Here is a 56,247-nt window from a genome sequence, read left to right as displayed (position 1 = left end):
CTAAATGATGGAGGTCACCAAGCGTGCCTTTGCGAAAGGGAAGTTTTCGGAGATGTTGTGGTACTGTGAGAGTAAGATGCTGATGACGTGCAACTCGCACAAACAAACCAACAACATTCTTTGGTCCTCCAAAAAAACGTTGATTCGTATGATGATGCGTTTCCGGAGCTAGGCCTCCAAAAAAAGTTTGACCCTTTTCCTGTTTAGCGACACTTTCATGCATCAGCTGCACAATTAACGGGAGAAACCCGGTGAGTGCAGTCGTGTAGAAAGACATAAAGACCTCACCATATCCCTGTTCCTCAAGCATGAGAAGGTAAAGGCTTAACTGGAGGGCCTTATTCTCTGTAAGAGGCACTGAAGGATGACTTTTTTTGTACAGTGCAAGGGCACCTTCATTAATTTGCTCAATATCAAGATTGAAAAAAGCTAAAGGCACAAAACTACATGATGTTCTCCCTGCATAACGGCCACCAACATCAGGATGGATATAGACCGGTACTCCAGAATGCTTTGCAAGTTGCGCAACCGTACTCTTTTCTTGAGTGACTCCAACCCAATGATAGTCCTGGAATGCGAATAAGGCTTCTAACGGTACAAGGTTTTCGCCAGATTTACTGATCATCATCACTAAAGAATCTTTGTTTGAGAATCGCTTTTTTATCTTCGTAATAAATTCTGGTTCATTGGTATTGACAATAATGACTTGTTTACCATTATTATGCCATGCAGTTAATGCCTCATAGAGTGCGATGAAATTGTTAATAGAACCACCATTTCCAAGTAAGAGAAGTGTTTGGTAATCATGGTATGGCTGGACAAAAGCACGTATCCCATAAATGTCTGGCTCATGGGTAACAAATGCAGGAAGTGGTTTGGTTTGTATTTCGTTGAGCTTTTTTTGGAGGGAAGAGGGTACGCGTTTAAGAATTGAGGGAGTAAGATCAAGAGTAAGGGCCATACGAAGGATCCAAGCAGTGATCTATTTAAATTTTGTTGTTTGCATTGGTTGATAACTCATTCTCTATAGCCGTGCTTAACAATATTTATATAGGCGTATCGATTTATGAGGTGAGGGGATGAAGTTAGGGGAAAATGGAACAGCAGCATAAAGAAATAGAAGTGAGAATTACCTATGAGACATTATTTGAGCTGTCACGTCGAGAAAAAAATCGTCTTGAGCTTCAAAAGCTCGAGAGCAATTTTTCTGAGGATGTTGCTAACTACATTGCCCAAAAGAAATCTATTTCTTCTACAGTAGATCCTAATAACCCGTTTTCGCAAGAGGAAGCCAGAAAGACCGAGGGACAACTTGAAAATATTAAACAGATTTTAAAAGACCTTTATGATCGTCGAGAGAAAAAAATTGTCCAGCTTGCGATTGATGCTTCCCGAATTGATTATGTTCCCCAGGAAATGGCAGCGCTATTACCTCAAGAAAAAAGACTTTGTGATCAGTTAATTGCTCTGCTTAAAGCATCGCGCTACCAGATGCTACTCCCCCTCCTTCAAGGGGTTCAAATGCCAGAAGCAAGCATTTTTCCTTCATTTCCTTCGCTCCATCAAACATTTTTTCCTGAAAAAAAAGACGCTGAGAGACAAGAAGCCTTGCCGGTACCATCCTCAACAAAAATGGTACGCTTTTTACATGGCGTTCCTCAATTTGTCGGTCCTGAGTTAGAAATTTTTGGACCATTCTTGCAGGAAGACATTGCCAATCTTCCAACGAGGATAGCAGACCTTTTAGTGAAGAAAGGACGTGCAGAAGAGATACACGAAGAAGGAGAGAAGGGAAAATATGAGCCAGAAGAAAAGGAGCTAGAACCAGAGGAAAATAAGCCAAACCTTTAAATATAAGTGAATAACCCCTCATCTGTTCCTTTGTGGAGATATGCACCACAAAAAGAGTACTCTACAATGAAGATTCCAAAAACAATACAACGATTATGTCCTTATTGTAAGAAACATACTGAACACAAGGTATTTCAGAACAAAAAAAGAGCAGCAAGTTCCTTAACCTATGGTTCAAAATTTCGTGCACGAAAAAGAGGAAAAGCTCGTGGATTTGGAAATCTAGGAAGATATTCTAAACCCGCAGTCACGAAATTCAAGCGTACAGGAAAAAAAGTTACGAAAAAGACTGATCTTCGTTATCAATGCGCTGTTTGTAAAAAAATTCATGTCCAGCGTATGGGTCTACGAGCAAAAAGGGTAGAACTGATTTAATAAGTACATGAGAAGTATATCAGAAAGAAAAAACACGTGATCACTATGGCAACAGTAAAAGAACCCGTCTCAAAGTTCATCAAAGTTCGTTGTCCTAAATGCAAGAATGAACAGATCACCTTTGGAAAGGTAAGCACAAAGGTAGCATGTCTTGTCTGTGGCAAGGGATTAGTCGATTCAACTGGTGGAAAGTCAAAAATTAAAGCAAGAATTTTAGAGATTTTAGATTAATTTCTTAACAATGCTGTTACGTAAAACTGGTTTTCCTGAGGAATCTGAACTGATCATGTGTACGGTTACTTCTGTCCAGCACCATAGCGTGTTTGTCAACCTCGATGAATATGAACTTCAAGGTATGATCCATATTTCTGAGGTAAGTCCGGGAAGGATTCGAAACATCCGTGATTTTGTCAAAGAAGGCAAAGTAATCATCTGCAAAGTTCTCCGTATTAATCGAGAGCGAGGTCATATTGATCTCTCGTTGCGTCGAGTAACTGAGATTCAACGCAGAGCAAAGGTCAATGAGATCAAACAAGAACAGCTTGCAGAAAAGATCCTTGAACAGGTTGCTAAGAAACATCGTCAAGATCTTCCAGCTCTCTATAGGAAGATAACAACAGGACTGAAGGCAGAGTACCTTGGACTTTATCCTTATTTTGAGGCAGTTCTTCATACTCCATCCTTACTTACTAAACTTGATCTCGGTAAAGATATATCACATGATCTTTTGACCTTAATTCAACAGCGTATAAAGCTCCCGCAAGTTACCATCAAAGGTGTGTTCAAGATCGGCTCGTACGCAGCAAATGGAGTAAGTACCGTACAAGAGGTGCTTCTCAAAGCAGAAGCAGTTAATCCCAAACACATCACGCTTCGTTATCTTGGTGCCGGTGCTTATGAAATGATGATCATTGCAGCAGATTATAAAGCTGCAGAAACAATGCTCAAAAAAGCAGTTGATGCTTCATTAGGCTATCTCAAAAAAGAGGGTGGATTCGGCGAATTTGTTCGTGCTGATTAAGATGGTTAATGTTATTCGAAAGTGTTTTCAATGCGGAACGTATTCTTTGAGAGAACGTTGTGCATGTGGTGAGGAAACAAAGAATCCAAAACCCATGAAATACAGTCCTGACGATTCCTATGCAAGCTATCGAAGAAAAGCAAAAGAAGCAGAGAGAAAAGCCCAGGGATTAGTTTAAAGGACACTTTCTCTTAGTAATTGTAATCGACACTCCAAACCTCTTCGCTGTCTTTCTTGGTGTAAATACTCTTTGTGTGCTAATCGTTGAGGAAGACTAAGTCTATTATAATAAACTAATTCTCTGCCAGCTTCAGGATCAAGAGCATCAATTGCTTCTTTCCATGAAGTTAAAACTTTTGTCGCTTCAGGACATTCTATTCCGCACGGTGTAAAGGTTGCTGGTCGATAATCAAAAATATCTGGATAATTTCCTTCAGCTTTAATCTTGGCGTCAAGCTCTTGACCGAATTTATAACTCAAATGACACTGCCCTTTTCTTTTAGCCTCTTTTTGTTCATGAGTTTTTTCTTTCACAAATTCTTGAGTACAACATTCAGGATAATTCAGCAGCCATCCTAAAATTCGATTATATTCAGCCACGGTTGTCTTTGCAGAAAGAGTCAAACACCCCCTATTGAATTCTTCCAAAGTTTCTGGCTGTGTTACCTTAACGACTGGATACAAACTATACTCGCTGGTATCTAGCACGTAACTGAGACCTGTTTGGGCAAGAATATCCATAAAATATGTCCAATTCCCCTCAATAATAGCACCTCTCTTTAGTCCTTCAATGACGAGTAGGAGTTGTGCTCTCTCAATTTTTTTCAATGACTGCCATTCCATACGTTTGTATAGATTCATTGCCTTAGTATTGTATGTTGTTATTTAAATATTGCTATTCTGTCACTACTTCTAGATGCTCAAATTTGTGGATCTCAGAAAACAATTTTCCCAGAATTAAGGTTAACACGTTCTGAATAAACTCATACTTAAAATTGCTTAGTTTTCAGTAATCTTCTGCTTGATAATGCTGGTTAAGATGTTTTTTCTGTTGATAAGGTCCTCACGAAGATCCTCGTTGATTCCCGCAGATGTATCGAGTTGATTAAAGAGATCGTTCGCTATATCCAAACAATGATACAACTGTGAGACCTGTTGTTCTGTTCTCCAACTGAGGGTTTTTTGATCAAGCAAGACCATGAGCTCATACCATTTCTCAAAGGAGCTCAGGATGCTGTTAAAGATAAGCTCGGTGTTTACCGCATCAAGCTTTTTGACAAATTGATGTTGTTTTCTTTTTCCCAATAATCTTGCGGTTTCGCTTAATGTGCTCTCAAGCAAAGCAAGATTAACGGTAATGTCATTGGTATCTCTGCTCCTCATCACTCCATCCTCAATCTTACTCATCATTCGGTCAAGACTTTGACGAAACAGGAGTAATGAAGAACGCAGCCGGGTAATTTTTTCACTAAAGGAAAACTCATAGAGCTCGCTTAAAATAACATCCTGTTTGAGAGAAACGAGTTTTGAGGTAACAACTGCAAGGAGCAAGAGCCCAAAGATCACTTCAGCAATGGCAATGATTTTAAAAGAGGCAACCGGAACAATATCTCCAAAACCCGTGGTGGTGGCAGTAACAAAACTGAAATAAACAGCGTCAAAAACGCTTGTTACTTTTGTGGCGCCGTGGACCGAAAAAAGATACCCTTGTTCACCGCTAAAAACATGATACATCACACCAAAAGAGACAACGATAATGATCCATGCAAGCAGAATACGTAAAAAAGTAAGCTGTTCAAACCACAGAGTGATGCGGTAGTTTTTTACTTGTTCAAAAAAATCAACAATGTTCTGCTTTTGTTCCACGCTCAACACCACTTTTTGTGGAAAAAGTCACGTCATGCAGCTATATAAGCTTTTGTATTGCAAAACGCTTACCTCACCAAATAGAAACGCATATATACTTTGCTTTTCTTGAACACGTCATGATCTGGTTAGGCCCAGCAGGAAATTGTGGAAAGAGCATTATGGAATCACTACCTCGTTTAAAGAAATTAGGTCTGACAACGCAAGAAGTGCAGTTTGTCCGTGGTGTTCATATGAGCAAGAAAACAGCAAGTGAAGCAGGTGCTCTTGCAAAAGAATTAGGAATCAGATTAAGTATTCATGCTCCCTATTACATCAATCTTGCTTCCTCAGACCCTGAAAAAGTAAAGGCATCGCAGCAGCGCATCCTTGACTCCTGTGAACGAGGCCATGACTTAGGGGCTGATCACATTGTTTTTCATGCAGGATATTATCAAGGACAAGATAAAAAAGAGGTCTATGCATTGGTAAAGCATGCCATACGCTCTGTCCAAGAGATAGTTACTCAAAAAGGATGGAAAACAATACTAGCACCAGAGACCAGTGGAAAACACAGTCAATTTGGTGATATGGAAGAGCTACTCAAGCTCCATCACGAGCTGAAGTGTGGTTTGTGCGTAGACTTTGCCCATCTGTATGCAAGGAGCATGGGAAAAATCAATTTTACGCAACTTTTTAATAGTCTGCATGAATTTTCTCATCTTCATGCACATTGTTCCGGTATTGCGTATACGGAAAAAGGAGAGAGTCATCATCTGGAGTTAGAGGAATCCTTTTTCAAGCCTATTGCTCAGGAGATTATCCAACGTAACGTGGATATTACGATTATCAGCGAGTCGCCAATTACATGGAAAGATTCATTAACCATGGCACGCATCATCGCTGATGCAAAAGAAGCAAGAACGAAAAGCAAAAAAAGATAAAGATTTATAAATAATGCAGAAACCTTTAAAAATAATCTTAGACACAAACTTTTTGATGATTCCAGGCCAATTTAACCTGGATATCTTCAGTGAGATACAGAGGATATGTCATTTTCCTTATAAGCTCTGTATCATGGAAAAAACCTTTGAAGAGCTTCAAAAAATCCTTGAAACTCAAAAAGGAGGAGATAAACGGGCTGCAAAGCTTGCTTTGTGCCTTATCCAAGCAAAAGAACTCATGGTCATTCCCATGACCCAGAGCACGGTTGATGATGCCATTGTCTCGCTTGTTAAAGAGCATAAAGACCAGTACATCATTGCAACAAATGATCGTGAATTGAAGCGACGTTTACAAGAAGCACATGCCAAGCGCATGGTGATGAGACAACAAAAATATTTAATAATGGAGTAAGAAGCATGTTTTACAAAATCGAAGTCAAGGACCATATCAGAGTGCCACCACGTTTATTCGGGTTAGTGGTAAGCGAGGCAGTAACCACACAGATTAAAGTGAAATATGAAGGATATGTTTCTAAGGACCTCGGTATTGTTATCGACGTCTGTGCAATCAAAGAAATAAAGGAAGGAATTATCATTCCCGGAGATGGTGCTTCTTATTACGAAACGACCTTTGAACTTCTCGCCTATAAACCAGAGATCCAGGAAGTAGTTCTAGGAAGGATTAAAGACATTGTTGATTTTGGTGCTTTTATCCAAATTGGACCAATGGAAGGAATGATCCACATCAGTCAAACCATGGATGATTTTGTCAGTTTCAGTAAAGATAAAGTCCTCTTAGGAAAGGATTCAAAAAGAAGTTTAAAACCCAATGATTTATGCAGAGCACGTATTATTGCGATAAGTTACAAAGATATTACTAACCTTAAATTAGGATTAACCATGCGCCAACCAGGGTTAGGAAAATTAGACTGGACCAAAGAAGATCTTTCACAAAAAAAGTCTGATTCTCGAGAAATAAAGGAAGAAAAAAGTAGAAAAGAATAAAGCCTTAGGAAAATAAGCTACGTGTCGTGAAACCATGGCAAAAAAGAAAGTATGCAAAAATTGTCGACATTTTGTTGATGGAGATGAATGTCCTTACTGTAAAACCAGCCAATTTACCACGAATTGGCATGGGAGAATTACCTATATCGATGCTCAAAAATCAATGATTGCAAAAAAAATTGGAGTAACAACGACTGGAGAATATGCCATTAAGGCGAACTAATACCATGGACCTCAAACTCGTAACTAAAAAAGATGTGCCTTTGCTTGCACGAACCGAAGTACAGTATGATTTAACGTACACAGGAACAACACCATCACGTGTAGATATTAAAAAGGAAGTTTGTACCCATCAGCAATGGAACTCTGAGCAAGTTGTTGTCAAGCATATTGAACCAGTATTTGGATTTGGAAAAGCAAAGGTAACTGTTTTCTGTTACCAAACAGCAAAAGACTTAGCACAGATAGAAGAGCCCTATGCGCTCCGAAGACAACAAAAAGACAAACAAGAACAGAAAGCTGAGAAAAAGCCTCAAGAAAAATCCGAAGAAAAGAAAAAGAAATAATTACTAACGAAAACTGAACGATTTATCCACTGAAAAATACTCGAAGACTAACCATGGCAAAAAAACAACGAAAACCAAAACGATGTATGAAGGCTTACAAAGCCTATACGATTTCTGGAAATAAAATCGAACGAAAACGAAAATTTTGCCCAAAATGTGGTGCTGGCGTATTCCTTGCTGCACACAAAAACCGATTAACCTGCGGTAAATGTGCGTATGTCGAATTCCAGCAGAAGTAAAATAATCTTGGTAATGGTTACTGGGTACTGAAAACATCTCCATCTATAATAGAAGAAAAATTTATTAAAAACTATTGTCCTCTATTACAAGTTGCCCATTACTTATTTTTGCTTTCCTCTTTCAGAACTAAATAAAGTTCGTATTTTTGTCCATTATTGAGAGAAAATCTCCCGTGCTTATCAGGTTCGATATGAAATTTAGGAAATGTCCGATACAAATGACCATTAATGCTCAAAAGAGGTATTTCCTCTTGCCACTGATTCATCATTCCATCAACCGTAAATTGGTCACATCCATAAACGGTGCCGTATTGCCTATACATTTCACTCTCTATTTCAGGAATTTTTATTGAACCATCCATCAAACCAACAATGCTTCGTGGGACATTTTTATCGGATCTAGGAACCCATTCATTAAGATATTCTCTCGTATGATAAAGAAACGCTCTTACCGATGAGAAATAATCATCTAACGTGAAACACCTCTCTTTTGCCCCGTTTTCCCAATCGAATGGATCTTTAAATGTATTATCCTTATCAAACAAAAGATGTCCATGAAAAAAATCATAATTGCTCAATTGACGGGCGTAGCCCTTCTCCATAATTGCATTAATGTGTTTTGCTATGGTATCCCCTAACTCCCTTGGCAAGGCTACCGCAGGACAGGTAATGTAAATATCACGACCATTTTGTACTCGTAAGTTTTTAATACCTGTGTTTTTAATACCTGTGCCTTCTGAAGAACCATCAGAAGCCAAAATTTCTAACGGAGAAGCAGTAGCGAGAACTGGCAAACTACCTACTACCAATCGCAAGAGGTCCCTTCTGAGCATTTTATAGGTACAATAGAATGATTAGTATATAAATGTTCCTTCATTTACTACTGTTAAGTGACCGGTTCTTAGAACATTTCGACTTCAATGGTTTAATCAACTAGACCCATCATCCTCAGGGAGTGCAGGTAATTGATCGTCATCCTCTGCTGGAGGTGCTGGGGGTGTCTCATCATCGAGTTGCCCTGTATTATTGCTGCTTTGGTCGTCAGAGGTATTTGTATTAACACAACCAGCTACCAAGAGCATTGCAACAAAAACTACCATGAACAATGAAATCATCAGTATTTTTCCCATGCTCTTTTTTTTCATGTTATCACCACTTTTATCCTGCATCTGCTATAAACCTCCTCCCTCGTGTTCCAGAAGGTTCAATGGTACTGCCACTCCCAGATGAGGCAGAGGGGGTCTCACTCTCTGATTCCCCTGGAGCAGCCGGAGGTGCCTCTTCCTCCTCTTCGCTGATCAATCTGCAATCGTCAGCCACTTTAACCCAATAACCACTCCCAAAGTTCAAATTGTCTCGCTTCACATATCCTTGTGCTTTCCCATTTTCAATAAAACCACTGTACATATATGGCCCTCCGGTAATCGTGCAACTTGTTGCCTTTGACGTGTCTATGCCCCTCTCTGTTTGAACGCTTATCAGATTCCATCCTTTCTTCAATTCTATTGTTTGCGAGGCTAAGAACTTACCCGTGTATTTTATAGTACACCCTCCAACACCTTTTGCTGGTCTCATCGCCCATAATCCTTTTCCAATTAAGTTCTTGTCTTTTAAATCAGTAACTTTCTGATACTTTCTTTGAGTTTTGTCGTAATAATATATCTTTGAAAGGCATGCATGATCTTCGCTTGAGATCTCGCCATAGGGTACGCCAATCAAACTCCACTTCCAATCCAACCCAAACCTCATCTCCCTCTCACTGCTCGTCTGTTCTACAGTTGTTTGTCCAGTGTTTGTTTGGTCGGTATTCGTCTGCTTAAAACATCTTCCGCTTGAGTCAACGGTTAGACCTGGATCACACGTTTTGCCATTTGGAGCTGGTGCACCACAGGCAAAAAGTAATTCACCGCCGCATTTTAGACAAAGGGCAACTCTTCCGGCTCCACCACTGTAAACATAGCCAGGATCACAGGCAAGGCATAACCCATTCTTCTTGACATAGGGTTCTAGACAACCACTTGAGCAGATGCTTCCTGATGGACAAGCAGTACAGGGTGCTTGGTTCAAGCTGCCACACTGCTCGTTTGACATAGGGACTATCTCATCCTGTTGTTTAGATTCTTGAGTGGATGCTTTGACAGTTACCACAGCATAACTATCAGTTTCTTTATTGCTACAAGAGATAGTACTGAAGCAAAAACCACCCGTGCAGACGATGTCGTCCAGTTTAATGGTAGCACTGACCTTATAGTCGACATCTCTCTCTGACGACTTGTACACACAAATCGCATCAGTATATGATAACTCAGTTGGCGTGTATGTTGAAATCGTTGCACGCACGACATCTTCCTCAGCACCAGGTTTTGTTCCATAAATATTACAATTTACTTCAACCCTCGTGGCTTCTGAGAATCCACTCGCAGACCCCTGTCCAGAGACAGTAACCTTGGCTGTATTGACTGTTGGATCCGTACCATCTACAACCTCGACAACCGTGGGTGTCACCGAAACATCACAGCCAACTGCAGAAACACGAACTGCAAAAAAAGAAATTATAAGAATGATAAGCACGAAGAGTACCTTGGTACGAGATTGCATATAATCACCTCTTTTAAACGTACTATATGCTACATTAAGAAAACGTTACTATATAAACCTATTTAAATTCTTTCTTACCGGGCGTTTCTTGTTCCTTATTCTCTTCTGCTTTTTGAAAGACGAGGAGATCTTCAGTGGTGAGCTTTTGTCTTTTCTTAATTTTCTCTTGAACAATCTTTTCTTTATCTTCAATACGCTGTTTTGTTTTTTCTTCCTTCTCTTCTCTTGCATGAAGTTTCTGCTCAGAAACTTTCTCCTGAAGTGCCCTGACCTCATCAAGTTTAGTCTTCAATTGATGATTAACATCGCTAAATTGCTGCTTAAAACTGACAAATTGTTTATACGCTTCCTCTTCTTGGCTGCGCAGCTCTTTTATTTTTTCAGCACTCTGAAGATAAGCCTCATGATGCTTCTGGCTCTCCAAAGCCTTTTCCTGGATCTTTTGATGAACCCTGTCAGCCTCTTTCCGAAATTCCCTAAGCTCACCAGCAATTGCATGGATGCGAGTACTGACCTCATTGATATCTTTAACCTCAGCGAATCTTCTTTTTAAGTCTTTGATCTTCTTCATGATTTCTTTTTCGCGATCAAAAGACATTGGTTCAGTTTCAATCTTTGTCTCTAAGGCAGCAATTCTGCTGGTTACTGTAGAAGGATCTTCTTTAAAGGGATATTTTTTCATGAGTTCTTGCTTACTCTTCTTCTGTTCTTGGAGTAAAGGAATCTTTGCTTTAATCTCCTCATGAATTTTTTTTCGTTCTTCTTTGAGCTGACGTACTTCGGTAGTTAAGACGTTCCGCTGGTGCTTTTGTTCTCTTAATTCCTGAAGGTGCTGAGAAACCGTTTCTTGAAGGCTTGCTTTCTTTGCAAACCACACTTCCTTTTGTTCATTGAGATGATCGAGCGTCTCCTTCAATTGCGTTATTTCCTTTCGCTGTTGGGCTATATCATCATATAACTTTTTCGGTTCTATTCCAGTGAGCATGCTGTCACTCCAATTCACTTATATCAGTACAACCTAAAGAATCATAAAAAAATAAAAAGAATGCATTTAACCAAATAATGCACCTAGTCCTGCTGCTGCTTGTTCCTCAGATTTCTTCTCTTCTTCTTCTTTCTTCTTTGCTTCTTTTTTCTCGTCATTGCCTGCTGGCGCTGCCGCTGCAGGAGCTGCTGCTTGGACCACTGCTGCTTTTTGGATCGCTTCATCAATATTGACACCATCAAGAGCAGCAACAAGCGCTTTTATCCGTGCAGGATCTGGTTTTACGCCTGCAGCTTCCAACACTTGAGTCACATTCGCGTCGTTTACTTTCTGTCCAGCTTTGTGAATCAACATTGCAGCGTAGATATATTCCATGGTTATAACCTCCTCATTATCTATTATCTTATTCCGCTTTTCTTTTTCTACGATAGCTTATTGTTTATTGAGCACCTACCAGAGATTGTAATGCATGTGCTTGAGCCTGTGCCTTGGCAAGGACATTGCCAACCGTTGCATCAGTAAGTATATCCTGGGCAATAGCAAGGGCCTTACCTTCACGATATGCCTTTCCCACCAAAGGAACAATAGTTTCCGGAGAGGTATATGCAAGCTCTAAGGCAAGATTCATTCCCCACTGTCCAGCCTGTGCTAGTTGCGTCAGATAGGTTTCTTCATCAATAGATAAAACCGCCTTGGTATACAACTGTCCATCTTCATAAGCAGCAGTCAAATCTAACCCTATTTCCATAGGCTCTATTCCTAAACGAGCAAGTAACGCGGCTAGTTGTGGTGTGATCACATCACCTTCTTTTGCAACAACCGTATCTTTCTTAACAACAACCTTACCATTTTCAACTCCTGCGGGGATTCCTGCTTGACCAAGTTCTCCAATGATCGGGCCTGGTGAAAATGGCGTTGGTCCCGCAGTTACCGTAATATTCCTTGGAGCTTTTTGACCGGCCTTTGCAGGTGCAGCTGATTTACTCTTTTGAAGAATATGAGCAAGTTTAAAGGGGCTTTCTTGGGTAAACATCAATGCAGGCATTCCTTGCAGATGCTGCTCTAAAATCTCAAGTCCTTTTCTCTTTGTTTTGGCCTGCTGCAGCGCAAGCTTCATCAACCTCCGTTTACTCATACGGATAACAACCTTACCCCGTAACCGTGCCCGCATTTTTTGTAATGGTGGAGCAGGCATGTTCTCCATGTTTAAGATACCAACAACCGGAGAAGATTCAAAGAGTTCAGTGAGATCCTTAACCTCTTGTTGTTTGTATGCTGCGACGTGTGCCATCTTAGACTACCCTCACTACTGGTGACATCGTAAGCTTAAGCAAAACAGCCTTAACATTCTGTTGCTCCTGGGGCAAATGATGAATAATTTGATCGTACAGCGAAAGGATATTTTCAACGACTTCCTCTTCTATTTGATCTTCGATGCCTACAGGAACCTGTACCATCAGGCTGGTTTTAGCGGTAATACGCACGGTCCTTTGAAGCTGATCATACAAGAGTTTAAGATTCGCTTTTGGAGGGACAACACATCCTGCCTTAGGGTTTGGCATTTTACCCCGAGGACCAAGGACCTTTCCAAATGCGGTTGCAACCTTTGGCATAATGTTTGATTGGGCAATAAAATAATCACATGACCTGGCTAATTTCTTCAGTGCCTTTTTGTCTTGAGCAAGGGCATCAAACTGATCGCTCATAATCACTTGATCACAAACAGCAGCCTCTTCCTTGAGTTCAGGTCCAATCAAAGCACAAATTTTTTTTGGCTTACCTGTTGGATAGTTGAGCTTTGCATAGAAATCTACCTGCTCATCAGTCTTTTTGAGATCAAGGCCACGCAAGGTAAGAATAAGATCAAATCTTTGTTTAAAATTACGCTTGATTTTACCTTCTTTAAGCTTAGTAATGGCTTCTTTAAGCTTTTTTTTATCCATCAGGATTTCCTCCACCCTCCTACTGTCAAAATAAACAGTAGTCTACGGGATTACTGTAAATGACTACGCTATTTGCTGGGACACGGAATATTGGTATCATTTATAAATGTACTGGTTTTGTGAAGCTCTTTCAGAGCTGAGCTTTTCGACAGCTTTAAATATAACGTCCCAATTCTCCAAACCATTCAAGAGGTTTAACTATGGTACAACGTGTTGGTGGATTTCGAAGAAAAACGCGATATAAACTAAGTAAGGGTTTACGTCAACGAGGAAAGCTTAGCTTAACACGATATCTCCAAGTATTTCAAGAGGGCGATGCAGTTATTTTAAAAGCAGAACCAAGTATCCAGCGAGGGATGTATTTTCCACGGTATCATGGATTAGCTGGCATTGTTGAAGGAAAAACAGGACACTGTTATCATGTCGTTATTAATGATCAGGGAAAGAAAAAAACACTGATAGTCCATCCCGTTCATCTCCAAAAGGCACAAACACCGAAGGTATGATCACATGGTTCAACCAACAATTCTTACTGAAGTTGCGCTAACAATGGGTGAGGTAAAGCAGCAGGTACAAGCCATTAAGAAACGTGACAAAGACCTCAATCTTCGTACCCAAAAAACAGAGGATTATCTTAAGCTGTTTGCTCATCTCGATCAAAAAAAAGAAGAAGAGTTAAAAAAAAAATTAGTTGAATTGAATATTCCTCGCTTGCGAGACAGCCATATTGTCAAAATTGTTGATATTCTTCCAGAAACAGTTGATGATCTCAAAGTTATTCTTTCGGCCTATCCTCTGACGATTAACAACGATAATATGAAAAAAATCGTCAGTGTCGTCAAGGAAGTTGTACCGGGGAAAGGATAAGATTTCTCTATTCACGCAAAAAGTAACCGTGCTTATTCACTCAAGTTTAACACATAAGATTTAAATACAACCCCTCGTTCTGTTTTTACGATGATTCCTGCAAGACCTAAAGAGGAAGTTGCAATAGTGCTGGATTTTTTACCGAATGGATATCCCTTTGATCCCACACCCAGCCATCGGAAGAATGCTATAGTCCAAGCCTTAGGGAAAAATCATTTTACACTTCTTGAACTTGTTCCAAAAAAAGGTATTTTTCTCCAACCGTATGAGGAGATTTACATCGGTGAAGGAAAACGAGACAAAATTCATCATATCCTTGGAAGATTACCACTTGAACGATTAACGCAAACAGCCAGATCAGAGCTGAAGTTTGTCGTAGAGGATATGATAAAGAAGAGTGAAGAACGATTTATGACATTTTTCAACAATGCACAGCCTCTCACCACACGGATGCACCAGCTTGAATTAATACCTGGCTTGGGCAAGAAACATATGTGGGAGATTATTGAGGAACGGAAGGCATCACCCTTTACAAGCTTTGCCGACCTGAAGAAGAGAGTAAAGCTTATGCCCAACCCTGAGGCAGCAATTATCAAACGTATCATCTCAGAAATAGAGGGTAAAGAAAAGCATCACCTCTTTGTTGATAGGTAGAACTACATTTTTGTGTAGCACTGTTTTTTATAGTACACATTTCATTGTTTTTACGGAGGGGATCTTATCAATGCCCAGTGATGGTCAGCATTTCTTTCTTTCATTAGACCAGTTTCAAAGAGGGGCAGTTGTGTGCACTGGTGGAGGACTGCTTCCGACAGCATACCATCATGGTTTTTTTCAAGCACTCCGCGAACATGGTTTTAGTATTCCCTCGTTACGTGATACTGATCAGAACATGCAGACTAGAGAAGATAAACAACCCCAGAGAGGTATTGATTGTTTTGTTGGCTCAAGTGGTGGGGCTGTTGCTGTTGTTAACGAGATTGCTGGATTTACTGCTTCTGAAATCGTTGCCATGGGAACAACGCGTTCCCGTTTGAGTTATTATTTCCCCCAGCGACATGAGCAAGGGTCACTATGCAGCATTAATTACTGGGATATTTTCAGGCCAAATGTTCCAAGGATAAGGGACATCACTAGAGCAGTAGGATCGCTTTTTAATGGTCATTCTTTTCATGAGCGATATGCAGGTCTTGGGGGACTCGAGGCACGTCTCAGAGAGCTTCCCTTAGGTGGTTTTTTTACCACCGATGGCATCGAAGCATACTATCGAAACGTACTACCAACGAACAACTTCTTTGATTTGCCTGCTCAGGTCTATCTCATTGCAACTGACTGCGACGCCCCTCGTAGAGTAGCTTTTGGGAAAAAAAGTTCGCCAGAGGTAGTTATAGACGAACAAGGAAGGGTTACGCTTCCCAGCAATCAACCGTGCAGGGATCTCTATCTCAATAACGCGACGATTTCTGAGGCACTGAGTGCCTCATGTGCTATTCCTCTGCTCTTCAAACCTCGAATGATTGATGGCCATTCCTATACTGATGGTGAGGTAAAAAACACGCTTTCGCTCCAAGTTCCCATTGAAAATGGCGCAGATCTCATCATTGTTTCTCATACCTTTACTCCAGAGGCATTAGGAAGAGATTCAGGAACAGCGCCACGAACTTCCTCATTAGTTGATCTTCTGTTTCACACATTCAACACGATTTTGTATCAAAAAATACAAACCGCACGAGCTGCACGACAGCAACAACAGACCGTGTATGCATGGTTAGGCTCTGATACCTTCCGAGAACGATATGGATTAACAGCACAACACCAAGAAGACATGCTTGCTGAATATGAACGACTCTCAGGGATCATGCAGCGTTACACCATTATCTATTGTCCTGCACCACCATTTATCCAAGGTGGAGATCATCTAAGCTTATCACCTGAGTTGTTTCGACGCGTGATGTACATTGGCTACCGTACAGCAACAGAAGTGTTGAGGCATTACGGATGCTCCCTACCGTTATCAACAAAAACATCCGACGAACAAGGCTCACCAGAACGTCCGTTCCATACAAAAAAATTTGCTCCATTACGACAACAGTACGATGGACCTATCCATGCATGGATCGGTCAGTTCTTTAATGGTTCTCGCGAGTACGTACATTTCCCATGCAGAACTACTTCTTTAGCCACTGCATCTCCTCCTCGTCAAGGTCAAGCTCGTGTTGGAGGAGTTTCGCCATAGTTTTGTTTTTTTGGATTGCTATTTGAAGATAGGGTAAGGTATCTTGCAATGCACGTCTTGTGGATGTATGGGTCTTTCGTGCAATCTTTCCTGCAATAACCTTCCGCTTCTGGTATTTTTGGTTTGCCATCCAGATTTTTAACAATCGCTTTGTTTCATGATAAGGAACAAACTCTTTAAGTTTTTCATCTTTGGCAACCGCAACCCCTGCAGTAAGGAGCGCGCTGACATATACCAGAAAACGCCAGTGTTGCCATCTCCGGATACGTCGATTAAAGATGTCTGCTTTACTCAGTGCATCATACGCTCTTGCCCGTGCTTCTACCGTGGTGTATTCATACGGAAGATTCTCATCAATCCAAAGTAGACAGGTATCAAGATCCTCGTTGATGTTTTCGAATGCATCCTTCGCAATGAGAGGATCATTGGTCTTGAAAACTTTAACCAGCGCCATAGGAAGGCTTTCTTCCCGATTGCGATCATCAAGCTCCTCAAGTGTTTTTTTATTCAATGTACGAGTAAGACGTGTTAGCGCGTAAAGGTCAGTGATAGCAGCACGAACATCACCTGCAGAACGGCGTGCAAGGGTCTTTAACGTATCAGGCTCTGCATGGATCCCTTCATGATGACATATCTGTGAAAGCAAAAGTACCATGCTTTGCAAGGGGACAGGCTCAAAAGCAAGCATCAAGGAAAGCGTACGAAGTTTGCCAAACTTATGATCCCAGGGATCATTTCCGGTGATAACAACAGGAAAAAACGACTCACTGATCATCTTTATCAATGAAGGAATACCACCACGATCATACGTACCACTAATACCATCAACCTCATCAATAAGGATAATCTTTCCTTGGGAAAACAAACTTCGCTGCTTGGTTGCTGCACTAAGGAACGTCTCAATGTGTTCTTTATTACGGATATCTGAAGCATTGACTTCAATAACCTCAAACCCTACATCACGAGCAAGTGCATACACCGAGCAGGTCTTTCCTGTTCCTGACGGCCCATAGAGAAATGCTGCTTTTTTTTTGTGTGTTCGATAGGCTTCAACAAAGCCTTTGAGTTTAGCAAGAGATTCCTGTCCAATGACCTCTTTCAAAGACTTTGGTGCATAGGTTATTGTCCAAGGTTTTTCAGTCCCACGTTCCATAGAATTATAGAATATTGCGATGTATTTAAGGTTTGGGTTTTAGGTTGTGCTAACGGATTCAAGAGCACGAATGGCCATACATTTATTAACAAGTAATGGTTTATACAGAGCATGGGATTAGAACAGTTTTTAACAGCGCTCAAGGCTGTAGAAAAGAGCTATGAACAGTGTCTTAAGGGAAAAGCAACCCATGACAAGTTCTACACGTTTTCGGGAGCGAATAGAAGCTATCATGAGCAGAAACTTTACCTAGCCCTGCAAAGTTTCAAGCAAGAGGCATGGAAACTTGCCATTCCTCCGCCTCATGAAGATAACGAGCGAGAGCTGTTGCAGTTGTTACAGATAGTCACTGAAATCCAACCTTCTACCCTACCCGTATCTCTTGAAAAGATTAAGAAGATGGTACCACTTCTTGAGTTTCCCTCTTCTCAAAGTACATCAAAACAAGCTCCTAAACAAGTGATGATTTTCACCCTTCCTCAACTTCCTACAAGTATTCAGGAAGAGATGATTGCGGATTTTCAAGAACTCAGAAAATGCTTTACAGCTACGTGTTATCGAAGTGCAGTTATTCTCTGTGGCAGAGTTCTTGAAACCTGCTTATACCGAAAATACTATGAAGCAACAGGAAAGGATTTACTTGCAACAGCACCTGACATTGGCTTGGGAAAATTAATCGCAAAGTTGAGTGAAGCACAGGTTTTGCTTGACCCAGGCATTCATGATCAGATCCATCTCATCAACAAAGTACGGATTTATTCTGTCCACAAAAAAGCTACTGTGTTCTATCCGTCAAAAGAGCAGTGCCATGCCATGATTCTGTATACCATGGATACGATCAGAAGGTTATTTGAACATAGTAAACCCTAAAAATAAGAGACTGCTCATAGATTTCTGTATATAGGATCCGGGTAGGTAAATCCTCTCGTTTTAAAGCTCTAAAGGCTAACGATACCCTTGAATAAGGAAATCATCACCAAAACGTTTGGTCGTAATGTTCTTGAGAAGTAACGCATCAGTCATTGCTATCGGATCTTTTCCACCCAACACGGATAATGAATGCTCTCCTCCAAGAAGTTTTGGTGCGATAAAAACGAGAATTTTATCAAACAATTGCTGGGTAACAAAGGTCGTAAAGATCTCACGTCCTCCCTCTACGAGGATGCTTGTTATCTCGCGTTTTCCGAGTAGTTGGAGGAGCTGATGCATATCAAGGTGATCATTACCATGGTCGTTGATAGTATTGACAACAATGACTCCAACTCCGTGTTCTTTGAGTGCTGCAACCTTTGCTCCTGGAGCTTTTGAACTGGTGACAATAATGGTCTTTGCATCTGCATTAAGAACATGAATATCTAACGGAATTCTTGCATGAGCATCAAGCACGACACGACAAGGATTTTTTCCTCCCCGAACACGGCTCGTGAGTTGTGGATTATCCTTAAGAACCGTATTGACTCCTACCAGTACAGCATCTACTGAAGACCTCAAGCGATGGACATAACGCCGTGAAGCCTCATTGCTTATCCATCGTGAATCTCCAGTAACGATCGCGATCTTTCCATCTAATGTCATCGCTACTTTCAGAATAACAAAAGGTAACTTGGTCGTAATCCAACGACGATAGGATTCATTCAGGTTTTCTGCTTCGGTAGCAAGGATACCTGAACGAACAGAAATTCCAGCCTGTTTGAGTAATGCAATACCCTTGCCATGAACTAAAGGATTAGGATCTTCCATGGCAACAACCACTTCTTTTATTCCTGCTGCACAAATTGCAGGGACGCAAGGAGGTGTTCTTCCCTGCATACAACAGGGCTCTAAGGTAACATACATCGTTGCATCCTTTGGAGAATATCCTTGTTTAGTTGCATCCGTGAGTGCATTTATTTCCGCGTGAGGTAATCCTGCCTGTTGATGGTATCCTTTACCAATAATAGTACCTTCCTTAACAAGGATACAACCAACCTTTGGATTAGGGCTTGTATATCCTTTTGCAGCAAGCTGCAGAGCTTTTCGCATAAAAAAAACATCAGCAGCATCTTCCTGATGGTAAGAAGCTTTTTCAGTAGGTTTTTTCGTTATCATCTATTTGACCACGTTCCTGTACTAAGAAATCATATGACCCAGCTTTGTTTTCTTGGTTGTTAAGTAATGTTCGTTATGCAACGTTGCAGGAATGATTAAGGGAATACGCTCGACAATGGTAATGCCGTAACTTTCAAGACCCTTTACCTTTTTCGGGTTATTGGTCAAAAGCCTGATGTGTTTAACGCCAAGGTCATACAAGATCTGGGCACTGATTCCATAATCACGGGCATCTGCCTGAAAACCTAAATGCTCATTAGCCTCAACCGTATCAAGACCCTTGTCTTGGAGATGGTATGCTGAGAGTTTGTTCAGCAAACCAATACCACGACCCTCTTGACGCATATAGAGAATAATCCCTTGTCCTGCTTCATTGACAAGGTCCATTGCCTTAGCAAGTTGGGCTCCACAATCACAGCGTTGGGAATGAAAGACATCTCCAGTTAAACATTCCGAATGAATGCGAACAAGAACTGGCTGAGAAAGATGAGGGTCTCCTTGGACCAGAGCAAGATGGGTTGCCTGTGTGAGACGGTCAGTGTAAGGAACAAGCATGAATGAACCGTGGGCTGTAGGGAACTTTACCGGTGTATGTCGTGTTACCAATACCTCAGTTTTTTTTCGATAGTGGATAAGGTCAGCAATCATTACCGTAGTAAGATGGTGGAGTTGCGCAAACCTTTCTAAAAATGCACCTCGAGCAACCGTGCCATCATCATTCATGATCTCTCCAATAACTGCAGCAGGATACAGTCCTCCTAATCGCATCAAATCTAGGGATGCCTCAGTATGACCTGGTCGTTTGAGGACACCTCCATCAAGAGCACGTAAGGGAAAAACATGCCCTGGTCTAATAAGATCAGACGCCTTGGTGAATGGATGGATTAATGTCTTTACCGTTCGCAAGCGGTCAACAGCAGAAATTCCCGTAGTAGTTCCCTGAGCAGCGTCTACGGAAAGCGTAAAAGCAGTTTGATGTTTTGCGGTGTTTTTATCAACCATTTGAGGAAGCTCCAACTCTTGTAAACGTTCCTCAGGAAGTGGGACACAGATAATACCTGAGGTATACCTAATCATAAAAGCCATCTGCTCTTCATTTATTTTTTCTGCAGCAACGACTAAATCTCCCTCATGCTCTCGCTCAGCACTATCCTGAACAATGATAAATTTGCCTTGCTGAAGGTCTTCAAGAGCTTTCGTGATGTTGTTCGATTGCATAGATTCTTCCATGGTGGCGTGCAGCTTACTTACTAATACGAGACTTTAATCATTTCAAGACACGAGCGAACAGCTCGTTGTGCATATGGCTTACTACGTTTTTTTGCCTGTTCAACGGTCATCCGTGGACCAGAAAAACCAAGGGTTACCGGCTTACGGTAATGAAGGGAAAGCATGGTCAGTTGTGCTGCGGTAACCTGAGCAATAAGCTCATCATGACCTGTCTCGCCTTGAATAACAGCCCCAAGCGTGACAATGCCATCAACTTCACCTTGATCGAGGAGTTTCTGAACTACAAAGGGGATTTCAAAAACACCAGGAACCTCATACAGCACCATACGACAGCCTGCATGTGTAGCCTCTTTCTTAGCCTCTTCTACCATTGCCAAGGTCAAGGGAAGGTTAAAGTGAGCAGCAACAATGCCAAGCGTTAGCGGTTGTTGGACTTGCTTGCTTTTTTGTATTTCTTGCTCGAAGGAACCGGCATCAGCAAATCCTTGACGCTTTCCTGTTCCAGCAAAGGGACTTAAAGATTCCTTTCCTTGAAGGAGGAAAAGGAGATGCTCAGCATGCTTTGCAGCCCGATTTCTTGCAAGCTTTGCCATTTCTGTTGCATATGTTGATGACGCCAGATTTACTTCATCCAGATGAATAAATACTTCAAGGATGTGTTTTTTTGTTTGGAGTTGCACCTGTGAAAATCCAATAGAGGCTTCATGGGCACATTGCTTGTCTATGGGCTTTGCTCCTGGCATACCAATTGCCATGGCAATAGCACAGTTATAGTCCTCAAGTAAGCGTAAGCAGGCAACAGGCAGATCCTTTATTCCCGGGACAGTATATCGTTCAATCTTCACCGCTCCTGTAATCTCGTTGTTTTTCTGAATAACTTCGGCGACAATAGGGTAAAGATCGACGCGAGCAAAGGTCGTATCAGCTATACCAATAACAAGTACCTTGCTCGGGAATTGCTGCGCAACCTTTTGAACCTGTTGTTGTCGTTGTTGATGAAGCATGACTATGACCTCGGCTGCATAATCATGGTATCACCAGAACTAAGCTGAAACGTATCCCGCAAATGTACAGGTGCAATAATCTCTAAGACATCGTCACCATATCTTGTCCGGTCAGGAAGGACAATAGCCGCATCAAGAAACGTTGGAGAACCCTTTCGTGCTATGGCTATTTTGTAGAGCACAAACCCACCAAATGTTCTATCCTTTGTCACAAACCCTTTAACACGAAACGCAGCCATGCCATGGACAAACTGCTTCCATGCAGCAGGTACTACGCGCAAGTTTAACGTTCCAGAGAAAGGGCGAAACCCAAGAAAGGCAAGGTACTGTTGCTGATATTTTCGCTGCTTAACATAGTAGCTTCCTTCGCCAATGCCATCGATAATAGTGCCCTCAACATGAGAAACGGTTTGAAAAAGACGAGCGAGGATCTGGTGCTGTGCTCGTAGATAGGTACTACTCTTTGTCGTTAGCCTCATTACCAATCCCCGAGGGCTTACTGAACGTTGCAAGAAACCAGCATGCTCCAACTGAATTAAACGTCGTGACAATGCCTGCTGGCTTAACCCAAATTCTCGACTTAATCGGGTCGTTGAGCAAGAAAACTCGTTGTAAAGTCCACCCTTTTCTGCAATCATCAGAAGAATACCAAAATCATCAGCCTTCATGAGTAAACAAGAAAAGAGGTGTTACTTAAATAGTTTTTGGTACAAAAAAATGCGTAGCATATCTGCTCTACTAGCGCTGTCCGTTAAGCCAATGGTCGATGTCTTGAGCAATATCCTCCATTTCCTTGTAACTCCGTTCCATATCCTCATGAAGGGTTTCAACTAAACTCTGGAGATCTGTTTTTCGTAAAAGATACCGATTTCTTCGCTGAACAACAAGCCCACATTCCATCAGTTTATTCAGATGATGAACAATAGTTCCTCGACTCAGCAATAAACGCTCGGCCATGGCATCGCTTGAAAGCGCTTCATTTTTCTTGCTACTCTTGAGCAATTCGATGAAAATGCGGAAGCACGACTTGTCTTTATCACGGAGATTAAACAATCCTAGTGAACTTCCTAACCACTGAAGCTCTTCATTCACATCATGTTTGACAGGCTTTCGCAGTCGGATAATGGTAATGCGTTGAACATCATTGGCCATCAGGGATAAAAGAACATACTTCTTTTTAAATGTTCCGCTCAAAAGAGAAAAGTTTATATAGGAGGGGCGTCTACTTTAGATAAACGTGGTCGATCTAAGATCGACAATTGTAGGAAATGAGGTACGAAAATAAAAGCACAAAAGCTACGCAAGGTAGACATTCAATAAACATCTCAGTGCTATTACGAGTGTGAAGCAATGGAGAAAAATACAAGAACAACAAGCACAAAAGCAGGCGAGCAGAAGCACGAGAAGGTTAGGAAACAAGAAACTGTTGTCCAACCACAGAATGCTGACCATGATGTTGAAGATGGAGAAAAAAAGGCACTTGCTGAACAGATAACGCAGCTTACCGAGGACTTACAACGACTCCAGGCCGAGTTTGCCAATTACAAAAAGGCAAATGAGAAGCAACAAGAACGCTTTCAGCTGATGACAAAGGCTCATTTCGTACAAAAACTGTTGCCCATTGTTGACGCCTTTGAGACAGCGTTTATCTCTGTCCCAGCAGAGGATGAATTTTACCAGGGTATGCAGCTGCTTTACCAGCAATTTTGGAAGATCCTAAGCCAGGAAGGATTGCGGCCTATTGAAATCACCAACACAAATGGAGGGGGTAAGGTATTTGATCCTCACTATCATGAAGTCATGTTAAAAGTAGCTAATGATACACCCGAAGATACCATTATTGGAGAGATTCAGCGAGGGTATATGCTTGAGAATATGGTTCTCCGGCACAGCAAGGTAAAGGTCAGCGCAGGATCAGAAAAAAAAGAACCAAAAGAAAGTAGTGATGAAAAAGAGGCAACTGATGAAGATACCCATCGAACCAATCCAGATAACCAAGCAGTCTAAAGCCAATGAGGTAGAGGTGCTTGCAACCTGCGATCCTCACGGCTGTGGAAAATTCGCCCATTGCTGCAAATACGAAAGCGCTATCCTCAATGAAGACGAAATTCCAAAGATAGCAAACTTCCTCAACATTTCCGCTGAGGAATGCAAACAAAAATATCTCGAGAAATGCGAGCGGTTTAATACAGAAGTATGGCGGGCACGTATGGAGAAAACAGACGTGCAACCAAGAGGTCCATGTGTGTTTTTACATAACAATCTCTGCTCAATCCATCCGGTGAAGCCATTGTTTTGTAGGATTGGCTCTTGTAATGCATTTGGAGAAAGGTTCCTGCAATGGTATTGGCTCAATCACTGTGTACAGAAGGAGGATGCAGAGAGTATCCGTCAATGGGCACATTATCTCAGGGCTCATATGGCAATTCCAGGAGGTTCGCTTGAGGAAATTATCCCGAACAAAGAAAGATTGCAACGGATGTTAACGTGTGAGGATGTATAGTACAGGGACATACACGCTAAAGTAACTTACGATACTTGTATATGACTATGTGAGAAGTTTATACATTGATAATACCTATGGAGGAATGAAACATGGCAAAAATTATTGGTATTGATTTAGGAACAAGCAATTCTGCTGCTGCAGTTCTTCAAGCAGGAAAACCAACGATTATCCCAAGTGCAGAAGGCACAACACAGTATGGAAAGGCCTTTCCTTCTGTCGTAGCATTTACGAAAGAGGGCCACGTTCTTGTGGGAGAGCCTGCACGACGACAGGCAGTAAGCAATCCAGAGAACACTATTCTTGCTGCTAAACGAAAAATGGGAACAACGTTTAAGTATACGATTCTTGGAAGAGAATACACTCCACAACAGATCTCAGCGTTTATTCTGCAGAAAATAAAAAAAGATGCTGAGGAATTTCTTGGTGAGACTGTGGAAAAAGCCGTTGTCACTGTTCCTGCCTATTTTGATGATAATCAGCGTCAGGCAACAAAAGATGCGGGAACAATTGCTGGCCTAGAGGTTGTTCGTATTATCAATGAACCTACTGCAGCCGCACTAGCTTATGGTCTTGATAAAGGCAACCAGGACATCAAGATCCTTGTGTTTGATTTCGGTGGTGGTACCTTAGACGTTACCATTATGGAATTTGGTGAAGGCGTATTTGAAGTGAAGGCAACTTCAGGTGATACATCACTTGGTGGTACGGATATGGATAATGCCCTTATGAATTTCATTATGAAAGACTTCAAAGCAAAAGAGGGGGTTGATCTTAGTGATGATGATACTGCAGTCCAACGGTTACGAGAGGCAGCAGAAAAAGCAAAGATCGAGCTATCGACCACTATGGAAACAGATATTAATCTTCCGTTTATTACAGCAACCGATAAAGGACCAAAACATCTGCAGATGAGGATAACGCGAACAAAGCTTGAACAGCTTGTTGAAGATCTTATCAAAAAATGTAAAGCACCATTGGAACAGGCTCTCAAAGATGCAAAGTTAGGCACGAATGATATTACTAAGATCATTCTCGTTGGTGGTCCAACACGAATGCCTATTGTCAGAAAGTTTGTTGAGGATTACGTCGGAAAACCTGCTGAACGAGGGGTTGATCCCATGGAATGTGTTGCACAGGGTGCAGCAATCCAAGCAGGTGTTTTAGCAGGTGAAGTCAAGGATATTTTGCTCTTAGATGTAACTCCATTGACCTTAGGCATTGAAACACTCGGTGGGGTAAGTACCTCGCTTATTACGAGAAATACCACTATTCCGACGAAGAAGAGTCAGGTGTTTTCCACAGCAACCGATGGCCAAACAGCGGTAACGATTAATGTCCTTCAGGGAGAGAGACCTATGGCTGCTGATAATAAAAGCCTTGGTAGATTTGATCTCATTGGCATTCCGCCAGCTCCGCGAGGGATACCACAAGTGGAGGTTAGCTTTGATATTGATGCAAATGGAATCCTTCATGTAACCGCAAAAGACCTCGGTACAGGAAGACAGCAATCGATTAGAATCACTGCACCGAACAAACTGAGTGAGCAGGAAGTAGAACGTATGCGTAAAGAAGCTGAAGCGCATGCAGAAGAGGACAAAAAAAAGAAAGAAGAGATCGAGCTCATCAACCAAGCGGATGCACTCGTTTACTCCACCGAGAGACTTTTCAAGGACTTTGAAGGAAAAGTAGACGCAAAAGAGCTTGAGGATCTCAAGAAAGACATTGGAGAGTTAAAGAAACTGCTTGAGCCAGAGAAAAAAGATGTCGGAGCAATAAAGAAAAAGCTCGACGAGATTAATGAAAAAGTGCAGAAGGCAAGCACTGAGCTCTACCAAAAGGCTGCGCAACAAGAACAAGCAAAAGAGCAAAAAGCAAAAAGCAAATCCACTGAGAAGGAACAGGGAAAAAACGGAAAGAAAGAAAATGTTGTTGATGCTGATTACAAGGTAGAAGACGATGACACCAAAAAAGACTAAAGAAAACAAAAACGAGAAAGAAGAGGATGTGATAGGAACTGCTGGACACCAAGAGAAAGAGGGCAAGAAAAATACAGATAAGGATGAGATCATTGAACAGCTCTTTGCCTTACGTATCCACAAGACCATTGATCCGACAACAAAGAAAGTAAATATCGAGGTGAAGGCAGCTTCACAAAAGCTTCCTCTTCCCGAAGTCTTGTTGATCCTTGAAGGGTGGGTTACCAAGCAGAAAGAAGCAATGATCAACAATCTTTTCGGAAAAAACGACGGAAAGGACGACAAAAGATCGTAAAAAAAAGTTTAGACATGGCACACGTGTAAACAATCATCAAAAAGCCACTAAACATTTATATACCCTAAGAGGATTTGCGAAAAGGATTATCATATGGCAGCAAAAGACTACTATGAAGTACTGGGCGTAGCTCGAGAAGCGTCTCGAGAAGATATTAAGAAAGCCTATAAACGCTTGGCAAAGAAATATCATCCTGATCTTAACAAAGATCCTGATGCAACCCAACAATTTAAGGAAATAAATGAAGCTGCTTCTGTCCTTGGGGACGAGAAGAAGCGCGCGCAGTATGACCGCTTTGGAACAACTGCTCAGGATTTTGGAAATGGCACAACTGGCTTTGACTTCCGTGATTTCGGTTTTGACACCGGACCCGTAGATTTTGATGACATCTTTGAAAGTTTCTTTGGTGGTGGTTTCTTTAGCGGACGAAGGAGAAGTAGTCGTCGTGGAGCAGATCTGTTGTACGATTTAGAGATTACGCTGGAGGATGCTTTCCATGGGTTGACTAAGGAAATTACCGTCCCTCGTATGGCAGCATGTGCTCCCTGCCAGGGGAGTGGAGCATCTTCTTCTTCAGCAGTAAAGACTTGTCCAGAGTGTCAAGGTTCTGGCTTTATTCAACGGGCACAACGAACACCCTTCGGCATATTTAGTACAAGTACAACTTGTCCACAGTGTAAAGGAGAGCGCCAAATTATTGAAGACCCGTGTGAAGAGTGTAATGGAACCGGAAGAGTACATACAACAACGAAGATGGGTGTTACTATTCCCGCAGGGATAGAAAATGGCACCAGATTACGGATTGCAGGACATGGTGAGGCAGGGGAGAAAAATGGCACGACTGGAGATCTCTATGTACGCGTCTATGTTCGAGCACATAAATTCTTTGAACGTCATGGTGACGATCTCTATTGTGAAGTTCCTATCAGTTTTATTCAAGCGAGTCTTGGAGATGAAATTGAAGTACCAACCATCGATGGAAAAGCGCGGTTGAAAATACCACTAGGAACGCAGACAAACACCGTCTTTCGCATGCGTGAAAAAGGTATGCCAGACATACAAAACGGAGCTAGAGGAAATCAAAATGTCCAGGTTATTGTTCAAGTTCCAACAAAGCTCAACAAAACACAGAAAGAGGCATTAGAGGAATTTGCCAAAACCATGGGTAAAGATATCAAACCTTCGAAGAGTTTCTTTGGGAAGCTAAAACAGGCACTTTGAGCGAATTTCCATGAATAGTCCACACAGAGTATAATTAAGCCTAGGTTTGGTAGAGAAATGAAAGAAACTACTGCTTATCTTTATGATAAAGATCAATAAAAATAATCTTTTCTTGTTGCGGAAGATACGCATATGCTAATCGATAGGGTTTTACATACAATTCCCTCGTCCCTTTTGTGCTTACTTTTGCTATTGCATATTCCATAGGATCACCAAAGTAAGTTATACCTTACTTGTATAACTTTTGTTTTTTGCTGCAATGAAAGCAACGAACGAATGTGCTGCCTAACTTGGTTTGCGATGTTACTATTTCTGGTAATAACCACTTCAATGCCATACGTGGTAAAGGTCATTGCTGCAAGCTGATCAATGAGTTTTAATGAGACTAGTCCTTTGAGGCAGTAAACCGTATCCATTTTCTTGCGTAATGCTTGGCTCAGATAGATCTGGACAACCGTGTCTCTATGCACAATGTAATCACAAGATGACGTGAACTTCATACCAAGACGAACATCAACAAACCGTTTGTACCAATGGTACAACATCAGATCTCCTGCGGACTTATTTTTAACTGCTACTCGCAGAGTGGCCTGTTTCATGAGTTGTTCTAATCTATGTCTTTTGTCAGGATTTCCAAAGGGAATCCAGAGATGATCTATCTGCATCAGAATTTCATCACCTTGCTTTACGTCAAAGTACTTTTGCTCAAGACTATACAGAATAAAATGACCCAATTCGTCCAAATTAGTAAGGTTTATCTGCGTGGTATTCTTATCAAGAATGCGAATCTCTTTCTGCTTACCTAAGGAATGTTCAAGCAACATTACCATATTCTTTAATTCCTCAATCCATTGCTTACTCAAGGCGTAATACTTTCCGTGTTTTTCAAGCACCGTCTTCTCAAGAAGCTCAACCAGTGCCTGCCGTATGGCCTGGTAAGAAATTTTTTTTTGAAACTCACGCCTCAGCACTTTCTGGAGTTGCGTAATGGTCAATGCTCCATGAGCGGCAAGTGTCTTCACTATAAGCCCCTTTGTCGAGCTGTCATGTTCAGTAGTAAGAAATAAAATATCAAAGCTCATCAGTGATAAAAGGAAAAACTTGTTTTTAAAGCTTTTGCTTTAGGTTTTTTAAAAGGTGGTGTCTAATAGGCACTTCCCTTCTCTCAGGCAATGGAAGTATACAGGATAGAGAGAAGTGGTCAATTACTTACCAGAACTGAAATGGTCCATGGGATCCAGATTGAGGTAGTAAACCAATCACCATCTCTTCTTCCTCGTCTAGTAGAGCTATTTCCAGAGGAGCATGTTGATCTGCTGGTGGTGACAGGCATCTACGCCATGTGCAGTGGAAAACTTCACTCAGATCACATCGAAGTACGTCCTCCTTCAGCCATGAAAGATCTTATACTGTACAGTAAACGGGTATGTTCTCCACAGGATTGGCTTTGTGCAGCAGATTATGCAGGAAAGATCCGTACGCTTACGGTTTGCTATCCCTACGAAGGAAAATTGCATGCGTACAAAGAAAAACAGGGTTTGAACCTCAAGACGCGAACCCTCCGCAGTTATTATGCCGAGTGCACCGGCGGGAACTATGTAAAGTGGCAATACCCTTGGATGGATCCCTATAAATTTCCACCACTATGGTATTCTGATGTTACCGCGCGAACGATCTCACCACAACGACTAGCACGAGGATTGAAAAAGAGTCCACATCCCTTTGTTGTTGCTGTTGACTTAAATGGATTTCATTTTCTTCGACAGCAAATGAGAAAAGAGAGAAATAAAACGTATGCAGAAGACTTGTGTCGATTCCTGACCAATGCTCGTCGGGAGCAAGAGGCATATTTCACTGGACAATCAACCTATGCTTCATATCCCTCTGATTTTGAGCTTGAAGATCAGAAAAAACCCGAGGATTATATGAGCGTTGCAGAGAAATGTACGGAACAAGATTATGAGCAGAGACTAGCTACCCTAAAAGCCATCCTTGTACAAGCAAAAAAAGAACCAGCAATGGTGAGTATTTCACGTTCTCAAGTACCTCTTGCCTCTGTCCCCCTAGATAAAGTAGATGATTTAGAAGGCAGAGTTATCGAGGCATTGGAAAGAGTTTTTAAATAATTTTTTCTCATGTTGTTTTTCGTTTTGGGCAGCTCCACAAGAATGAACCACAAAGCATAAATAAGACCAGGGGTTTGGTAGAGGAATGAGTAAAGCAATGAAAGAAAGGAAAAAAACTCTTCCCTGGAGTTTAGCAGAATTAACATTTCTCAAAACATTAAACACACCAGCAAAGATTCAGAACTTTTTAGATACTATTGCCTACAATCCTCTTCATGAAATACGGTCTCCACAAAAGGTTCTCGAGGAAAGAAAAGCACATTGTTGTGAGGGAGCATTGTTTGCTGCTGCGTGCCTTCACGTGCAGGGATTTCCACCATTCATTGTTGACTTACGAGCGAAGCATGATGATGATCATGTCATTGCCGTCTATAAAAAAAATAAGTATTGGGGTTCGCTAGCAAAATCCAATTTCACCACGCTCCGTTCCCGAGATCCGATTTACAAGAACATACGAGAGCTTGCTCTTTCCTATTTTGATTTTTATTTTAACAGTAAAGGAAAAAAAACACTACGAGAATATTCGTTACCGTTCAACCTCAACCGGTTCACAAACTGGCAAACAACAGCAGAAGATCTTCACTATATTAGTCAAGCTCTGGATGAGGCAAAACATTTTCCTTTTGTTCCGAAAAAAAACAAAAGACAACTTATTCCAGCCTCATCGTTGATGATCCGAGCAGGTCTTCTCGGTGCTAATCCTAAAGGACTTGATCGTTCGTGGAAAAAGTTTACTAAATAATCAGTTACGTAATATAATAGAGGACAATAGTTTTTAATATGTTTTTTCCTCAATTATATACTAGAAAACCTAACAAATAATATTAAACATTTAGGTTTTCTATTATAGTAAAGTCAATGCGTTACAACATCAAATCCTTAAAATCCTGTCGTGTCATCTCTGGCCAGGGTTTATCAGAGAAAACAATACGAGAAGACATTGAGTCCCACAAAAGTAATCCAGAAAGGGTTCGTGTCGTACCGGTAATGAGTTGTAGATCTGGCGGAATAAAAAAAGAAGTATAAAGATTCTCCTTGACTAATGCTGGTGTAATCGATTCTGGCTCAAGTTTGTTTTCTTTTATCTTTCGTGCTAAGAGTTTAAAGGCATCAACAATCTCTTGTTGGCCATCATAATTCATACAAAAATTAAGGAAATAATGATCATAATCCTTGGTTTTTTCTCCAAGCGCTTTCATGGTATCAACCACTCGTCCTGGAAGATCGTACCATTTTCCTAAAAAAGTAATTCTGATATGATTTCTGTCAATAGATTCATCTCCCTGAAGCATGGTTAAAAACACCGAGAGATGTTCAAGAAAAACAGGGAAGACTGCTGCATTATGCATCTCCTCAGAAAGTAAAAGATAGGTCATCATCGGGACTTGTTGTTGGACTTGCTCATCAATCCACTCATGAAGCAATTGAAAACTCTTCGTAAACGCAGTGGCGAGATCGTTATTTTTTTTCTTTGCCCATGCCAGGTTTCCACGAATAGTAACCGCGACATGTAGAGGTCTCTCTTTTTCAGACTTATCGAGAAGTGGTGTCGTTCGTTTAACCATTTCAGTGAACTTATCAAGTATTTCTTTATCTAACATTTTTACTCGACAGTAAAGAAACAAATAGATATTTAAAGATTTATGTTTTTTTCTCGTACATGACGTTTGCCTTATTGTCCTCAGCATGGGGAATAGCACAACCAATAATGCTCCTCATGGTAACGACAAGCAGTATTGCTCTTTTGATTGCAAGTATTGCTGATCTTAAAAGCAGAGAAGTACCTGACTGGCTAAACTATGCATTACTGATTACTGCTTTTGGTTATCGTTTATTATATGCTGTCCATACAGGATCGTGGATAGTGCTGTGGGAAGGTATTCTTGGATTTCTGATCTTCCTTGGCATTGCGTATCTTATGTTTTATACCGGGCAGTGGGGTGGAGGAGACAGTAAAATGCTGATGGCACTTGGCATGATGATTGGATTTCATTATACCTCATTGTACTCAACCGAGTACTTTTTAGGGGGGTTTTCATTAGGAGGCATTCCCCTCCTTTTCCGCTTTTTTGTCATCCTTCTCTTCAGTGGAGCAATCTGGGGCATATGCTGGAGTGCCTATCTCACGATAAAGCATAGGCAGCGGTTTAAGCAGGAATATTTTCTGTTTATTAGGAAGAAAAAAGTACGGCTGTTACAAATAGCCAGTCGTATTGTTTTCATCCTTTTTCTGCCAATGATTTTGGTGAGTAGTCTTTCTCTATCAGATAAAATCATTTTGTTTGTTTTGTTTGTGATAACGATTATCACACTTGAACTATTATTTATTCTAAAAGCAGTTGAGCGTGCATGCATGTACAAGCAGCTTGAACCAAGTAAACTGACTGAAGGAGACTGGATTGCAGAACCAGTCATTGTTGAGGGAAAAGTAATTACCGGTCCAAAGGATCTGGGGATTTCAAAAGAACAAATTCAATTGCTTCAGCAACTAAAGGCGAAAGGAAAAATAGATACGGTGCTTGTCAAAGAAGGAATCCCGTTTATCCCCAGTTTCTTGATTGGCTTTATTCTCTTTCTTCTTTCCTTTGCTTATATCTGATGATAGTGATTCTTATGCGAATATGCTGTTACGGGATTGTACCCTTACGTTAACCATTTATAAAATCGTAGGCAGAAGCGGTGTAATAGAGGGCGAGAAAACAGCAATATTTATAAGTCTGTGCAAGTATTTCTTTGTTAGGTGGGGTTTATGAAAACAAAAAATATCACACTGAAAGTAAATTCTGAACTTTACGATAAATATAGGAGATATGCAAGAAAGAAGGCTGGATTGTATCTCGTCAGTTTGAGAAGTGCATGGAAGCAGAGTTAGAGAAGAGGGGGCGAGAAAATGTCAAGTGATTTGACTTTCATAACTAATGAAGGCGGGCAGAGTCTTCTTCACAGATTTACTGCTTTAATCAAAGATACAAGATATTTTTACTGTTTGGTCGGATATTTCTATGCAAGCGGTTTTTATAGCATCTATAAATCATTAGAAAAAACTGAGAAGATTAGGGTTCTGATTGGCATTAGCGCAGACAAAGAAACATTTGAATTGATTTCAGAATCAAAAAAAGAAGTACAGCAAACCCCATTCATCCACTTCGTAGACCAAATCCTCTCCATCACCAAAGACGACGATTACTTAGACTCTCCTGATAAACAAGCCAAAGTAAAACGCTTGGAGAAAGAGATTGACCAACTAGTTTACAAATTATACGAATTAACGCCGGAAGATATTAAGATTGTTGAGGGGTTTGGAAAATGACTTCTATTCTTATGTTTCTCTTGAATAAAGGAAATCAAATGGTAGTTGTAGGTGATACACGACATACTTACCCGTATAGTACTAAAGAAGAAGCGAAGTTAGAACAATTTGGAAAACTATTGTTTTGTGCGTCTGGATACGACCGCATTATCTGGTGGATTTATCCAGAGATAAATACTCTAAAGTCCATAACTTCTTGTTCCAAGAAAATATTAAAACTTACAAAAGAAAAGAAAGAAGAATTTAGTAGAATTGGATCAAGTTTTACTGTGGGGGATATTGATAGTTGTGAGTTTATGATCATCGATTCAAAAAATATTAAATCAGTGATAATTTCTAATGGATTAACAAATAGTACAAAAAGTATTGAATTAATTGGCTCTGGGAATCCACATATCGGAGAAGTTCAGCAAATGTTAGGTAAAGTTTACGGGTTTCCATTTGGGACGCATCTTTTCAAAACAATAGTCGAGATTTATTGTTTCTTGGGAAGGGGTGATGCTTTTACAGGTCATCCGGCAGTATTCGGCTTAGAGGTTTATCTTCTTGAGAAGAATAAGCCATCTAAGAAATTTAAAGTAAGTTTCAAACCCAATATAACGGATTATGATAATTATGAGGTTAAATCAGAAAATGCTTGAGCAACTAAAAGATAAATATTACAAGTTTGAAGAGCAAATAAAAATTTACAATAGTCATAAGTCTAAACTGTCTAATGAAGAAAAATACAAATTGGTTGAACATTTTCTATCAGGATCGGATTTTTGGGGTTATTCTGAACTTGTTTCTACAATCGCTTATGATTTAGCAGAAAGCTCTGATAATTATATTGTATTATTAGAGAAGATTTATGAAAAAATTAAGAGAGACATGGCTCAAGGACCATTCTTAAGAACACTGGAAGATATTGGGAAAAACAAACCCGGCTTTGCAATGCCGCTTTATGAGAGAATAATCGCAAAATCAAGAGACAATGATTTTAAAGTAATTTCTGGATTGATGTTAGGTGGATTTTCTATAAACAATAAAGAAGCCCTATTAAACCGCTTGAAAAATAAGATTGAATATCCTCTGACAAATTCTCTGCTTAAAGCAATTCAGGTGAAATATGATTTTTCAAAGCTACCAAAAGAAATTTACTCTTTCTTAGATAAAGCATCTAACTCTCAAGAAAAGAATGTTCTTCAAGAGCTCACTAATCTCTGTTTGATATTCTATAAGAAAAACAAGACTTATTTTTACAGTAAAATTATTGAGTTAGTGAAACTAAAAGAAAAAAATATTACCTACTTAGTTTTTGATAGATTAACGTTTCAGGACATACTAAACCAAAAGCAAATTCTAGAGCTTATTGAGTATTCAAAAGATTCAGATGAGGTTGTAATAGATAAAATAGTGAAAGTGTTAAGAAAATTTCCAAAACCATACAAACAAATCTCAGATTTATTTATTTACTGGTTAAATAGAGACTTAGAGTTTAAACTAAGGCATTTTGATTGGGTATTAGAAGAACTTGTAAAGAAGAATAAGCTGTTTATTAAATATTTCTTAGAGAATTATAAAAAGATTCAAACCGAGAAGTCAAAATTATATATTATTACCCTACCTCACCTATTCAAAACCATATCAAAACACCATACTGCTTATGCTTTAGGACAAGTGCTAAAGTTTGATCTGTCTGATAAAGAAGAAGAATACCTCTTTTTTGAGTTAAACAGAGTAATCATTGGCAATATATATCAAGACATAAATAAAAAAGATATTGTCATAAAGCAAATTGATAATTTAATTAAGAGAACAAAAGAAAGAGGTTTCATTGATTATAACCGAGATAAATATCAAGAAAAGAAAGAAAAATCAGTATTGACTAAAGATGATTATGATTTTCTAATAGATATTGCAGGAGAACTTCTTAATCAATTGAGGAATAGAAAAGAGGACTACGACTTTACCAAGATTGAAAACAATCTTAAGAAATATCCAAACCTATACCTATATGCAGAAGATGTTATTAAAGACTCTAAAAAAAATAAACAATTCACACCATTATTATGGTTAGGAGAAAATGAACAACCTAATTTAGATGATATTGATATTTCAGATAAAGATTCTGAATTAAATAGAGCAGTTAAATTGGATTTTGCGAAAAGTAGATTCTGGCCTCAAGCCTACCTCGGTGAGTTAAACCAGGATATTTCTACTATTGAACAAGAGAAAAATGATAAATATAAGAAAAAAGAGCATCTCATAAAAAATATTAAGCAAAATTTCGCCACTGAAAGGTATTTTTGGGATTATTTCAGTGAGTTAATTTTTATCAACAGGTTTAAAGATAAAGGCATTAAGTTAATTGAACCATTACCACCAAATAAGTCTGAAAAATATTTAGATTTAAAAGTGAACTTATTCAAGAGAGATATCTACTTTGAAATAACCAGACCTAAAATGGATAGGGAATTAAGATTAGCAAATGGTGCTGTTGCTCTAAAAAACAAAGCTTTCTCTACCATTGATAAAAAGTATAGACAGTTATTTGCTAAAAAAACATTACAAGAAATTGAAAGTGGTAAAAGAAAAGACTTATTTTTTGTAGTGATTGATAGAAGCAATTCTACCATCGATGAGCACCAGCTTATTGATTCTTTTTTAGGAAGTCTTGCTTATACATTGCAAATTGAGAAGAAGACTGGAAAAGTTATAAATAAGTATATGACTCGAAAGGAAGATAGTCTTTCCCATAAGAACAAAAATACAGACGTAATCTCAGGAGCAATTTATTTTAAACAAGAACTAATCTTTGTTGATAAAAAGCCAAAAATAATATTGAAGGGTGATATAATCCCGAATCCAAATGCAAAAAACAGATTAAAGGAAGATGAAATGAAACAATTAAAAGACATGATATTCAGATAGAGGTCAAATAAAATGCCGCAAAAAACACTCAACGGAGAAGACCTGCCCGAAGAAGACAATCTCTGGGCAGAAGGCTCTTTCATTGAATCAGTAAGTCCAGAAGAAATGAAACTAAAAGAACGCACCATTCATATGAAGCATAATGAAGAAATGAATTACAACTGCAAACAATGCAAGATTAAAACACTCAGAAAAGTACACTTTTCTGGTGTGCCAGAAATGAGCACATTTCTAAGCATATCAGCGCACAATAAAGACTGGCACGCAGAAATGTGCGATAAATGCTTTGATAAGATGATTGGGGCTGATTAAAATGACCAAAGAAAATAAAGATTTAGCCATCAGAAACAGCACCGCCGAATTTCTGATATTTACTTCACAATCAGGAGAAAAGAGCATTGAAGTTAAATTTGAGGATGAAACGGTCTGGCTGACTCAGAAGATGCTGGCTAAATTATTTGAGGTATCCATCCCTACAATTAATGAGCACCTGAAGAATATCTTCAGTTCAGGGGAATTAAGCGAGAGTTCAGTTATTAGGAAATTCCTAATAACTGCCAGCGATGGGAAGAAGTATAACACTAATTTCTATAATTTGGATGCTATAATCTCAGTAGGATATCGTATTAACTCACACCGAGCCACGCAATTTAGGCAGTGGGCAACCAAGATTTTAAGAGAATTTGCGATTAAAGGATATGTTCTTGATAGTGAGAGGCTTAAAAATGGGACTTTTTTAGGAGAGAAATATTTTGAGGATTTATTATTAGAAATTAGGGAGATTAGGGCTAGTGAAAGAAGGTTTTACCAGAAAATTACCGATATTTACGCTACCGCAGTTGATTATAACTCAGAAGATAAGCTGACCAAAGAATTTTTTGCAACAGTTCAAAACAAGATGCATTATGCCATCCATGGAAATACAGCGGCTGAGTTAATCATGCAACGAGCAAGCAAAACAAAGAGAAATATGGGATTAACTACTTGGAAACACTCCCCTCTGGGGAAAATTATTAGAAGCGATGTCAGCATAGCCAAAAATTACCTGCAAAAAGAAGAAATACAGTCACTTAATCGGATAATAACCATGTATTTGGATTATGCTGAGGATCAAGCAAAGAGGAAAATACCAATGACCATGGAAGACTGGTCCAAAAAATTGAACGCTTTTTTAAAATTCAATGATAGGGAAATATTGGAGGACTCAGGAAAAGTAACTGCTGAGATTGCCAAGCAATTTGCAGAAAATGAATTTGAGGAGTATAGGATAATTCAGGATAGGCTGTTTGAATCTGATTTTGACAAAGCCACTAAGAAATTGCTTAAACAAGGGGGAAAAGTTTAAGTAAAGTGGTTTGCGTGAGAAACCCCCAGCTTTAGCTGGATTTATTTTGGGAGTATGTCATTTTATTGCCTTGCTTTGGCTTGCCTGACAAGATCGCGGTTAACAGAAAAATAAGGCTGGAAAAAAAGAGAAAATAAGGCAACAGGGTCGGGACATACAAGACAGAGTTAGGATGCTCTGCCACGGTAAAACCAGTAACCATCACGGGAAGTAAGGGAGCAGTATGTGTGCCTATAAAAAGGCTCAACACCATAATCATAAGCAAGGTTATGCATAGCACGAGAGTTGAAAGTTTCATAGTATGCGTTTGTTTCACCTTTCGTATATATAATTATTGGCTTCTCTCTGGAGAGAGCTCTATTTTCGCCCGTTCCTTAAATTCTGCAGAGACAAGGGTTTTTTGGATTTCAGTAAAAAAGAGAATACTCGAGGAGATAAGGAGAATAGGTATCCAATCCGTAAAACCAAGAGCAACCGTGCCAAAGATATCTTGTAAAGGAGACCAATAAATGACCGTTAAGGTGAGAAGGGTTGAAATGAAAATACCACCAAGCATATAGCGATTCGAAAAAAATCGTTTTGAAAATATGCTTTCGTTTAAGCTTTTGGCATTGAGTGCATGGAAGAGTTCAAAAAAGATAATCGTGGCAAAGGTAACGGTTTGTGCCTTTGGAAGATCAACAATAGCAATCTGTAGATACCAGATGTATAAGGCAAGTGTTCCAAGGACAACTAAAGGAACAAGCTCAGTAATGCGTAACAAGATGTATTCATTCAAGATACTTTCTCGCGGATTTCGTGGCTTTTGTTTCATGATGTGAGGTGATGGTTTTTCAATGCTTAGCCCTAAGGCAGGAATATCACTGGTAACGAGATTAACAAAGAGGATCATAAGCGTCGTCAAGGGAAGGTTTACTCCTGCCATGACCGCAACAACAACAAGAATCACTTCACAAAAATTTCCTAATAAGAGAAAATAAATGAATTTCTGGATATTTGCATAGGTTGTCCTTCCTTGTTCTATGGCATTGACAATAGTTGTGAACTGATCATCTTTCAAAACCATTTCAGCAGCTTCTTTGGCAACCTCTGTACCGGTTTGACCCATAGCAATCCCTATGTCTGCTTTCTTAAGCGCAGGTGCATCATTTACTCCATCACCGGTCATTGCAACAATATGTCCTTTCTTTTGTAAGGTTGCCACAATTTTTAATTTATGCTTTGGTGTGACACGCGCATAGACCGAAACTGCATCAATGATTTGTTCGTATTCTTGCTCTTTCAGATGCTCTAATTGCATGCCGGTAAGAACAACATCGCCATGATGATAAATGCCCAACTCTTCTGCGATAGCCTTTGCGGTAAGTTCATTATCTCCAGTAATCATCACCACTTTAGTTCCTGCTGCATGACATTTGGCAATGGATTCTTTAACATCGACATGAGGTGGATCACGCATAGAAACCAAACCAACAAAGATAAGTTGCTGTTCGACGTTCGTTAAGGCAAATGATCCCTTATGCTCTTTGTATGCTAAACCTAAAACACGTAAACCCTTTTCCTCATAGAGCTTTGCCTGGTTGAGAAACTTCTTCTTTAGCTCAGGTGTTAATCGAACAATCTTGCCGTCATGCAAGGCAAATAATGCTTTTTTAATGAGAATCTCTGGAGCACCCTTTGAGTAGGCAATATGCTTTTTCTTGACTTTATGCACCACACTCATACATTTTCTTACCGGATCAAAGGGATGTTCTTTTCTCCGTGGATACTGTTGATGATAGTCCTCTTTAAGGATCCCTGCTTTTCGCGCAAGAACGATAAGCGCTCCCTCAGTTGCCTCTCCATCGACAATCCATTCCTCTTTTTCCAAACGGATATCTGCATTATTACAGAGCACACCAATTTCAATAATTTTTGAAACCGTTGCGTGTTTTGTTGGTTCGATCTGTGCATCCTCAATAAAGAAGACCCCATCAGGATTGTAACCGTTCCCAGTTACTTTTACCTCAGCATCTAAGGTATAAATGGTCTGGATAACCATCTTATTCTGGGTTAAGGTACCTGTTTTGTCAGTACAGATAACCGTACAAGTCCCCAGTGTTTCAACTGCTGGCAAACGTTTGATAATTGCCTGCTTATGGGCCATACGTTTAACACCTGCTGCAAGGGTAACCGCAACGACTGCAGGAAGACTTTCTGGTATGCCTGAGACAATAACTGCAAGAGAAAAAAGAAGCATGCTGCTCCATTCATTACCTCGCCAGATACCAAAGAGGAATACTAAAAAAGCCAGAATAATGGCTGCAAAGGACAACTCTTTCGTCAAGCGATCAAGGCGTTTTTGGAGCGGTGTCGTCTGTTCTTCAATCCCTTGCATCATACTTGAGATCTGTCCAATTTCTGTATGTTCACCGATAGCAACAACAACTGCTCGTCCATCACCATTGACAATATGAGTTCCTGCAAAAATCATATTTTTTTGCTCTGAAACAGGCTTTTTTTCCGTGTATGTCACAACCTCTTTCGTAATGGCAATACTCTCCCCGGTTAAGGGAGATTCGTCAACAGCAAGATCATTGACTTCAAGGAGACGAGCATCTGCTGGCACGATATCTCCACGATGGAGTATCAGCACATCACCCACGGTTATATCCTCGGTTATGATCTCTTGTTTCTTACCATCTCGAAGAATCATGGCTTTTTTAGGTGATAACTCCAGAAGTGCTTCCATATCACGAGAAGCTTTGTATTCTTCAAAAAAGCCAAGTAATATGGCGAAAAGAATGATAAGAGCAATGACAACAACCTCAACCATATGACCAGTTACATAAGAAAGAACACCCGCTGCAAGAAGAACCCAAATAACAAAGGCACGAAATTGTCGAAAAAAAAGTTCAACTCCTGTAGTGCGATGGTGATCTTTGAGTTTGTTCTTTCCATGTATTTTAACTCGTTCAGAAATCTCCTCGGAAACTAACCCCTTTTCGGTTGTATGCAAACGAAGAAGGATATCTTCGGGAGGTAAAAGGTACCAATCAGTATTCTCAGAACTAGTTCCTCTTTTTTCTCTCTGATGAACAGACATAGTATTATCAAGCAAATCCTTGCATATAAAGGTTTCTAAAGTTAAACCAAAAATAACAATTGGTCAGTCGCTGATTGACGAATGGACTACCTACAAAGTAAATCTTAATTTCACAGCGCCGGTAATGGCGGTGCCACGGCTGCTTTGCAGCCTACGAGTCACCCCAACTGGGGCGTCCCCCGACTCGTGCACGCCAAAGTCGGCGCTGACGAAGCGGGGGACACGCCCCCTTCGGGGTGCTTCGTAGGATTGCTCGCAAGCAATCCGTCAGCCGCCATCGGCGTGGCGTGTATGTACATTGGATGTTTCAATGAAACACTTGAATGCAGGGGTTTTATGTAAGCCCATGAGAAATAAAAGACACCGTACCCAAATTGGCTTGGTCCGATGATTGGGAGAGTAAAAGGAACGAAGTTTTTGAAGTACATTAGCGGAAAGTTTTTAAAGAACCTTTGTTTGATGATAATGATCATGCTCATAAAAAGAGGTGAATAACATTCGTATCGCATTTTTTGATGTTGAACCATGGCAGAAAGAGCTTATTCGAAAACAACTCAAGAGCCATGACGTCCAATACTTTGACAGTCCGCTGCAAAGGTCACATTGCAAGCAACTAAAAGATGTTGAGGTTGTTGCTGCCTTTGTGTATTCTTGCTTCACCAAAGAAATCCTTCAGGCATTGCCAAACCTGAAATTAATTGCAACGATGTCAACAGGTGTGGATCATATTGACCTCGCAACCTGCAAAAAAAAAGGCATTGTCGTCTGTAATGTTCCAACCTATGGTGAAAATACGGTTGCTGAACATACCTTTGCATTGATGTTGGCACTCTCTCGAAAGATCTATCCTTCAATCCAACGAACCCATGAACAGCAACGGTTTGAAACTGATGTTTCGTTACGGGGATTTGATCTCCAAGGAAAAACATTAGGGATTATCGGTGGAGGGAATATTGGCAAACATGTTGCACGAATTGGTGTTGGTTTTGCCATGCGTGTTCTTGTCTATGATCCCCATAGAGATCAAAAAATGGCAAAACAGGTAGGATTCCACTACGCCTCACTACCGAGTCTCCTCAAGAAAGCAGATATTATCACCTTACATGTACCGCTCATCAAACCGACGCATCATCTGATCAATCATACAACCATTGCGCAGATGAAAAAAGGTGTTGTTCTCATCAACACTGCTCGTGGGGGTATTATTGATACCGATGCCTTGGTCAAGGCTCTTCAGCAAGGAAAGATCGCTGCTGTTGCACTTGACGTTCTTGAAGAAGAAGGCGAGGTAAAAGAAGAATTTTCATTGCTGACCAAGCAGTTTAAGGCAACAGCAAACTTAAAGACCATTTTAGAGGATCATCTTCTCATGAAAATGAACAATGTCATCATTACCCCACATAATGCGTTTAATTCTCAGGAAGCAATCCAACGCATCCTTGAAACAACACTTGCAAACATCCAGGGCTTTAGCAAAGGAAAGATCATCAACAACGTAGCGTAAGAAACATGCAAAGATGTGCTATTTAAAAAATCTTTTTAAATAGAGGCTCATTTTCATTCACTATGTATCAAGAAAGCATTGTTTTAAGAAATCTTGCTGTATTGAAGAGATTAACGAAAAGTGATGCTTCATTAGATGAAATTGCGTCATCCGCAGGTTACAGGGCAAGACCAGTTGAACGTTCTCTAAGATTGCTAAGCCAACAAGGACTAGTTGAACAAATTGATGGTGTTTATAGATTCTGTGGTGATGCTTCTCAAGTAGGAATAGCTCTTCAGTTAATTGATCCGTGGTTGAATTCTGCAAATGAATCTTTTTATGAAATTGCAAGAGATACAGCGGCAATACTTCATGGAAAATCGTGGGCAAATGCACGTTTAGAGGGAGTTTTATTGTACGGATCGACTCTACGAAGTGATAAGCCACGTGATATTGATTTAGTCATTCTACATAGTGGATCTAAATTGATCGAGTTTACACCATCACGTTATGCAGACGAAGGAACTAAAGAAATTTATGATGTTGAGCCAGATCATCCGTCAACGAGAAGATTGGATGCTTGGTCAACTTTATCAACCCTAGGTTATAGAGGTAAAAGTGATTATGATATCAAGAATAGAGCAGTTAGGTTTGTTGGAGAAAGAATAGAATCATTAGATGCAGGTTCAGTTCCTGAAGAAAGAGTTCAATCCTTTATGAGCTCACGGGAGTGTCCTGAAGCAGATGTCGCTGCTTATCTTGATATTTATGGAGTAAGTAATGTTTTTGATGTCCATGTCTTACATACTGGATTGTTAGGTGACCAAGGTGCCGAGCAAAGAAGTAGAGCCATCGCATCATGCAATGACCCAACATTTTGGCATAGAGTTTTATCCGAGGGGAAACTTTATGATCCAAAAGTGCATGACTTCACTTTAACAATTGAAGAGAAGTATCCAGGAGCATTGCAACTTTTTGCAGCAGAATAAAATAGGTGCCGAAACTCTTTTTGGTTACATTCTCGAATTAACGTATAGTGTTTACATAAGTGAGATTTACTTTCCCAGTTATTACCTATTTCACTGAACAGAAACGCAACATTTAAAAAACAATTCGATTTTCCCCACGGGTATGGCACGAAAAAAAGTTGTTGAAGATGAAAATATCCGGACGATTAAGAAAATCCTTGAGACAGGGAACATGGTCATTGGGACAAAAGAAACCATAAAAAATATGCGTTTGGGCAGACTAGCGACGGTCTATGTCACGAGTAACTGTCCTGTGGGAGTAAACAATGATCTTGCTCACTATAAGAGCATCAGTGGTACCGAGGTTATACAGCTCGAACAACCGAATGACGAATTAGGAATTATTTGCAAAAAGCCATTTGCGATTTCTGTATTGGGCGTTCTTAAAGGTGGAAATTGACCCGAATTAAGTATGATATTAATTTAATTCAGTATATGTCATTGTTTCAAACATTGACCAACAGTAAGGTGCGTGATTGCTTTATTGATACTAATGCCTTACTGACCTTTGTTGTTGAACCCTCACAAGTTGGAAAAGCTGTTGGTAAACGAGGAATTCTTGTGAAACAAATCGAGCGGGCTTTAAATAGAAAGATTAAAATAGTAGCATACAATCCCACGCTGGTTTCTTTTGTGCGTAATATTATCTATCCATTAACGGCAAAAGAGGTACGTGTTGAAGAGGGTATCGTTGTTGTTGAAGCTGATGACAGCAAAACCCGTGGAATGTTAATCGGGCGAAACGGACAAAATCTTCGCAACTATGAATCCATTGCAAAACGATATTTTCCTGAACTCAAAGAAATAAAAGTAGCATGAAATAAAAGTATAATCAAATATAGGTTGTCTACATGGGATCAAAATCATCTGGCTTAAATGCTGCAAAAAAGCTCATGAAGCGAAGGAAGAAATTCAGAAAAAGTAAGAAATCTATCCTTCGACGAATGCTTGATCTTAAAAGAAAATCTGACCCATTAGCAGGATCTTCCCAAGCAAAGGGTATTGTTCTTGAAAAAGTCCAAATTGAGGCAAAGCAGCCTAACTCTGCAATGAGAAAATGTGCACGAGTTCAACTTACCAAGAACGGAAAACAGATCACTGCGTTTGTACCGGGAGATGGAGCAACCAAGCTTGTTGATGAACACGATGAAGTTATCGTAGAATGTATTGGTGGGAAGATGGGAAAAGCAAAAGGCGACATTCCTGGTGTACGATGGCAGATTATCAAAGTAAACGATCAATCATTAGTAGCACTTCTTGCTGGTAAGTTAGAAAAGGCAAGAAAGTAAACCCGATAAAGATAAAATGGAATCTCAAAAAGTATTTAATCGATGGTCCTGTGAGGGAATTACTGTTGCAGATAAAGGGCTCCAGCGCTACCTTAACCTTGAGGGTCCTCTTGTCCCAAGAAGCTGTGGGAGATATGCAGGGAATCGGTTTCACAAATCAAAGATTTTCATTGTTGAGCGACTCATTAACAAAATCATGGTTCCAGGTCATAAAGGAAAAAAACATTTTAAGACATCTGGGCCATCAACAGGAAAATATCACACTGCTTACGATCTTGTTGAGCAGGCATTCTTGCAGATCGAGCAAAAATTGAAGAAAAACCCTATTGACGTATTCACCAAGGCACTTGAAAATAGTGCGCAACGTGAAGAAATTGTTACCATTGAATATGGTGGTGCACGTTATCCAAAAGCTGTTGAATGTTCTCCACAGCGTCGCATCGATAAGGCTCTTCGTCACATGAGCCAGGGAGCGTTTCATCGTTCTTTTAATAGTAAGACTCCTGCTGCCTCAGCATTAGCTGATGAGATCACTGCGGCTTACCAATTAAGCCATTCGAGCAATGCTATTGCAAAAAAGCTTGAAGTAGAACGTCAGGCAGATTCGAGCAGATAAGGTAAGATTTTGCCAGGCATTTTAGAAACCTTTAAATACTCTTTCTCCTCCAAGAATGGTATGGTAAAACAAGTAAAAGAGTCAGCGGTTATGCAACGCACGGTACTTGCTCTTCTTGCATTTGGATTACTTATCCTCGTAGCATCGCTCTCTCTCAAAAACGGAACCATTCAACTGACCGGAATGGCCTTTTCTCAAAACCTCAATGCAGACCATGTTGATCTTATAGCTCGAGAGCTGTGGGCAACAACAAACATACAGCGTGTTGGTGTACCAGTAACCTTTCAATTCCAGATAGAAAACAACGGCAATGATATTCTTGATGAAACCCTCGATGTTCAATTTCAGTATGGTGATGGCTCTGTTGATGTCGTGCAAGATATCCATGGACTCAAGCCAAAAAAGGTGTACACCTTTGATACCACACACACCTACACCGAACCGGGAAATTATGTTGTTACTGCAGCAATCGTAAAACATCGGGCCTTTGAAGAGTCTTCTCGAGAGAATAATAAGGCAACCACAACCGTTGTTATCCAGTAAACACTTCTCGTCCTAGAAACAGAACCAAGAACATAATCTTTATAAACAAGTCCATGTTTCTTTTCAATAGCCCCGTGTAGCTCAACGGCAGAGCGTTCGGCTGTAGATGTCTTCACTTATCGACGAGGTATGAACCTTGGATGATCATAAGTCAGCTGATCCCGGAAGGTTGCTGGTTCGAATCCGGCCACGGGGATTTCTCTTCTTACAATTATACTAGCTCTTATAAAAGAATACGTCTACTTACCGTCACCGCGCCGAAGAGCTTCATGCTCTTCCTTGCATGTCAACCGAGCGTAACCAGTTGGGACGCTGGACGCAACAGTTATCTAAGTTAAAAGAAGTCTACCTGCTCCTTAATGCTTGTACGACTCGCGGAAATGCAATGAGAAACCACGCGGTGTAGTGCTCAGGATGAAGAACGATATCTTTTTGCAACCATGAAAAACTTGCCCATTTCCAGTCTTCAGCTTCCTCGTTATTCAACACTGGCTTTCCGTTATAATGACCAACCAAGACATGAAGAAATTCGTGCTCCTGCAATCCATTGGGAAACTTTACCTCATAGGTAAAGGAACAAAGCTCGTGGAGATCACAATCAAATCCCATTTCCTCTGGTAGTCTTCGATGAGCTGCCAAAGATATTGTTTCGTCGGGTCGCGGATGACTACAGCAGGTATTGGTCCATAACCCGCCAGAATGGTATTTCCCCAATGCACGCTGTTGCAGCATGAGTTCTTTTTTTTCATTGATTACAAAAAGAGAAAATGCCCTATGAAGCCTGCCCTCACGATGGACAGCCATTTTCTCTCCATAACCAATAACTTGGTCATGTTCATCGACTAAAATAAGGGTTTCAGTATGCATGGTATTCAGACAGCGTACAAAATGAAAAAGTTTTTAAGGATTTAGGTTTTTCCTTATCCTTGGAGCAACTGTTTTCTTTCTCGACTATAAATCTCTCCACAAAATCGCAAGCTTTTTAAATGGAAAACAATTTCAAGGGATATGGCAGGAAAGTCTTTCTTTGGTCAAACGCGGCCTTAATAAGCGTGTATTTTAACCAAAAGAGAAATCTATGCCATTTGAAGCAAAAATGCCCTGGTAGTGTAGCTCGGACCAACTAAACAATCTCAAAAATTGCTTTTTTTGGGAGAAACCTATCATGAAGCCCTGTCGCGGCTTCGACCCGGGTTCGAAAACCTTTGAATCGAAAATCCCGGCCAGGGCGTCTTTGTTTCTGAAAAAGCAAGAGAAAGGGCCGGTAGCTCAGGCTGGTAGAGCACCTGACTTTTAATCAGGTGGTCGCGAGTTCGAAACAAGGTAGGCCTAGCCTACTGCGGGAAAGTCTCGTCCGGCCCGTAATCGTGAAGGGTATCATACCATGAAAAAAACCATTACCATAAAAGAACACGTGTTGATGCCAAAACACACCAAACTTTCTGAAAAAGAAAAAAAAGAGCTTTTTGAACGGTACAATATTTCTCTTCGAGAGTTGCCCAAAATCCTGAAATCCGATGCTGCCCTTACTGATCTGAATGTCGAAACAGGTGATGTGATTAAGATTACGCGGATGAATCCTTCCACAGGGCCAACCCAGTTTTACCGAGGTGTGGTTAATGATTAATGCGAAACTCTTAGTTAAGAAATACTTTGAAGAACAGAGCTTTGTTGATTCTGATATCCGTTCCTTTAATGAATTTATCGACCATGAACTCCAAAGAATCATTAACGAAAATAGAGAAGTTGAACCAACCATCATCCCTCACAACATCGAAGAATTTAAGATTCGCTTTGATAAGATTTGGGTGACCAAGCCCGAGATTACTGAAGCAGATGGATCTAAGCGAGCAATTTATCCTATTGAAGCACGACTACGAAAGATAACCTATGCTGCTCCTATCTATATCGATATTAGTGCACACATTAATGGCGCACAGCGGGAATCCTTTACCACACAAATTGGAAGCCTTCCCATCATGTTAAAGTCAAAATACTGCCATCTTAATAAGTTAAGCAAAGAAGAGCTTATTGAAAAAGGTGAAGATCCTGATGATCTTGGTGGTTATTTTATTATTAATGGCACAGAAAAGGTGCTTATTGATGTCGAAGACCTTTCTCCGAACAAACTGCTTGTCGAAGAGAGTTCTGTTGGCCCGTCCCTGTTTGTCGGAAGATTATTCTCAGAGCGCGGTTCCTTTAAGATTCCCCATACCGTTGAAAAAATGAAGGATGGTCTTTTTTATCTTTCATTTACTCGCGTGAGAAGAATTCCTGCAATTGTCATTATCAAGGCCTTAGGTCTCTTAAAAGATGAAGAGATCATGCGCTTTATCACACCAAAAAAGAACGATGAAGTGTTCATTAACCTCTACGAATTTGTCGATATCAAATCTGAAGATGATGCCTTGGACTATATTGCAAAAAGAATAGGAATTACCCAATCAAAGGAGATCCGTGTTGAACGTATGCGTGAAATTTTGGATAAGTATCTCTTACCTCATTTGGGAATTGTGAAAGAAGATCGGCTGTTCAAAGCATATAATCTCTGCAAGCTCATCAAACAGTATATCTTAGTTAGTTCAGGAGAGCTTGATGCTGATGATAAAGACCACTACATGAATAAGCGAGTAAAGTTGAGTGGTGACCTTCTTGCTGATTTATTGCGTGTTAACTTAAAAGTACTTATTGGAGATATGCTCTATAACTTCCAACGTATCGTCAAACGAGGAAAATTCCCTTCAATTAAAGTAGTCATCCGAGACAAATTATTGACCTCGCGTATCTACAGTTCCATGGCAACCGGTGTATGGATTGGTGGAAGAAAGGGAATCAGTCAAAGAATTCAACGCTTGAATTTCCTCGAAACCTTATCGCATTTACAGCGTGTTGTTAGTCCGCTCAGCACGACACAAGAAAATTTTGAGGCTCGAGAACTTCATCCAACCCATTTGGGAAGACTGTGTCCGATTGAAACACCTGAAGGAACAAACATCGGGTTGAGAAAAAACCTCTCATTACTTGCAGAAGTAAGCGGTGACTCTGATGAAGATGAGGTCATAAAATACCTCAAAGAAATTGGTCTTAATCCTGTACACTAGGTGATCTCATGAGCGAAATCTATCTCAACGGAAAATATGTCGGCGATGTGCAAGACGCAAAGGATTTTGTTGCAAAGTTAATTGCGGAAAGAAGAAAAAACAAAGTAACCCATAACCTTAATGTCAGCTATGATCCAAACATCAATAGCATTTTTATCGAAACTTCTCATGGAAGAGTGCGAAGACCTCTCATTGTGGTGAAGGATGGTAAACCAACCTTAACTGAAAAACATTTCCAACAGCTTGAGAAGAACGAAATTAGCTGGTCTGATTTGATCGACCAAGGGATTATCGAATATCTTGATGCATTAGAAGAAGAAAATGCCTATGTTGCGTTCTTCGAGCAGGAGTTAACTGAACAGCATACCCATCTTGAGATAGATCCTCTTGCCATGGTCAGTTTGTGTACCGCACTTGTTCCTTATGGAAATTATAACCAATCTACTCGTTTAAATGCAGGATCAAAAAACCAAAAACAGGCATTAGGATTCTACGCAGCAAATTTTGCTGTACGCATGGATATGGATGTGAACCTGTTGCTCAATCCCCATAGACCGATTGTGCAATCAATCATGCATGATATTGCCGAGTACGATAAACATCCTTCTGGACAGAACGTTGTAGTCGCGATTATGAGCTATGAAGGATACAATATGGAGGACGCCATTATCCTCAACAAGGGTTCTATTGATCGTGGTCTTGGTAGATCTGTCTATTATCGCCCCTCGGTTGCAGAAGAGCTCCGTTATTCCGGAGGATTAGTTGATACTATTTGCGTTCCTGATAAAGATATTAAAGGATATAAAAGTGAAAAAGATTACCGCTTCCTTGAGGAGGATGGTATTATCACGCAAGAATCAGTGGTTAAGGAAGGTGATGTTATTATTGGAAAAACCAGTCCTCCACGATTCTTAAGCAGCTTAGAAGAATACAATCTTGCCACGAGTAGCAGAAGAGAGTCTTCGGTTGCACTGAAACATGGTGAGCAGGGTATTATTGATTTCGTTCTTGTAACTGAGAATGAAGAAGGAAATAAGCTTGTTCAGGTTCGTATTCGTGATGAACGTATTCCCGAAATAGGTGATAAGTTCACCAGCCGACACGGACAGAAAGGAGTTGTTGGATTGATTGTGCCTGAAGCAGATATGCCTTTTAGCGCATCAGGCATTACTCCAGATCTTATATTCTCTCCTCATGGAATTCCTTCTCGTATGACTATTGCACATCTTATTGAATTGTTAGCTGGGAAGGTCGGCTGTCTCTCAGGAAGGTATATCAATGGAACAACCTTCAGTTCTGAATCAGAAACTGATCTACGAAAAGAATTACTGAACATGGGATTTAAAGAAAATGGTAATGAAACCATGTACAATGGGATTACGGGAGAGCAATATAAAGCAAAAATCTTTGTCGGCAATATGTACTATCTCAAGTTAAAGCATATGGTTGCTAATAAATTACATTCACGAGCTCGAGGACCAATCCAGCTTCTCACTCGTCAACCAACCGAAGGAAGGGCAAAAGAAGGTGGCTTGCGTTTGGGAGAAATGGAAAAAGATACCTTTGTTGCACATGGTGCATCCCTTTTGCTCAAAGAACGGTTTGACTCAGATAAAACCATTGTACCGGTCTGTGAAAGTTGTGGTATTATCGCGATTCACGACGAATATAAAAACAGATCGTACTGTGCAATCTGTGGAGATAATGTCACGATAAGTAATATTGAAATCTCCTATGCATTTAAGTTACTCTTGGATGAGCTCAAGTCTTTAGGAGTATATCCACGATTAACACTGGAGAATAAATATTGATACTCTGATAATAAAAATCAACGAAAATAACAAACGTTTTGTGATGAACACCATGACAAAGAAAAAAGAAATGGAAACAGACAACAGCTTAGAGAGTAAAGAATTGTCACCAGAAGAAATAACAGAACAAGCACCGGTAAAAAAAGAAGAGAAAGACTTTGGATTAACCGATGAAGAAAGTCAGATTGTCCACAAGAGAGTGAAGAGTATTATTTTTGGTTTTATGTCTCCAAGTATGATTAAAAAGATGGCCTCTGCTAAGGTTGTAACCCCCGAGTTGTATGATAAAGAAGGATATCCTGTTGATGGTGGTTTGATGGACATCCGTCTTGGCGTTATCGATCCAGGTCTCAAATGTAAAACCTGCGGTTCAAAACTTAAAGAATGTGTTGGTCATTTTGGCTATATTGAGCTTGCACGACCAGTCATTCACGTCAAATTTGTCGGTGTTGTTCTGACACTACTCAAATGTACCTGTCGTGAATGTTCACGTGTTCTTATTCCAAGTCAGAGCATTGATAAATATACGAAACAGCTCGATGAAATTGAAAAGGAGCAGGGTCTTGAAACGCGGAGAAAGCGCATTCGGGAGATTATTGCAAACCTCAAGACCGTTAACAAATGTCCTTATTGTAAAGCGCGTCAGTACAAGATAACCTTAGAAAAACCAACGACGTTTATGGAGAATGAAAAACGTGTCTCTCCCATTGAAATACGTGCACGATTGGAAAAGATAACTGACGATGATTGTTTCCTCTTCGGATTAAATCCAAAGGCAATACGGCCTGAGTGGATGATATTGACGATTATGCCCATCCCACCAGTAACCATGAGGCCTTCCATTACCCTGGAATCAGGAGAACGCTCTGAGGATGATTTAACGCATAAGCTTGGTGATATGGTCCGTATCAACCAGCGTTTGTTTGAAAATATCAACGCAGGAGCTCCTGAAATTATCATTGAAGATCTTTGGGATCTGCTGCAATATCACATTACGACTTTTTTTGATAACAATATTGCCCAGCTTCCGCCAGCCCGTCATAGAAGCGGACAGCCATTAAAGACCATCACTGAGCGTATCAAAAGTAAAGATGGACGTATTCGCCACAATCTTGCAGGAAAACGTACTAACTTCAGCGCTAGAACCGTTATCAGCCCCGATCCCATGATTGACCTAGATGAGGTTGGTGTCCCAAAAATCATTGCCATGAAATTAACTGTTCCTGAAGTGATGAACGCTTTGAATGAGAAATATTTGCGAACGTTTTTGGAAAAGGGACCAAATCAATATCCTGGAGCTAACTATATTATTCGACCGGATGGAAAAAAGAAAAAAATTACTGAAGAAACCAAGGAACAGATCATTGAAGAGGTTAAGCCTGGTTATACCGTAGAGCGCCATCTTCTTGACGGAGATATTGCCATATTTAACCGACAACCAAGCTTGCACCGTATGTCCATGATGTGTCACCGTATTAAGGTATTGCCTGGAAGAACCCTTCGTCTCAATCCTGCAGTCTGTCATCCTTATAATGCAGATTTTGACGGCGATGAAATGAATCTCCATATCCCACAAACTGAAGAGGCACGTGCAGAGGCTGAAATTCTCATGGAAGTACAAACCCAACTGATCAGTCCACGATACGGATTGTGTGTTATTGGTTGTGTCCAGGATGCGCTCTCAGGAAATTATTTACTTACCAAAGAGTTAGCATTAACCAGAGATGAAGCCATTGATCTGCTCTTTGCTATTGGTCACTATGATTTATCTCGACTACCAAAGAAAAAAATGGTCTCCGGTACTGAAGTGTTCAGCGTGTTGTTACCAGAAGACTTTAATTATCGTGGGACAGCGAAGGATGGTACACCATTAATTATTGAAAATGGAAAGATTGTTGAAGGGTATCTAGATAAGAATAATTTAGGTGAGGAATCTGGATTACTTCTCCGTAATCTTCATAAGCAATACGGTCAGAAAGCAACCTTGGACCTTTTAGGTAAGTTCTTCCGATTAGGTATCAAAGTTCTTCTGAAGGTTGGACTTTCCTCACCCATCTCTGACACTGATCTTCCACCAACAGCCCAAGAAAAAATAGCCGAGGTTCTTGATAAAGCGTATCAAGATGTTAACGCACTCATTAAAGAATTCGAGAGTGGAAACTTAGAAGCTTTCCCGGGAAGGAGTGTACGTGAAACACTAGAGCTTCGTATTCTTGAAACGCTCAACAAAGCGAGAAACAGAACCGGACAACTTGTTGCAGAACACTCGACGCAAGGAACAGCCACCATGGTCATGGTAAAATCAGGTGCACGAGGGAATTTCTTGAATTTGGCTCAGATGGCCGCTTGTGTAGGACAACAGGCTATGCGTGGAAAACGAATTACTAAGGGATACCGTGACCGAACTCTCTCATGCTTTAAATCTAATGATTTGGGAGCAACGGCTCATGGATTTATCAGAGGAGGATTTAAATCAGGCTTAACCCCAGCTGAGTTTTTCTTTATGGGAATCACCGGACGAGACTCACTGATGGATACCGCATTGCGAACACCAAAATCCGGATATCTCTACAGGAGATTGGCTAATGCTTTACAAGACTTACGGGTAGAGTATGATTATACGGTTAGAGATGCCAGTGGAAGAATTATCCAATTCCTTTATGGTGATGATGGCATTGATGTCTCCAAATCAGAAAACGGAACATTGAATGTGCAAACGATTGTCAATCAAGTAGTCAAGCCAAAAAAATAATTAATGATTAGATAAAATAATTGTTAGGTGAGAAAATGACAACTCCTGATGTGCCCCAAGGATATCTTACAAAGATAAGTGAACTATTGCCAAAAAGTGCCAGTAAGAAGACCGAACAAGAAGTCATTGAACTTCTGAATAAAGAATACAAGGAATCTCTTGTCCATCCAGGAGAAAGTGTTGGTCTTATTGCTGCTGAATCTATTGGTGAGCCAGGTACCCAGATGACCTTAAACACCTTCCACTTTGCTGGTGTCGCAGAGATGAACGTCACTATGGGATTACCACGGATTATTGAAATCCTTGATGGCAGAAGTACTATTCAAACCCCTATGATGGAAATATTCCTCAAAAAGCCGTATAATGAAGGCAAAGATATCCGTAAGCTGGCACACTCTATTCGAGAAACAACCCTCCAGGAAGTGGTGACTGAGTTTATCATTAATGTTGCTGAAAGTAGTATTGAACTTCAGGTCAATGAAGACAAACTAAAAGAGTTAGGATTAACATCAGCTTATGTTCTCAACCGGATTACCAAAGAGGTAGGGAAACACGGTGTGAAGAAGGAAGGGGATTTGATTACGGTTAAGCTCAAGAGCAAAGACGAACGATTGAATGAGGTCTACAAGCTCAAAGAGAAATTAAAAGATATATATCTCTCAGGAGTAAAAGGGATTAGACAAGTATTGCCAGTCAAGCGAGGAGAAGAATATCTGATTATTACCGCTGGTTCTAACTTTAAGGAAGTCTTGACGCTTCCCGAGGTAGACACCACACGAACAACAACGAATAACATCTATGAAATTGAGGATGTGTTGGGAGTTGAGTCTGCTCGTCAAGCTATTGTTGAAGAGGTGTTTAAGGTTATTGAAAGTCAGGGATTAAATGTCGACCGACGACACATTTTACTTGTTGCAGATACCATGTGTACCAGCGGACGTGTCAAAGGAATTACTCGGTATGGTGTTGTTAGTGAAAAATCAAGTGTCCTTGCACGAGCATCCTTCGAGACGCCGATCAAGCATATTGTTGAAGCTGCCATGGTGGGAGAACAAGATCACTTAACCAGTGTTGTGGAAAATGTCATGCTCAATCAGCCAGTTCCTGTTGGTACTGGATTGCCAGGCTTAGTCACTAAAGTTGTCAAGGCACAGCATGAATGAAACGAGCTTCCTTTCAACACTACAGACCGGGAATCAAGCATTCTGGGGCTTTTTTGATTGGTGGGGCATACTGATTTTGTTTGCCGGCATTGTGCTTCTCTTGTATTTTTTCCGTGGGTTTTATCTGACCCGGTCCTTGTTTCTTGACCTTCTTGATTTTGGCTTTGGATGGGTAACCTATGCGTTTTATCTTCTTGGATTGCAGGAGCATCCAACAGCCTTTCTCGTCTTCCATACCATGAATATCCTTGTGGCTGTCTATATCTGGTATAGTTCACGTACACGCCTCCATTGGATTGCTCAGATACTCGTTTTTCTCAAAGGAGTCTATATTTCTCCTAATCCCTGGTTTCCAACAAATGTATTTCCCCTCGTAACCTTTTTCGGGTTTACCTGGAACACTGCACGAAAGGAAAAGAAAAAAGAAAAGGAAGCAAAGAAAAGACTTCGGGAAATTGAACAGGAAAAAGGAAAAGATAGCGATCTCGAAGAGACCGAAGTAGGAATGGAAAAGGAAGCGAAAAAAGAAGCATTTGGAAAAGCAGCGCAACAACGAGTGATCCTTGAACAACAGATCAACTATAGAGAGACAGCCGAAGAGGTAAAAGAGCTTCTTAGAGAAGCAGAGGAAAAACTCAATAGAATAGGAACTGCACCTGAGGCAGAATCCTTAATGTATGAACAACTGAGCACTACCTTTGCAGAGGCAGAGGAACGTGCACCTCATGACCCAGCGTACGCAATCCAGATACTTCTTGCTCTTCAAAATGAACTTAATGAACTCATCGAACGGCTTGACAAACTGCTCGAAGATGAGGAGCAACAAAAGGAGTAATAGGTGAATAAAAATGCCAATAGATATAACCTCTTCAGAAAAGAAACAGAAATGCTTGTAGATGGGCTATACTAAGGTCTAGATTTTGGTAGAAAGGGACAGTATGACAGAGCAATTGAAACCAAAGGTTTATATACAAACGACACTCTTTTGTCTATCTTGGTGAAGAAAGTGGGACCAGTACCTGAACGAACACCAAGTGGCATTCCAGGGTTCGACAAATTTGTTGAAGGGGGCTTTGTTAAACAGTCGGTTAATCTTATTGCTGGTGGACCAGGATCAGGGAAAACGATTTTTCTCGAGCAATTCATGTATAATGGCGTTGTCCAGTATAAAGAGAAGGGTCTCTTTGTATCCTTTGAAGAAGATGTGCAACATCTCAAGAATGATGCCTCTCGTTTTGGATGGGACTTTAATGCATTAGAGGCAAAGGGCATGTGCATTTTTGTATATTCAGGACCATACACCATTGCTGATATCCAATCACAATTTGTCATGCTTCTTGAAAAGACAAAAGCCCAACGGGTATGCATTGATTCACTCTCGGTGTTTACCATGAGCATCAAGGATGAGTACATGACGAGAAAACAATTATTCTCCTTAATCAATCTGTTAAAGAAATTTAACTGTACGGTACTTATCAGTTCAGAGGTTGTTGGTGAACCTCCCTTGGACATGTCTAGTGGTGGTGGAGCAGGAAGATACAGCAGAGATGGCGTTGAGGAGTTTGTTGCTGACTCGGTTATTTCTTTACATAGTATGGGATTGGGCGGCGAGGCTGATCGTGCATTGCGCATTGTCAAGATGCGGCAAACAAACCATGAACGTGGTCCTATTCCCATGAAGATCTCTGAAAAGGGCATTGTGGTTAGTGCAAACCAGTAGCCACGTCACGAAGT

Annotated in this window: 64 protein-coding genes, 3 tRNA genes and 1 pseudogene (1 of these 68 only partly in view); 46 read left to right on the top strand and 22 right to left on the bottom strand. The window is 40.3% G+C overall.

Annotated features, from left to right (window positions below; all coding sequences use genetic code 11):
* On the bottom strand, positions 1-961 hold the 5' portion of the coding sequence (locus HYW21_07010; protein ID MBI2549071.1) for a hypothetical protein. It extends 269 nt beyond the left edge of the window; the window shows 961 of its 1,230 coding nt (coding positions 1-961); its start codon is at positions 959-961; the stop codon falls past the left edge of the window.
* A gap of 134 nt (positions 962-1,095) precedes the next feature.
* Between HYW21_07010 and HYW21_07005 the strand changes: the two genes are divergently transcribed.
* From HYW21_07005 to HYW21_06985, 5 genes are all read left to right on the top strand, one after another.
* Complete coding sequence (locus tag HYW21_07005; protein ID MBI2549070.1) at positions 1,096-1,851, top strand: DNA replication complex GINS family protein; 756 nt, start codon at positions 1,096-1,098, stop codon at positions 1,849-1,851.
* Between the two features lie 66 nt (positions 1,852-1,917).
* The gene (locus HYW21_07000) at positions 1,918-2,226 is read left to right on the top strand and encodes a 50S ribosomal protein L44e (GenBank protein MBI2549069.1); all 309 of its coding nucleotides are present in this window, start codon (positions 1,918-1,920) and stop codon (positions 2,224-2,226) included.
* 45 nt (positions 2,227-2,271) lie between these two features.
* Positions 2,272-2,457, top strand: a complete 186-nt coding sequence (locus HYW21_06995) for a 30S ribosomal protein S27e (GenBank protein ID MBI2549068.1) — start codon at positions 2,272-2,274, stop codon at positions 2,455-2,457.
* Positions 2,458-2,467: 10 nt separating this feature from the next.
* The gene (locus HYW21_06990) at positions 2,468-3,247 is read left to right on the top strand and encodes a translation initiation factor IF-2 subunit alpha (GenBank protein ID MBI2549067.1); all 780 of its coding nucleotides are present in this window, start codon (positions 2,468-2,470) and stop codon (positions 3,245-3,247) included.
* A gap of 1 nt (position 3,248) precedes the next feature.
* Complete coding sequence (locus HYW21_06985; GenBank protein MBI2549066.1) at positions 3,249-3,425, top strand: ribosome biogenesis protein; 177 nt, start codon at positions 3,249-3,251, stop codon at positions 3,423-3,425.
* Here the strand turns inward: HYW21_06985 and HYW21_06980 are convergent.
* Together HYW21_06980 and HYW21_06975 are read right to left on the bottom strand one after the other, a co-directional pair.
* A complete protein-coding gene (locus HYW21_06980; GenBank protein MBI2549065.1) occupies positions 3,422-4,108 on the bottom strand; it encodes a DUF483 domain-containing protein in 687 nt (228 codons plus the stop codon). The genes HYW21_06985 and HYW21_06980 overlap by 4 nt on opposite strands.
* A 138-nt stretch (positions 4,109-4,246) precedes the next feature.
* The gene (locus HYW21_06975; GenBank protein ID MBI2549064.1) at positions 4,247-5,113 is read right to left on the bottom strand and encodes a hypothetical protein; all 867 of its coding nucleotides are present in this window, start codon (positions 5,111-5,113) and stop codon (positions 4,247-4,249) included.
* Between the two features lie 119 nt (positions 5,114-5,232).
* On the opposite strand from HYW21_06975, the gene HYW21_06970 reads away from it, so the two are divergent.
* Genes HYW21_06970 through HYW21_06945 form a run of 6 tightly spaced genes read left to right on the top strand, consistent with a single transcriptional unit; the run spans position 5,233 to position 7,846 of the window.
* On the top strand, positions 5,233-6,036 hold the full coding sequence (locus tag HYW21_06970; GenBank protein ID MBI2549063.1) for a TIM barrel protein: 804 nt from the start codon (positions 5,233-5,235) through the stop codon (positions 6,034-6,036).
* Between the two features lie 55 nt (positions 6,037-6,091).
* The gene (locus HYW21_06965; GenBank protein ID MBI2549062.1) at positions 6,092-6,448 is read left to right on the top strand and encodes a hypothetical protein; all 357 of its coding nucleotides are present in this window, start codon (positions 6,092-6,094) and stop codon (positions 6,446-6,448) included.
* 5 nt (positions 6,449-6,453) lie between these two features.
* Entirely contained in the window at positions 6,454-7,041 is a 588-nt protein-coding gene (locus HYW21_06960) for a DNA-directed RNA polymerase (GenBank protein MBI2549061.1), read from the top strand.
* 34 nt (positions 7,042-7,075) lie between these two features.
* On the top strand, positions 7,076-7,264 hold the full coding sequence (locus HYW21_06955; GenBank protein MBI2549060.1) for a DNA-directed RNA polymerase subunit E'': 189 nt from the start codon (positions 7,076-7,078) through the stop codon (positions 7,262-7,264).
* 4 nt (positions 7,265-7,268) lie between these two features.
* A complete protein-coding gene (locus HYW21_06950; GenBank protein ID MBI2549059.1) occupies positions 7,269-7,607 on the top strand; it encodes a hypothetical protein in 339 nt (112 codons plus the stop codon).
* Positions 7,608-7,660: 53 nt separating this feature from the next.
* On the top strand, positions 7,661-7,846 hold the full coding sequence (locus HYW21_06945) for a 30S ribosomal protein S27ae (GenBank protein ID MBI2549058.1): 186 nt from the start codon (positions 7,661-7,663) through the stop codon (positions 7,844-7,846).
* A 98-nt stretch (positions 7,847-7,944) separates the two neighbouring features.
* On the opposite strand, the gene HYW21_06940 is transcribed toward HYW21_06945, so the two are convergent.
* The 7 genes from HYW21_06940 to HYW21_06910 all read right to left on the bottom strand — a co-directional run bounded on the left by HYW21_06940 (position 7,945) and on the right by HYW21_06910 (position 13,372).
* Positions 7,945-8,679, bottom strand: a complete 735-nt coding sequence (locus HYW21_06940) for a hypothetical protein (GenBank protein ID MBI2549057.1) — start codon at positions 8,677-8,679, stop codon at positions 7,945-7,947.
* 96 nt (positions 8,680-8,775) lie between these two features.
* A complete protein-coding gene (locus tag HYW21_06935) occupies positions 8,776-8,991 on the bottom strand; it encodes a hypothetical protein (protein MBI2549056.1) in 216 nt (71 codons plus the stop codon).
* A 13-nt stretch (positions 8,992-9,004) separates the two neighbouring features.
* Complete coding sequence (locus tag HYW21_06930; protein MBI2549055.1) at positions 9,005-10,444, bottom strand: hypothetical protein; 1,440 nt, start codon at positions 10,442-10,444, stop codon at positions 9,005-9,007.
* Positions 10,445-10,502: 58 nt separating this feature from the next.
* Positions 10,503-11,429: a hypothetical protein gene (locus HYW21_06925; GenBank protein ID MBI2549054.1), complete on the bottom strand. Its 927-nt coding sequence runs from the start codon at positions 11,427-11,429 to the stop codon at positions 10,503-10,505.
* Positions 11,430-11,495: 66 nt separating this feature from the next.
* Positions 11,496-11,804, bottom strand: coding sequence for a 50S ribosomal protein P1 (rpl12p, locus tag HYW21_06920; GenBank protein MBI2549053.1), 309 nt, complete (start codon positions 11,802-11,804; stop codon positions 11,496-11,498).
* 64 nt (positions 11,805-11,868) lie between these two features.
* Positions 11,869-12,720 carry a 50S ribosomal protein L10 gene (locus HYW21_06915; GenBank protein ID MBI2549052.1) on the bottom strand — a complete coding sequence of 284 codons (852 nt, stop codon included), beginning with the start codon at positions 12,718-12,720 and terminating at the stop codon, positions 11,869-11,871.
* A 1-nt stretch (position 12,721) separates the two neighbouring features.
* Positions 12,722-13,372 (bottom strand): hypothetical protein, encoded by a 651-nt coding sequence (locus HYW21_06910; GenBank protein MBI2549051.1) that lies wholly within the window; start codon positions 13,370-13,372, stop codon positions 12,722-12,724.
* Between the two features lie 200 nt (positions 13,373-13,572).
* Here HYW21_06910 and HYW21_06905 point away from each other — a divergent pair, with 200 nt between their 5' ends.
* The 4 genes from HYW21_06905 to HYW21_06890 all read left to right on the top strand — a co-directional run bounded on the left by HYW21_06905 (position 13,573) and on the right by HYW21_06890 (position 16,475).
* Complete coding sequence (locus HYW21_06905) at positions 13,573-13,878, top strand: 50S ribosomal protein L21e (GenBank protein MBI2549050.1); 306 nt, start codon at positions 13,573-13,575, stop codon at positions 13,876-13,878.
* A gap of 4 nt (positions 13,879-13,882) precedes the next feature.
* Complete coding sequence (locus HYW21_06900; GenBank protein ID MBI2549049.1) at positions 13,883-14,239, top strand: hypothetical protein; 357 nt, start codon at positions 13,883-13,885, stop codon at positions 14,237-14,239.
* A gap of 90 nt (positions 14,240-14,329) precedes the next feature.
* On the top strand, positions 14,330-14,893 hold the full coding sequence (locus HYW21_06895; GenBank protein ID MBI2549048.1) for a DUF655 domain-containing protein: 564 nt from the start codon (positions 14,330-14,332) through the stop codon (positions 14,891-14,893).
* Between the two features lie 70 nt (positions 14,894-14,963).
* Complete coding sequence (locus HYW21_06890; GenBank protein ID MBI2549047.1) at positions 14,964-16,475, top strand: patatin-like phospholipase family protein; 1,512 nt, start codon at positions 14,964-14,966, stop codon at positions 16,473-16,475.
* On the opposite strand, the gene HYW21_06885 is transcribed toward HYW21_06890, so the two are convergent.
* Complete coding sequence (locus tag HYW21_06885; protein MBI2549046.1) at positions 16,408-17,628, bottom strand: replication factor C large subunit; 1,221 nt, start codon at positions 17,626-17,628, stop codon at positions 16,408-16,410. The two genes, HYW21_06890 and HYW21_06885, sit on opposite strands and share 68 nt — an antisense overlap.
* A 111-nt stretch (positions 17,629-17,739) precedes the next feature.
* Between HYW21_06885 and HYW21_06880 the strand changes: the two genes are divergently transcribed.
* Positions 17,740-18,498, top strand: coding sequence for a DUF4145 domain-containing protein (locus tag HYW21_06880; protein MBI2549045.1), 759 nt, complete (start codon positions 17,740-17,742; stop codon positions 18,496-18,498).
* A gap of 75 nt (positions 18,499-18,573) precedes the next feature.
* On the opposite strand, the gene ribD is transcribed toward HYW21_06880, so the two are convergent.
* The 5 genes from ribD to HYW21_06855 form a co-directional block, all read right to left on the bottom strand.
* Complete coding sequence (gene ribD, locus HYW21_06875) at positions 18,574-19,650, bottom strand: bifunctional diaminohydroxyphosphoribosylaminopyrimidine deaminase/5-amino-6-(5-phosphoribosylamino)uracil reductase RibD (protein MBI2549044.1); 1,077 nt, start codon at positions 19,648-19,650, stop codon at positions 18,574-18,576.
* A gap of 87 nt (positions 19,651-19,737) precedes the next feature.
* Positions 19,738-20,934: a bifunctional 3,4-dihydroxy-2-butanone-4-phosphate synthase/GTP cyclohydrolase II gene (locus tag HYW21_06870; GenBank protein MBI2549043.1), complete on the bottom strand. Its 1,197-nt coding sequence runs from the start codon at positions 20,932-20,934 to the stop codon at positions 19,738-19,740.
* A gap of 32 nt (positions 20,935-20,966) precedes the next feature.
* Positions 20,967-21,950 carry a riboflavin synthase gene (locus tag HYW21_06865; protein ID MBI2549042.1) on the bottom strand — a complete coding sequence of 328 codons (984 nt, stop codon included), beginning with the start codon at positions 21,948-21,950 and terminating at the stop codon, positions 20,967-20,969.
* A 2-nt stretch (positions 21,951-21,952) separates the two neighbouring features.
* Positions 21,953-22,618, bottom strand: a complete 666-nt coding sequence (locus HYW21_06860; GenBank protein MBI2549041.1) for a DUF120 domain-containing protein — start codon at positions 22,616-22,618, stop codon at positions 21,953-21,955.
* 70 nt (positions 22,619-22,688) lie between these two features.
* Positions 22,689-23,102, bottom strand: a complete 414-nt coding sequence (locus HYW21_06855) for an ArsR family transcriptional regulator (protein MBI2549040.1) — start codon at positions 23,100-23,102, stop codon at positions 22,689-22,691.
* A 198-nt stretch (positions 23,103-23,300) separates the two neighbouring features.
* Between HYW21_06855 and HYW21_06850 the strand changes: the two genes are divergently transcribed.
* The 5 genes from HYW21_06850 to dnaJ all read left to right on the top strand — a co-directional run bounded on the left by HYW21_06850 (position 23,301) and on the right by dnaJ (position 27,948).
* Positions 23,301-23,957, top strand: coding sequence for a nucleotide exchange factor GrpE (locus HYW21_06850; protein ID MBI2549039.1), 657 nt, complete (start codon positions 23,301-23,303; stop codon positions 23,955-23,957).
* Complete coding sequence (locus HYW21_06845; protein MBI2549038.1) at positions 23,914-24,453, top strand: YkgJ family cysteine cluster protein; 540 nt, start codon at positions 23,914-23,916, stop codon at positions 24,451-24,453. Before HYW21_06850 ends, HYW21_06845 begins: the two co-directional genes overlap by 44 nt.
* A 92-nt stretch (positions 24,454-24,545) precedes the next feature.
* A complete protein-coding gene (gene dnaK, locus HYW21_06840; protein ID MBI2549037.1) occupies positions 24,546-26,432 on the top strand; it encodes a molecular chaperone DnaK in 1,887 nt (628 codons plus the stop codon).
* A complete protein-coding gene (locus tag HYW21_06835) occupies positions 26,413-26,727 on the top strand; it encodes a hypothetical protein (GenBank protein MBI2549036.1) in 315 nt (104 codons plus the stop codon). Before dnaK ends, HYW21_06835 begins: the two co-directional genes overlap by 20 nt.
* A 93-nt stretch (positions 26,728-26,820) precedes the next feature.
* Positions 26,821-27,948 (top strand): molecular chaperone DnaJ, encoded by a 1,128-nt coding sequence (dnaJ, locus tag HYW21_06830; protein ID MBI2549035.1) that lies wholly within the window; start codon positions 26,821-26,823, stop codon positions 27,946-27,948.
* A 67-nt stretch (positions 27,949-28,015) separates the two neighbouring features.
* On the opposite strand, the gene HYW21_06825 is transcribed toward dnaJ, so the two are convergent.
* Positions 28,016-28,153, bottom strand: a complete 138-nt coding sequence (locus HYW21_06825) for a hypothetical protein (protein MBI2549034.1) — start codon at positions 28,151-28,153, stop codon at positions 28,016-28,018.
* 4 nt (positions 28,154-28,157) lie between these two features.
* Entirely contained in the window at positions 28,158-29,030 is an 873-nt protein-coding gene (locus HYW21_06820) for a hypothetical protein (GenBank protein MBI2549033.1), read from the bottom strand.
* 90 nt (positions 29,031-29,120) lie between these two features.
* Here HYW21_06820 and HYW21_06815 point away from each other — a divergent pair, with 90 nt between their 5' ends.
* Positions 29,121-30,074, top strand: a complete 954-nt coding sequence (locus HYW21_06815) for a hypothetical protein (GenBank protein MBI2549032.1) — start codon at positions 29,121-29,123, stop codon at positions 30,072-30,074.
* An 85-nt stretch (positions 30,075-30,159) separates the two neighbouring features.
* Positions 30,160-30,816: a hypothetical protein gene (locus HYW21_06810; protein ID MBI2549031.1), complete on the top strand. Its 657-nt coding sequence runs from the start codon at positions 30,160-30,162 to the stop codon at positions 30,814-30,816.
* 121 nt (positions 30,817-30,937) lie between these two features.
* On the opposite strand, the gene uppS is transcribed toward HYW21_06810, so the two are convergent.
* Positions 30,938-31,675, bottom strand: a complete 738-nt coding sequence (uppS, locus tag HYW21_06805) for a di-trans,poly-cis-decaprenylcistransferase (protein ID MBI2549030.1) — start codon at positions 31,673-31,675, stop codon at positions 30,938-30,940.
* A 59-nt stretch (positions 31,676-31,734) separates the two neighbouring features.
* Here uppS and HYW21_06800 point away from each other — a divergent pair, with 59 nt between their 5' ends.
* The 6 genes and pseudogenes from HYW21_06800 (at position 31,735) to HYW21_06775 (ending at position 37,642) form a co-directional block, all read left to right on the top strand.
* Positions 31,735-32,673 carry a prepilin peptidase gene (locus tag HYW21_06800; GenBank protein MBI2549029.1) on the top strand — a complete coding sequence of 313 codons (939 nt, stop codon included), beginning with the start codon at positions 31,735-31,737 and terminating at the stop codon, positions 32,671-32,673.
* A gap of 291 nt (positions 32,674-32,964) precedes the next feature.
* Positions 32,965-33,177: pseudogene (locus HYW21_06795) on the top strand (hypothetical protein).
* Between the two features lie 203 nt (positions 33,178-33,380).
* Positions 33,381-34,025 carry a hypothetical protein gene (locus tag HYW21_06790; GenBank protein ID MBI2549028.1) on the top strand — a complete coding sequence of 215 codons (645 nt, stop codon included), beginning with the start codon at positions 33,381-33,383 and terminating at the stop codon, positions 34,023-34,025.
* Entirely contained in the window at positions 34,018-36,297 is a 2,280-nt protein-coding gene (locus HYW21_06785; protein MBI2549027.1) for a hypothetical protein, read from the top strand. The genes HYW21_06790 and HYW21_06785 overlap by 8 nt, the downstream gene beginning before the upstream one ends.
* Before the next feature lie 12 nt (positions 36,298-36,309).
* Entirely contained in the window at positions 36,310-36,609 is a 300-nt protein-coding gene (locus HYW21_06780) for a hypothetical protein (protein ID MBI2549026.1), read from the top strand.
* Between the two features lies 1 nt (position 36,610).
* Positions 36,611-37,642, top strand: coding sequence for a virulence RhuM family protein (locus tag HYW21_06775; protein MBI2549025.1), 1,032 nt, complete (start codon positions 36,611-36,613; stop codon positions 37,640-37,642).
* A 31-nt stretch (positions 37,643-37,673) separates the two neighbouring features.
* Here HYW21_06775 and HYW21_06770 read toward each other — a convergent pair whose 3' ends face one another.
* Together HYW21_06770 and HYW21_06765 are read right to left on the bottom strand one after the other, a co-directional pair.
* Entirely contained in the window at positions 37,674-37,940 is a 267-nt protein-coding gene (locus HYW21_06770) for a hypothetical protein (GenBank protein MBI2549024.1), read from the bottom strand.
* A gap of 33 nt (positions 37,941-37,973) precedes the next feature.
* A complete protein-coding gene (locus HYW21_06765) occupies positions 37,974-40,727 on the bottom strand; it encodes a cation-transporting P-type ATPase (GenBank protein ID MBI2549023.1) in 2,754 nt (917 codons plus the stop codon).
* Positions 40,728-41,214: 487 nt separating this feature from the next.
* Here HYW21_06765 and HYW21_06760 point away from each other — a divergent pair, with 487 nt between their 5' ends.
* The 8 genes from HYW21_06760 (at position 41,215) to HYW21_06725 (ending at position 45,882) form a co-directional block, all read left to right on the top strand.
* Positions 41,215-42,231 carry a hydroxyacid dehydrogenase gene (locus HYW21_06760; GenBank protein ID MBI2549022.1) on the top strand — a complete coding sequence of 339 codons (1,017 nt, stop codon included), beginning with the start codon at positions 41,215-41,217 and terminating at the stop codon, positions 42,229-42,231.
* A 62-nt stretch (positions 42,232-42,293) separates the two neighbouring features.
* Entirely contained in the window at positions 42,294-43,199 is a 906-nt protein-coding gene (locus HYW21_06755; protein ID MBI2549021.1) for a hypothetical protein, read from the top strand.
* Positions 43,200-43,341: 142 nt separating this feature from the next.
* Positions 43,342-43,638 (top strand): ribosomal L7Ae/L30e/S12e/Gadd45 family protein, encoded by a 297-nt coding sequence (locus tag HYW21_06750; protein MBI2549020.1) that lies wholly within the window; start codon positions 43,342-43,344, stop codon positions 43,636-43,638.
* Positions 43,635-44,057: a NusA-like transcription termination signal-binding factor gene (locus tag HYW21_06745; protein ID MBI2549019.1), complete on the top strand. Its 423-nt coding sequence runs from the start codon at positions 43,635-43,637 to the stop codon at positions 44,055-44,057. The genes HYW21_06750 and HYW21_06745 overlap by 4 nt, the downstream gene beginning before the upstream one ends.
* Positions 44,058-44,089: 32 nt before the next feature.
* Entirely contained in the window at positions 44,090-44,527 is a 438-nt protein-coding gene (locus tag HYW21_06740) for a 30S ribosomal protein S12 (protein ID MBI2549018.1), read from the top strand.
* A 16-nt stretch (positions 44,528-44,543) separates the two neighbouring features.
* Entirely contained in the window at positions 44,544-45,143 is a 600-nt protein-coding gene (locus HYW21_06735) for a 30S ribosomal protein S7 (protein ID MBI2549017.1), read from the top strand.
* A gap of 60 nt (positions 45,144-45,203) precedes the next feature.
* Positions 45,204-45,686 carry a hypothetical protein gene (locus HYW21_06730; protein ID MBI2549016.1) on the top strand — a complete coding sequence of 161 codons (483 nt, stop codon included), beginning with the start codon at positions 45,204-45,206 and terminating at the stop codon, positions 45,684-45,686.
* Between the two features lie 70 nt (positions 45,687-45,756).
* A tRNA-Tyr gene (locus HYW21_06725) sits at positions 45,757-45,882 on the top strand.
* Positions 45,883-46,031: 149 nt separating this feature from the next.
* Here HYW21_06725 and idi read toward each other — a convergent pair.
* Positions 46,032-46,553, bottom strand: coding sequence for an isopentenyl-diphosphate Delta-isomerase (gene idi, locus HYW21_06720; GenBank protein MBI2549015.1), 522 nt, complete (start codon positions 46,551-46,553; stop codon positions 46,032-46,034).
* Between the two features lie 231 nt (positions 46,554-46,784).
* On the opposite strand from idi, the gene HYW21_06715 reads away from it, so the two are divergent.
* The 9 genes from HYW21_06715 to HYW21_06675 all read left to right on the top strand — a co-directional run bounded on the left by HYW21_06715 (position 46,785) and on the right by HYW21_06675 (position 56,233).
* A tRNA-Asp gene (locus HYW21_06715) sits at positions 46,785-46,917 on the top strand.
* Between the two features lie 27 nt (positions 46,918-46,944).
* Positions 46,945-47,048, top strand: a tRNA-Lys gene (locus tag HYW21_06710).
* Between the two features lie 22 nt (positions 47,049-47,070).
* Entirely contained in the window at positions 47,071-47,313 is a 243-nt protein-coding gene (locus tag HYW21_06705; GenBank protein MBI2549014.1) for a DNA-directed RNA polymerase subunit H, read from the top strand.
* On the top strand, positions 47,306-48,787 hold the full coding sequence (locus tag HYW21_06700) for a DNA-directed RNA polymerase subunit B'' (protein MBI2549013.1): 1,482 nt from the start codon (positions 47,306-47,308) through the stop codon (positions 48,785-48,787). Before HYW21_06705 ends, HYW21_06700 begins: the two co-directional genes overlap by 8 nt.
* Positions 48,788-48,795: 8 nt before the next feature.
* Positions 48,796-50,598, top strand: coding sequence for a DNA-directed RNA polymerase subunit B (gene rpoB, locus HYW21_06695; protein MBI2549012.1), 1,803 nt, complete (start codon positions 48,796-48,798; stop codon positions 50,596-50,598).
* Positions 50,599-50,668: 70 nt separating this feature from the next.
* Entirely contained in the window at positions 50,669-53,350 is a 2,682-nt protein-coding gene (locus HYW21_06690; protein ID MBI2549011.1) for a DNA-directed RNA polymerase subunit A', read from the top strand.
* Positions 53,351-53,385: 35 nt separating this feature from the next.
* The gene (gene rpoA2, locus HYW21_06685; GenBank protein MBI2549010.1) at positions 53,386-54,513 is read left to right on the top strand and encodes a DNA-directed RNA polymerase subunit A''; all 1,128 of its coding nucleotides are present in this window, start codon (positions 53,386-53,388) and stop codon (positions 54,511-54,513) included.
* On the top strand, positions 54,506-55,348 hold the full coding sequence (locus tag HYW21_06680) for a hypothetical protein (protein MBI2549009.1): 843 nt from the start codon (positions 54,506-54,508) through the stop codon (positions 55,346-55,348). Before rpoA2 ends, HYW21_06680 begins: the two co-directional genes overlap by 8 nt.
* 159 nt (positions 55,349-55,507) lie before the next feature.
* Positions 55,508-56,233: a hypothetical protein gene (locus HYW21_06675; protein MBI2549008.1), complete on the top strand. Its 726-nt coding sequence runs from the start codon at positions 55,508-55,510 to the stop codon at positions 56,231-56,233.
* Positions 56,234-56,247 lie beyond the last annotated feature (14 nt).

It is taken from the genome of Candidatus Woesearchaeota archaeon, from assembly GCA_016187565.1.
Lineage (GTDB): Archaea > Nanobdellota > Nanobdellia > Woesearchaeales > JACPJR01 > JACPJR01.
Note: the sequence above shows the minus strand (reverse complement) of the source record. Positions and strands in the feature narration are given on the sequence as shown.

Excerpts from the sequence above, each read along its gene's own strand:
- HYW21_07005 (MBI2549070.1), top strand. The coding sequence starts at position 1,096 with ATGGAACAGCAGCATAAAGAAATAGAAGTGAGAATTACCTATGAGACA.
- HYW21_07000 (MBI2549069.1), top strand. The coding sequence starts at position 1,918 with ATGAAGATTCCAAAAACAATACAACGATTATGTCCTTATTGTAAGAAA.
- HYW21_06995 (MBI2549068.1), top strand. The coding sequence starts at position 2,272 with ATGGCAACAGTAAAAGAACCCGTCTCAAAGTTCATCAAAGTTCGTTGT.
- HYW21_06990 (MBI2549067.1), top strand. The coding sequence starts at position 2,468 with ATGCTGTTACGTAAAACTGGTTTTCCTGAGGAATCTGAACTGATCATG.
- HYW21_06985 (MBI2549066.1), top strand. The coding sequence starts at position 3,249 with ATGGTTAATGTTATTCGAAAGTGTTTTCAATGCGGAACGTATTCTTTG.
- HYW21_06980 (MBI2549065.1), bottom strand. The coding sequence starts at position 4,108 with ATGAATCTATACAAACGTATGGAATGGCAGTCATTGAAAAAAATTGAG.
- HYW21_06970 (MBI2549063.1), top strand. The coding sequence starts at position 5,233 with ATGATCTGGTTAGGCCCAGCAGGAAATTGTGGAAAGAGCATTATGGAA.
- HYW21_06965 (MBI2549062.1), top strand. The coding sequence starts at position 6,092 with ATGATTCCAGGCCAATTTAACCTGGATATCTTCAGTGAGATACAGAGG.
- HYW21_06960 (MBI2549061.1), top strand. The coding sequence starts at position 6,454 with ATGTTTTACAAAATCGAAGTCAAGGACCATATCAGAGTGCCACCACGT.
- HYW21_06955 (MBI2549060.1), top strand. The coding sequence starts at position 7,076 with ATGGCAAAAAAGAAAGTATGCAAAAATTGTCGACATTTTGTTGATGGA.
- HYW21_06950 (MBI2549059.1), top strand. The coding sequence starts at position 7,269 with ATGGACCTCAAACTCGTAACTAAAAAAGATGTGCCTTTGCTTGCACGA.
- HYW21_06945 (MBI2549058.1), top strand. The coding sequence starts at position 7,661 with ATGGCAAAAAAACAACGAAAACCAAAACGATGTATGAAGGCTTACAAA.
- HYW21_06940 (MBI2549057.1), bottom strand. The coding sequence starts at position 8,679 with ATGCTCAGAAGGGACCTCTTGCGATTGGTAGTAGGTAGTTTGCCAGTT.
- HYW21_06935 (MBI2549056.1), bottom strand. The coding sequence starts at position 8,991 with ATGAAAAAAAAGAGCATGGGAAAAATACTGATGATTTCATTGTTCATG.
- HYW21_06930 (MBI2549055.1), bottom strand. The coding sequence starts at position 10,444 with ATGCAATCTCGTACCAAGGTACTCTTCGTGCTTATCATTCTTATAATT.
- HYW21_06925 (MBI2549054.1), bottom strand. The coding sequence starts at position 11,429 with ATGCTCACTGGAATAGAACCGAAAAAGTTATATGATGATATAGCCCAA.
- rpl12p (MBI2549053.1), bottom strand. The coding sequence starts at position 11,804 with ATGGAATATATCTACGCTGCAATGTTGATTCACAAAGCTGGACAGAAA.
- HYW21_06915 (MBI2549052.1), bottom strand. The coding sequence starts at position 12,720 with ATGGCACACGTCGCAGCATACAAACAACAAGAGGTTAAGGATCTCACT.
- HYW21_06910 (MBI2549051.1), bottom strand. The coding sequence starts at position 13,372 with ATGGATAAAAAAAAGCTTAAAGAAGCCATTACTAAGCTTAAAGAAGGT.
- HYW21_06905 (MBI2549050.1), top strand. The coding sequence starts at position 13,573 with ATGGTACAACGTGTTGGTGGATTTCGAAGAAAAACGCGATATAAACTA.
- HYW21_06900 (MBI2549049.1), top strand. The coding sequence starts at position 13,883 with ATGGTTCAACCAACAATTCTTACTGAAGTTGCGCTAACAATGGGTGAG.
- HYW21_06895 (MBI2549048.1), top strand. The coding sequence starts at position 14,330 with ATGATTCCTGCAAGACCTAAAGAGGAAGTTGCAATAGTGCTGGATTTT.
- HYW21_06890 (MBI2549047.1), top strand. The coding sequence starts at position 14,964 with ATGCCCAGTGATGGTCAGCATTTCTTTCTTTCATTAGACCAGTTTCAA.
- HYW21_06885 (MBI2549046.1), bottom strand. The coding sequence starts at position 17,628 with ATGGAACGTGGGACTGAAAAACCTTGGACAATAACCTATGCACCAAAG.
- HYW21_06880 (MBI2549045.1), top strand. The coding sequence starts at position 17,740 with ATGGGATTAGAACAGTTTTTAACAGCGCTCAAGGCTGTAGAAAAGAGC.
- ribD (MBI2549044.1), bottom strand. The coding sequence starts at position 19,650 with ATGCGAAAAGCTCTGCAGCTTGCTGCAAAAGGATATACAAGCCCTAAT.
- HYW21_06870 (MBI2549043.1), bottom strand. The coding sequence starts at position 20,934 with ATGCAATCGAACAACATCACGAAAGCTCTTGAAGACCTTCAGCAAGGC.
- HYW21_06865 (MBI2549042.1), bottom strand. The coding sequence starts at position 21,950 with ATGCTTCATCAACAACGACAACAACAGGTTCAAAAGGTTGCGCAGCAA.
- HYW21_06860 (MBI2549041.1), bottom strand. The coding sequence starts at position 22,618 with ATGAAGGCTGATGATTTTGGTATTCTTCTGATGATTGCAGAAAAGGGT.
- HYW21_06855 (MBI2549040.1), bottom strand. The coding sequence starts at position 23,102 with ATGGCCAATGATGTTCAACGCATTACCATTATCCGACTGCGAAAGCCT.
- HYW21_06850 (MBI2549039.1), top strand. The coding sequence starts at position 23,301 with ATGGAGAAAAATACAAGAACAACAAGCACAAAAGCAGGCGAGCAGAAG.
- HYW21_06845 (MBI2549038.1), top strand. The coding sequence starts at position 23,914 with ATGAAGATACCCATCGAACCAATCCAGATAACCAAGCAGTCTAAAGCC.
- dnaK (MBI2549037.1), top strand. The coding sequence starts at position 24,546 with ATGGCAAAAATTATTGGTATTGATTTAGGAACAAGCAATTCTGCTGCT.
- HYW21_06835 (MBI2549036.1), top strand. The coding sequence starts at position 26,413 with ATGACACCAAAAAAGACTAAAGAAAACAAAAACGAGAAAGAAGAGGAT.
- dnaJ (MBI2549035.1), top strand. The coding sequence starts at position 26,821 with ATGGCAGCAAAAGACTACTATGAAGTACTGGGCGTAGCTCGAGAAGCG.
- HYW21_06825 (MBI2549034.1), bottom strand. The coding sequence starts at position 28,153 with ATGGAATATGCAATAGCAAAAGTAAGCACAAAAGGGACGAGGGAATTG.
- HYW21_06820 (MBI2549033.1), bottom strand. The coding sequence starts at position 29,030 with ATGAGCTTTGATATTTTATTTCTTACTACTGAACATGACAGCTCGACA.
- HYW21_06815 (MBI2549032.1), top strand. The coding sequence starts at position 29,121 with ATGGAAGTATACAGGATAGAGAGAAGTGGTCAATTACTTACCAGAACT.
- HYW21_06810 (MBI2549031.1), top strand. The coding sequence starts at position 30,160 with ATGAGTAAAGCAATGAAAGAAAGGAAAAAAACTCTTCCCTGGAGTTTA.
- uppS (MBI2549030.1), bottom strand. The coding sequence starts at position 31,675 with ATGTTAGATAAAGAAATACTTGATAAGTTCACTGAAATGGTTAAACGA.
- HYW21_06800 (MBI2549029.1), top strand. The coding sequence starts at position 31,735 with ATGACGTTTGCCTTATTGTCCTCAGCATGGGGAATAGCACAACCAATA.
- HYW21_06790 (MBI2549028.1), top strand. The coding sequence starts at position 33,381 with ATGACTTCTATTCTTATGTTTCTCTTGAATAAAGGAAATCAAATGGTA.
- HYW21_06785 (MBI2549027.1), top strand. The coding sequence starts at position 34,018 with ATGCTTGAGCAACTAAAAGATAAATATTACAAGTTTGAAGAGCAAATA.
- HYW21_06780 (MBI2549026.1), top strand. The coding sequence starts at position 36,310 with ATGCCGCAAAAAACACTCAACGGAGAAGACCTGCCCGAAGAAGACAAT.
- HYW21_06775 (MBI2549025.1), top strand. The coding sequence starts at position 36,611 with ATGACCAAAGAAAATAAAGATTTAGCCATCAGAAACAGCACCGCCGAA.
- HYW21_06770 (MBI2549024.1), bottom strand. The coding sequence starts at position 37,940 with ATGAAACTTTCAACTCTCGTGCTATGCATAACCTTGCTTATGATTATG.
- HYW21_06765 (MBI2549023.1), bottom strand. The coding sequence starts at position 40,727 with ATGTCTGTTCATCAGAGAGAAAAAAGAGGAACTAGTTCTGAGAATACT.
- HYW21_06755 (MBI2549021.1), top strand. The coding sequence starts at position 42,294 with ATGTATCAAGAAAGCATTGTTTTAAGAAATCTTGCTGTATTGAAGAGA.
- HYW21_06750 (MBI2549020.1), top strand. The coding sequence starts at position 43,342 with ATGGCACGAAAAAAAGTTGTTGAAGATGAAAATATCCGGACGATTAAG.
- HYW21_06740 (MBI2549018.1), top strand. The coding sequence starts at position 44,090 with ATGGGATCAAAATCATCTGGCTTAAATGCTGCAAAAAAGCTCATGAAG.
- HYW21_06735 (MBI2549017.1), top strand. The coding sequence starts at position 44,544 with ATGGAATCTCAAAAAGTATTTAATCGATGGTCCTGTGAGGGAATTACT.
- HYW21_06730 (MBI2549016.1), top strand. The coding sequence starts at position 45,204 with ATGGTAAAACAAGTAAAAGAGTCAGCGGTTATGCAACGCACGGTACTT.
- idi (MBI2549015.1), bottom strand. The coding sequence starts at position 46,553 with ATGCATACTGAAACCCTTATTTTAGTCGATGAACATGACCAAGTTATT.
- HYW21_06705 (MBI2549014.1), top strand. The coding sequence starts at position 47,071 with ATGAAAAAAACCATTACCATAAAAGAACACGTGTTGATGCCAAAACAC.
- HYW21_06700 (MBI2549013.1), top strand. The coding sequence starts at position 47,306 with ATGATTAATGCGAAACTCTTAGTTAAGAAATACTTTGAAGAACAGAGC.
- rpoB (MBI2549012.1), top strand. The coding sequence starts at position 48,796 with ATGAGCGAAATCTATCTCAACGGAAAATATGTCGGCGATGTGCAAGAC.
- HYW21_06690 (MBI2549011.1), top strand. The coding sequence starts at position 50,669 with ATGGAAACAGACAACAGCTTAGAGAGTAAAGAATTGTCACCAGAAGAA.
- rpoA2 (MBI2549010.1), top strand. The coding sequence starts at position 53,386 with ATGACAACTCCTGATGTGCCCCAAGGATATCTTACAAAGATAAGTGAA.
- HYW21_06680 (MBI2549009.1), top strand. The coding sequence starts at position 54,506 with ATGAATGAAACGAGCTTCCTTTCAACACTACAGACCGGGAATCAAGCA.